The organism is Desulfomicrobium norvegicum (assembly GCF_900114595.1).
In the GTDB taxonomy this organism is placed as follows: Bacteria; Desulfobacterota; Desulfovibrionia; order Desulfovibrionales; family Desulfomicrobiaceae; genus Desulfomicrobium; species Desulfomicrobium macestii.
Map to the genome: position 1 here is coordinate 113,693 of NZ_FOTO01000009.1, position 56,884 is coordinate 170,576.

The following is a 56,884-nucleotide window of genomic DNA, read 5'->3' on the forward strand; positions in this document are numbered from 1 at the left end:
GCATGACGATGTACTTCACCGACAGCTCCAGATCCTCGATGATGGAGATGGCCTCGTTCAGGGCGTCTTCCACCAGCACGCCACCCGTCACCTCGATAATATTGGCTGCAGGAATGGCCGAGGACAGCACCGAAATGGTGCGGCGGTCCATCTCCTTGCGGATGGCGTCGGCGGCGCTGGTCTGGATGTCCATCAGCGTGCCGATGTTGCCGTTCTTGAGGACGGAAACGTCCACCATCGGATTGGAGTGGATGCGGTTGGTGGGAAACTCGACCTCGTCCTTGCCCACTTCCTGTTCCTGAGCTTCACCTTCTTTACTGATCCAGTGGGCCTTGACCGTCGGCTTCTTCTGATAGACCGGACGTTCGCCCTTGGGCAGCGTGTGTTTGGTGAGAAGCAGCGAGGAGATCTCCTTGCGTTTGATCTCCTGTTCAATGGGCGCGGCAATGGCGGCGGCAAGCGCCTGCATGCCTTCCGGCGACTCGAGAGCCTCGCTCATGAGCCGCGCCATGGTTTCCATGTATTCCTGGGAATGGATCTTCAACTGATTGGTTTTCATGTGCGTTGGCTCCTTGGGTTAGACGAGCAGGCGGAATTTTAGGACGCCGCTCCGGACGGAAATGGCCTGGGCGATAACAAGTTGCCTGTTGGCGATGTTGCCGCCTTCGAGTTTTCCGGTGGTGGAGACCTTGAGGTTGTCTCCGGGGTTGATCGTTCCCTCGAAAACATCCGTTTCGTAGATCCCGCCGCCGCAGTAGATGCCCGGCATTTCACCTCCGGCGTAGTCCTTGATCAGAATGCCGAAAGAGCGAAGTTCGGGATCGGTGTTGACGGCGAACAGGTCGTCGCCGACCACGCGGACCACCTGGCCGAGCTGGCCGTCGCCTTGGATGTGGCCGTCGCCATAGGCGAGACCCCGGTGACACGGATTGATGAATGACATGGTGTTTCCTCCTTATGCGTTGATTTGCGAGTGTTCGGGAGAGTCCTCGCCGACACGGTTGCGGTAAGCGGCCATGAACCCGTCGCGCAGACGGTCCTCGAGCGACACCTTGCGGTCGTCCACATCATGGGGGCGGACACCGGCGTCACTGCGCAGCGGGGTTTCCGTCGATGCCTTGGCGGCGGGCTTGCCGCCCTGGTCGCTGTCGGCGGGTTTCTCTTCCTTGTCCTTGTCCGCTTTGGCCGACTTGGGCAGGCGCTCGTAAGCGGCCTCGGTGGCGGCGAAGGCTTCGTCGGACAATTCGGCCAGGCGTTTCAGCTCGGCTTCCCGGTCCTCCTCGGACGCAAAGGAGAGCCCCTGCTTTTCCAGCCGGGTGAGCAGCTTCTTGGCGCGGGAGCGGCAGGCGGCCGCTTTTTGTTCGGCTTCCAGTTCCTGGACGCGTTTCTGCAGCTCGGCGATCTGGGCCTTGAGCTGCCGGTTTTCCTTTTCCAGGTCGGAAACGCGGGCAGGATCGCCTTCCTGCTGGTCCGGTTTCTTCTTGGCCGCGTCTGATTCGGTCTTGGCGGCCTGGTCATCGGTGGGTTTGGTTTTGTCTTCCATCGTGGAATCTCCTTCGGGTTGGGATTGGTCGGGCTGGCTCTGAAGGGACGCCACCTGCAGAATCCTGGCGTTCTCGTCCGCGCCTTTGCGGTCGAGCAGTCCCAGTCCGGTGAAAGTGACGCCGTGCAGAATCTCGAAAACGGGTTGGCCGTTGAAATCACGGCCCTTGAATTTGCGCAGGTGGGTGCAGTAGTCGGCCTTGTTCTGGAAGCGCTTGTGGCAGACCGAGCATTCGCCTTCCTGGTAGTCGCACTCCATGGAGACCTGGGAGATGATCCCGCGCTTCATCAGCTTGTAGGCCAGCCGGGCGGCCGGGGTGTCGTGGACGTACAGCTCGCCGACGCATTCCACGCGGCCCCCGTTGTCGTCCTCCAGGTAGTCGGCGGCGACGATGCCACCAACGATGTCGTTGAACTCCTGCGAATGCTGCAGATCGACCTTCTTGTTCACGGCCGTCATGTGCCGACCGGACAACTCCTCGGCGGTGAAGTGGTCGCCGTTCTTGTTGGTGCCGGTGCGGCAGAGCACGAAGCTGAACTGGGGGTCGCCCGCCGAGCCGACATCCATGGCCTCGGTCGTGAGGCGTTCACTGTCGCCCAGCCGGATGTCCACGGGGATGCTGGTGTGGAAGTTCGCGGCGGCGGCCATCGGAACGGGTTTCTCCTCCCGCTCGGCGCTGGCCTTGGCCCCGGGAGCGCAGACGAACAGACGCTCCTTGGCGTTGGAAGCCTCGCCGTGCTTGGAAGTGATGGCGTAGTGGTGATCCTTGGACTTCATCCGGCTCTGCTTGCCAAAGGAGCCGATGATCCGCTTCATCTCCTGCTCGTTGGGATAGGCGTGATCGCGATAGGAGATCAGCCAGTGCGGGATGTGCTTGGCGTTGCCGAGAAAGGTCTGGAAGAACTCGCTGGCGTTGGCCTTGGTGACGGTCTTGTGGTCGGTCTCGTAATACTTGACCTTGGTGTCGGCTTTGATTTCGAGCCCTTCCCAATAGGTCATGAGCCCCTCCACGAAGTGGTAGGCTCGCTCGTAGTTGGTGGTCGAAAACTCGGTGGCGTAGGGCGGATCGAAGTAGGCCAGATCCGCCTTGGCTTTCGGCAGCAGGTCGTTGATGTCCTGCCGGTATGCCTTGTTCTCCTTGTCGTTGTCGAAGATCAGGGCGTTGATACGCTGCAGGTTCTTGCGCAAGCGATCCTTGAACTCGTCGGGGGTGTCTTGGCGGCGGCCATAATCGGTGGACGACGAGAAGTGGCCGAAGCCACCCTTGCCGCTCATGCAGGTCTTGCCGAGGCCGAACAGGGCGATGTCTTTCTTGAAGCCGGAGAGCTTGTCGCAGTTGGCGCGGATGGTGTCGATCAGCGCATGGACGCCCTTGGCGAAGAAAATGCCCTTGAAGTTGTCCTGAACGAAGCTGCCCGCCTTGGCGTTGTCTGCCAGGAGCGCCTCGATCTCGTCCTCGCTCAGGCGAACCGAGTTATTCTCGATGATCGCCTTGGCGGCATGGTGGCAGTAGCGGAGCCGGTCGTTGGCGATGACCTGGAGGCCCTTGGTCTTGTACATGTAGGCCACGACCGCAGACCCCGAAAAGGCATCCAGCACGGTGCCAGTGCCTTCCGGGGTATGCTTCCAGATCCAGTCGACGAGCTTCTGCTTACTGCCGATGTAGTTGGTGATGTACTTGGGGCGCTTCTCGGGAGGGAGCTCTTCAGGAGCGGACTGTTCGGCGGCCTCGGACCCGAGCGTGTCGAGATCGAGAGTCAGCGCCGCATCGGCCTCCAGTAGAAACGCCAGCCTTTCCAGGTCTGTGGCGAACAGTTCCATCAACGTCTCCGGTCAGTTTGCTGTGCTCTCCGCGACCTGCGGGGAGCGTTCAGCGGTTACTTACCGGAAGCGTCGGCGATGTGTCGGAGGGTGACGGTGGATTTCAGCGGGCGGGATTCAGCCGGGCCAGAACGGCCTTGCCGCAGGCGTCGAGGGAGGGGTATTCGCCGGTCTCGGTGATCTCGGAAAAGACCCCGTCGTAGGGAGAGCGGGACAGCCGGTGGTATTCGAGAAAATCCGCCGGAAGCGAGGTGGCCCCGACCTCGACCAGACGGTTGACCACCCAGGCAGCCTCATCCTTGCGGTCGGCAAGCCCGTTCGGTCCCCGGTCGAGGTAGTACATCTCCACATCCAGACCGGGACCCGGCCCCTGAACCCAGACGCCCACGGGCAAGTATTCCGGGACGGTGGCTTGCCGGTCGGCCATTATCGAGTCGATCATATAGCGCAGTTTCATGACCAGTCCTCCGCGATCAGGAGATGTTCGGCCAGAAGCTGGTCGTCGATCCGGCGGAATCTCTCGGCGTTCTTCTTCCTGTAGGAGATCCAGCGTTGCCAATCCGCCGCGAGTTCGGGCTCCGAGACCGGCTCGATCATTTCGACATGGTGAATGCGGCCCAGGTCGTCGGTCAGCTCGACAATCAGCCACCCTTCGGCCTTCTTACCGTCATGTTCGGCTGTCAGGGTGTCTTCGACCCGGACATCCACCACCTTGACGGTGTGGGCGTGCTGGAAGCCCTCGTCGTAACCGAGCGCTTTCCACAACAGCCAGAAATCGGTGCGCAGATGGTTGCCAGCAGCGTCGAAATGGGGTGCGATCCGGGTGACGGTGAAGCTGTCCACCAGGGTGTCCAGAAAGAGATCCCCGGATTCTCTGACCGTCATGCGGCTGCCCCGGCTGTTGAACCAGTGCAGCGATTCCTGCAGCCGCCGTTTCTCCTGTTCGGTAAAGTCCTTCATGGTCATTGTTTGCGTTTGCTCCAGCTTTGCGAGGTATGGACGATGTCCTCCACCTTGCGCCCGTCGGGCAGTTTCTTGATGCCACGCCGGGTGAAACTCTGGATGATCTCCCGGCGTTCGTTGTCGCTTCTGGCCACGATGAACTCGATGTTGTCCAGCAGCGTCACCGAGTATTTGAAGATGGTCTCGTTGCCATGGCGTTGCGAGAACCGCTTCCAGTCGTCGATGCTGGCTCCCCGGTTGCGCTGCACGTAGTCGTCGATCACCTTGCCGTAGGCGTCATGGTCATAGCTGATGGCGTCCATGCGCCGCAGCATCTGTTTCTTGAAGTAGAGGGCCGGTGAGGCGTCGCTGGCCGGTTGCTTCTTGATTCGGGTGAAGAAATAGCTCGCGCCGCCGGTCTGCATGTCGGCCACCGGGGACATTCCGCCCGGAGCCACGCCCATGCGCATCTTCTCGACCGTGCTGACCATGGCTCCGTTGTTCTCCATGATCAAGTCGATGAAGCCGGACATGCTCTCGCCGTTGGTCAGATCGTGGACCAGCGAATAGCCCTTCATCTGTTTTTCCAGGTCCTCCTCGGTGATGTCGAACCGGAACTGGTGCCGGTATCCGCCCTTGGCGTCGCGGTCCAGAAAGCCCGCCTGGTATTCGCCCAGCGGGTTGTATCCGGAAAGCTGGGTGATGTCCTGGACGCCCAGTTCTTTTTGCCAATAGCCGCGCAGAGCCTGGACCCGCTCGGTGGTGGTGGCGTTGCGGTCATCGAGGGATTTCTGCAGTCGTTTGTAGTCGGCGCTCTTGTCGGTCTTGCGGATGTAGGCGAGCTTTTCTAGGTACATCTGCTCCGCGTTTTCCGCCGTGGCCACCCGGGTATCGATCCCAAGCTGTTCGAGCTTTTCCAGCATCGCCTCGACCCGTCCGGGGGTAGCGTCGCCGTCCAGAATCATTTCCAACTCGCCGCGCTGAGCGTAGAGGTTGGTGTCCGACCAGGGGCGATAGCGGACCCGGGTGCCGTCCTCGAAGGTGACGGTGTACTGTTGGCCGTCCTGCATACGGGAGTTGTGATTGAACAGCGTCCGGTTGTCGATGTCGTCGGCCTCGACGGTAATGGTGCCGGAACCGATCCTGCGCTTGGTGTGGGTCACCATGCCGCGTTCCACCTTGAACGGCGGTTTCTCCTTGGGTTTCTGCGCGTCGAGCTTGGGCAGGTACTGCTCGAAAACGCCGTTGGTGGCCCGGTCCCAGTCGACGGACTCTTCGATCTCCTTGACCCATTTCAGATAATGGTCCGCCATCTCCTTGACCTTGGGGTCGGCGCTCTTTTGCAGGGTCTCCAGTTTCTTGCGCAGGCGCAGGGCCTTGTCGATCTTGGTCCGGTTGTACTTGCCGTCGCCCACGTGGAAATTGACGTTTTTGACGGCGTCCAGAATCGTCGGAAAGAAGCTGTCTTCGACCAGCGGTTGTCCCTTTTCCCCGGCCGCCGTCTGCACATACCTGCGCAGCACCTCGTCGATGCGGCGGTCGGTGTCCGGCCGGATCTTCATCTTCACCACGGTGCGCTTCTTCCCCTTGAAGCTCTCGGTGAAGATCAGCGCGTTCTGGTCCTCCACGTCGCCGCTGTCGAAGGGCAGCGTCTTGCCTTGCCAGCCGAGTTTGCGGGCCTCCTCGACCAGGGTCTCTTCGGCGGAGGAGAGCAGCTTTTTCTTGCCGGTGGCGGTACTCAGCTTGTCGAAACGAAAGCCCCGATCCCCCAGCACATCGGCGTAATAGCCTTCGAAGTCTCGCCGGAGATTGTGTTTCCGCTCCAAGGCCAGATCATAGAAATGCCGCATCCCGGCCGGGTCATTGGCGAACCGTCCCTCGGCGTAGGGCCGTAGCAGATCGAGGTAATCCTCGTCGGCGATCTTTTCGACTTCCTGTATGTAGCGCAGGGTCGCGTTGGGATCGACCCGTACCTTCCCTTCCTTGGCCGCCCGGAAGACCTTGTTGTAAAACGGCTCTTCCTCGCCGCAGACGCCGTTGGGGTGATAGTCGAGCGTGAGCTTGTCCTGGCCCAGAAACTTGAAGGCCTGGCCTTTGTCGATGCCGTAGACGCGACCGTCCCGGGCGCGGATGAATTGCTTGGAGTGTCCGTCGTGGTTGGCGATCAGCCAGTCGACCACATGCTCGCGCTGGATCTGCTCCAGTTCGATGGTGGTCAGATCCTGTGGCAGGATGTTGCGAAAATCGAAGTCATCCCGCAGATCGGTACGCCATTTCTGGATGGAGCCGGTGCGGCCGTTCAACTGGATGGTGCGCACCTCGATGGAATGGGGGTCGATGAGGCGGCCGATCTTGTAGGCTGCTTCCTCTCCGAAGGCGATGAACTCATCGTCCTTGCGGCCAATGGGCTTGAACAGCCATTTGTCACCGTTTTCGTCGGTCCAGAACTCCTTTTCGTGTGCGCCGCCGACAGCGGCCTTGCCGGATTTCTTGAACTTCGAAGGCAGACCCTTCTGCTGCCACGCGGTATCGACGGTGGCGAACTCCGCGCCTTTCTTGCCGATCTTGGGCTCGGGCGGCTTGACCGGACTCGGTTGTGGAGCTGGTTTCGGCGTGGCAGGCTTGGCCGGTGCGGTTTTCTTCTTGCCGCCATGTTTTTCGGCCCAGGCTGCGTGCTTGGTGTCGATGCTGGCCTGAACCGCTTTGATTTTCGCGGGATCGGTCTCGGTGAAGAGCGTGGTCAGCTCGTCTTTGTTGGCCCACTGCCAATACTGAACCTTGGTCTCCTTGGCGAGCGTCTTGAGCTCCGTCGATTTCAGCTTGCCGACCTGGTCCTGGAAGAGCTGTTTCTTGAGGGCGATTTCCTTGCTGTGGGCCGCCAGCAGATCCTGGGGTAGATCGGTGCCGCCGGAAACCGCCTGTTCCGCCTTGGCAATCGCGTCGAGGAAATCCTTGTAGCCGGTCGGCGTGTCGGGAACGACCACGGCCTTGGCGGCGTCTTCGAGAGCCGTTTTCTGTTTCAGGATCAGCTTTTGTTTGGCCTCGTCGACCGCCTTTTTCTTGACCGACTCGGCCATGTCGGCACCGGCCTTCTTCTGCAGCGCCTCAACGAGCTGCTGCTTGTTCTTGAGGATGCCGATGCCGTGCTTCTGTTTGGCCGCCGATAGTTCCTTGCCCATCAGGCCGCTGTGATCCACGCCGGGTTCCAGCTTGTCCAGTAGCTCGATGGTCTCCTGTTTGGTCATGTTGAGGGAGATGCCGTTCTCCTTCGCCATCTCCTTGAGCTGCTGGGCGGTCATGCCTTCCAGCCCCTCGGCGGGCGGGATCTTCGCCATCTGGGCGGCGAGCAGCTTGGCCTGTTTGAGTTCCGCCTGCTTCAGCCCCAGCAGCTCGACCAGTTCTTCCTTGGTCCGCAGCAGACCGATCTTGTGTTCCTTGAGCTTGGCGCTGAGCGCCGCTCCGGCCAGGTCACCGTGATCGATCCCCGGTTCGGCCAGATCGAGCAGTTTGATGAAATCGGCCTTAGTCCGGGCAATGGCCACGCCGTTCTGTTTCGCCAGGGTCTGGAGCTGTTTGACCGTCAGCGAACCGAGGTCGGCGATGTCGCCGGTTTCAAAGGCGCTCTTGAGCTTGGCGTTCTCCTTGGCCTGGGCGTCGGCCATGCCTTCCAGCACATGGGGCGGGAGAATGCAGGCGTCCCCCTGCGATGCTTGGGCTGCGGCCTTGGCGGCCATCTCGCTACCGCAGACGGTCATCGGCCAGGCCACGATGTTGGTACAGCGGCAGTGCGGATGCGCGGGTTGCTGGGGGAACTTGTCGATGGGAAAGGTCTTGCCGTCCAGGCCGCCGCAGACCGGGCACATGCGCTCATCCTCCATGGCCAGCCATTCCAGTTTCTGGATGCCGACCCGCTCGTGGAATTTGAGCCTGCCCATGTTGTGGGCGCGGAGGACCTCGGTGCGGGCGATCATCTCCATGCGGTACTGCGCCTTGCTGAACACCCGGCTTCCGGCCTGGCGAAAGGAGTCCTTGTCGATGATCACCTTGCCCATGTCCCGGACGATGTCGTCGGCTCCCTTGCCCGTGGCGACGCCGTTCAGGATGGTGCGCTTGATGCCGTCTGCGAGTTCGCGGTGAACGTCACCGGCGAGTGTGAGGTTGTACTGCGCCATGAAGTCGAGAGCATTGGTGTCGACGATGGTGAACACCTTGGTGGCCAGCTTGTCGATGCCTTCGGGTTTGAGGTCGGCGTAGAACGGCAGCGCCGCGTCGGCGAGTTCGCCGATTCCCTGCTGGATGCCGAGCTTGAAGGAGTCCTTGGTTGTCTTGCGAAAGACCAGGGTCTGCTCCCGCTTGAGCCGTTTCATGGTGTCGTCGAGTTCGAGCTGGAGCTTTTCCAGCCCTTTGAGGGCGGCGAGCTTGTTGTCCGGCAGGGAGCCGAGGGAGCGGTACTGGAGGATGGCGCGGGCGACCTCGTCTTCGGCCTGTTTGAGCGCCTGGGTGAGCTGGGCCGTGACCTGGTCGTTGTAGCGGTTGCGGGCCGTCAGACTCTTCAGTGTGGCCGCTTGGATGCGCTGCTTGAGGTCCGACGGCATCAGCGGGGCTCCCGGCGGTCGATGAAACGACAGGCCGGGGCGTCGAAGGTGCGCTCGCTGTTGTGGACCCGGCAGTGGTTGGTGTCAGCAATGAAGTGGCTGCACTCGTCGCACACGGCAGCAATGCCGGTGGACTCCAGGTCGCCCGACCAGACTAATGCCGCCTCCGCCGTGGGTTCATCGTCCTCGGCCGGAATCCCGAGCATCTTCCGAGCACGAGGCACGCTGAGGATGCCGGAGACGACCATATCCACCACCGGCTTCACCTGTTTCTCGTCCATCAGGTCGATCTGTTTGCGTTCGGTCTCGCGGTTGGCGGCCTCAATGTCCGGGTCCAGGTCCATCTTGAGCTGGAGGCTGGAGCGGCTGATGAGTTTGCGGTCGTAGAGTTCGATGAGGAGCTTCTTGAAATCGACCGCGTCGCTGGGGTCGAGGTCGTTGAAGATGAACTGGATGCTCTTGTCGCCGTGGCCGTTCAGCTCCATCCAGTCGTCGAACACCCAGTCGAGGAGCTTGCGTGCGGCCTGTTTGATCTCGCGGATCATGACCATCATCTTCTGCATGCTCACCGAGGCGGTGGCGAAATTCGGTCCGTCGCCGGTCACCAGCGAGCGTGACAGCCCCAGGGCCACCACGATGTCTTCCTTCACCTCCTTGACCTTGTCCTCGACGTTGAGGACCTGGCCGTCGGTGCCGTGAGTTTCGACATTGACGTAAAACGGGACCACCAGGCCGCTTTTCATGTCCATCTTGTTGACCATGTCGCGGACCTGTTCGAGCATCCGCTGATCCGGCATCACCATCTTCTGGCCGAATGCGCCGCCCACCTTGAGCAGGCGAAACGGTGTGGCCCAGCGCTTGGCGATGGCCTGTTCGGCCCGGCGGTAGTCGCGCAGCAGTTCGATGGCTTGAAAAGCGGGAAGCACGAGGGAGTTGCCCCGGGGCGAGAAGGCCGGTGCGTCCCATTTGAGGTGGACCACCTGCTCGACGGGCAGTGGAATGGATTCCCCGCCGCCGGGTGTGTCCTCGGGAAATTGCCGGGCCTCGATCAGTTCACCCTGGGCGTATTTGACCTTGACCGAAACCGGGTTGACGCAGACCAGCTCCTCGATGTCCTGGCCGGACTTGGTGAAGCGCTTGAAGCCGATGGCGTCGCCTTTCACCAGGAGCTGAAGAACCATGTCCTTGATGAACTGCGAGATGTTCAGCCGCCAGGCGGCTTCCAGGGCCTGCTCCTTGAGGTTCTCGTCGTCGCTGGTGATCTTGATCTCGTCGCCCACGGCGAAGGTGCGCCAGGAGTTGACGCAGTTCTTCACCAGCGGCTCCTCGACATAGTATTCCCATGCCTTGCGGGCGCGTTCTTCCCAGGTGGCAGGAATCGCCTCGGCGGCGTTGACCTTGCTGAAGGCTGCCGAGTCGAGCGCGGCCGCAGCGGCCAGCGGCGCGATGACAAAGCCGGTGGTGTCCAGGCTTTCGGGTTGTTCGTCCTGATGGGCGGTGCTTTCCACGTGATCCTCTCGGTAGTTTCGGCCATGACAGCCGCACATCCGGCCCGTGTGGGCCGAATCCGGCTCGATGCCTGTTACTTACCGGAGCGGGGTGGAAAGCGTCGGAGGATGCGGTCAGATGAAGACCGGATTGGTGAGCACCGGCTTGAGCGAGACCACCTCTTCACCGACCGGGTCGAGGTTGCCTTCCTCCCGGATCAGCATGGCGCAGCGCACCGCGTCGATGATGTGGTCGTTGCCCTTGGAATAGATGATCTTGCCGTCCCGCAGGGTGTAGGTGTGGGTGGTGAACTGGTCTTCCACCTCCAGATCGTCCGAGGGGAAAATGAGCTGCTTGCGCTGCAGGGCTCCGTTGATGAGGCTGGTCATCAGCTCCTTGGTCCGCTTCTTGATTTCCTTGCCGTCGCGGACCGCCAGCCGGGTCATGCCGCCGAAGTCGTATCCTTTGAGCCTGCCTTCCAGCTCCAGCCCCTTGTACTTGTCCAGGGTGAGCAGCTCCTGGACCACGGCCAGGCCGTTGCCGCCGTTGTCCACGCCGATGCCCGCCGGGGTGTAGTAACGCTCCAGCAGCGCGATGATCTGGGCGATGTGCGGATAGGAAACGTGTTCGAGATGAACGCGCAGGATCATCTTCAGCAGCGTCCGCTCGCCGATCTCCAACTCCTGGAATACGACAATCTCGGTGGGATCGTTGGTGTAGCCCAGGTCGCCGCCGACCCAGAACTGACCGCTGCGGGGCGTGAGGTTGAGCAGCATCTCCAGCCGGTCGTGGGCCGCTTCCTCGGTGTCGCAGTCGCGCATCTCGGAATCGGTGATGACGATCTTCTGGTACTCCAGCAGATCCTGCCGACAGAGGTTGAACTGCTCGACATTGAAGGCCCCATAGGATGGCTTACCGTGTTCACCGGCCACCTCGTGCTGCCAACCGGAGCTGTCACGGCCGCCGTAGAACTCCAGCAATTCGGCCTCGCGATCCTCGGTCCACAGGGGATTGAGCCAAGACGGCCAGCGGAACACATGGAACTGATCCGATGAGGTGAGCCGGTAATAGGTGGTGTCGCGCAGGCCGTTGGGCGTTGAGTAGATGCGTAGCGTCCCCCCGGCCTTGAGGCACTGGCGCAGCGCCTTCCAGGCCCGTTCGGTCAGCCAGGCTCCTTCATCGACCCAGACGCGGCCCACGTGCAAGGACCGGAAGGCGTCGCCATAGGCCCCGGCCGGGCGGAAATAGAGCACCGAACCGTTGGTGAACTCCAGCCGGAAGTAGGGTTTGCGGTGGATCTTGGGCTTGCCGTACTTGGTCAGGGCAATGCTGTTCATCAGATCCGGGTTGGTGTCGAGCTGGAACTCGATCTCTTCGATGATGGTATCGAGGTGCCCCTGGTGCGGAGCCGCGATGAGGCCCTGGCCGCCCCGGGTGGTAAAGGCGTAATGGAGCGCGTCGGTCGAGAGCACGATGGACTTGCCCACGTCCCGGCCGTCGAGGTGGATGATGTTCTTGGCCGGGCAGCGCAGGTCCTCCACCTGATGCGGCCAATAGTCGCGGCCTGATCCATCCCGGTTGTAGAGGTAGGCTTGCCCCCACAACACGGGATCGCTCAGGGTCGCCGCAAGTTTGCGCTCCTTGTCGGTTACCGCCATCAGTGCATTCCCGTCCTCAAGGCGCTGCCGAGGATGGTGCCCACCAGTTCCGTCAGGATCTGCTGCACGGCCAGGGTGTTCTTCCGGTCGTGGACAGCCTCCTGAATGTCGATAATGGCCTGGTCCAACTCCGCCCAGGCCCGGTATTGCTGCTGGGCCGCTTCCAGACGGCCGAGGGCGTTCTCGATCCGTCCCGCCGCCAGCTCGGTGCCGATTTCAACCAGGGCCTCACCGGCCTGGCGGACGGCATCGCTGTTTTCCTGAAGGATCTCTTTCATTGGCCTGCCTCCTGGTTCGATCCGTTGGCCCACTGGTCAAGGGCTTCTACGGCGGTCTGCAGGCGCAGGCCGACACCGGTCAGGCGCTCGGCGTCCGGGTGGCCGACCTCGCGCAGCGCCTTGTTGGCCTCGGTCACGTACTCGGGCGTGTGGCGGTTGACGGTGGCCACCGCCGACTGGATTTGGGCCGGTGGCCGGTAGGTGGCGCAGCCGGTCATGATCCCGGCCAGGGCCAGTGGGATGGTCCATTCGAGGGTCTTCTTCAACATGTTGATCTCCTTTGGGTTATGGGTTTGGGGCACATGCAGAAAGATCTCTGCAAACACTTGATTTCCAACGAAATAGAAGCGTCATTGGATGTGACGCGGGATGGTCCCGCATCCACGAAAACCGGAACCGGAGGCAGGTCATGACCTACGACAGAAACCGCCAGCAGGCACTCAAGGCGTACCGAGAAAAGCAGGAGAACATCACCCGGTTGATCGAGGGCATTCGCGGCAAGCTCGAAGCGGACGCGAAGCAGACGGACATCACTTGGGCGAGCGTCGGCTCCCTCGGCCACGTCGAGGAACTGCTGCGGGAGCTGGACGACTTCCTGTCCTGAACACACCGGGCCACCAACAAAGGAGACATCGACATGACTGAATGCACAGTGCATCAAGCCGCCGAGGCTTTCATCGGCCACCTGCGGGAATCCGGAAAGAAAGAGCGGACTCTCTACACCTACCGGAAGGACCTTGATGTGGTGGAGGCCTTCTTCGGCGCGGATCGCCAGCTCGTCGAGATCCGGCTTCCCCAGGTCGGCAAGTTCTACAAGTCCGACCTGCTGCTCAAACTCCCCGACGGCAAGGAGCGAGCCGAACGCACCGTCGCCAAGACCGTCCGGGTGTTCCGCATGATGATGGTCTGGGCCAGGGAGTCGGGGCGCATCGAGGAGCTGCCTCTGCCCAAGAGCACACCCATGGGCCACAGCCGGGTGAAGGAGTCCAGCGATGAGCAACCGAACGGCTGACCTCGATCTGACGGGCGCGACAGAGGCGTTCTGTGCCCGCCTGTCGGCCGAAGGACGCTCCCCGGCGACCATAGCCGCATACCGCCGGGACCTCGCCCTGGTGGCCCGCGTGGCCGGGGAGCTGGCCCCGGGTATCGTCTGCCGGGCGGTCACGGCCGGGCTCCTCGACAAGGTGTTCTCCGCCGGGCCAGTTACCGAGAGTGAGCGAGGCCCACGCTCGGCGGCGTCGCTCCATCGGATGAAGGCGGCAGTGCGGGCCTTTTTCGCCTGGGCCTCCGAGGCTGGCGTGGTCGATGACAATCCGGCCCGGTCCATCCGCATGCAGCGACTGCCGAGAAAGCTGCCGGTGTTCCTGACCGCCGCTGAAAAGAAACGACTGCTCAAGGAACTCAAGGGACGGACCGATTTCTCCGCGCTGCGCGACCGCGCCATGATCGAGGTGCTGCTGGGCACCGGGATCAGGCTTGGCGAGCTGGCCGCGCTCGACATGGATGACATCGACCTCGACGCCAAGCATCTGCGGGTGCGGGCCAAGGGGAATGTGCCGCAGGTCAAGTTCATCAAGACCGACCTCCGCACATTGCTGCGCCGTTACCTGGCCGAGCGCCGTCGACACGGCCGCCCGGAAATGGAAGCCTTGTTCCTTTCGAACCGGGACGGCAGGCTCTGCCAGCGGCAGATTGCCAACCGGCTCGCTCACTGGCTGCGGAAAGCCGGGATCGAAAAGGAACTGACGCCGCACGGGCTGCGGCATACCTTCGCCACCCACCTCTACGGCGCGACCAACGACCTACTCGTGGTGCAGCGGGCCTTGGGGCATCGGGACGTGTCCACCACCCAGATCTACACCCACCTCGTGGACGGCCAGCTCGAGGAAGCCCTCGAACGCCTCTGATCCTTCCGGACCCGACGATGGGAGCGGCCTCGGCTGCTCCTGTTTTCGTTGGGCGAGACAGTGTCGAAGACAGTGAATGACAGTGCCCGCAAAAGAACACATCCGCCGATGATGATTGATCATGACGATGGTTCTCAGTCTCCCAGGCGGAGCGGGAAATATCGATTGACCGGAATTTCTCCTTCGCTGTCTGTCGGCCGCACATCGCTATAACTGCTTGGCTTGTGCGCTCCGGGCGCGGAACACACATGGCAATATCTGCTTGGCATGTGCGAGGGCCGCTGCCGAAGGAATGGCTGTGTGCGGGGCTTGGCCGGTTCTGCCTGGGGCACGATATGCCAATATTTACTTGGGTTGTGTGAGAGAGCTCCGGCGTGAACATGCCGATATCTACTTGGCTTATGCGGCTCGGCTTATGCGCACACATGCCAAGCGGATATCGAGAGCTGCAGGAGGAGGTCGAGGAGTGGAAATGGTGATCGACGGCCGGAAAATGCCGATTCCGAAAGTGCAAGGAACACGTCTTATCCGCAATTCCTGGTGAAGCAGTCTGCCGTAAGTCGCCGTGCGTCGGGGTCATCGGAAAAGCCCTCCATGGTGTTATCCGCAATTCTTTCCGCGTTTTTTACGGCTGGAGGTCTTACCGGCCGGAGCAGCGGCGGCCTCGGCCACCTTCTCGAGCAGCGCCGCAGCCCATTCTGCTGGAGAGGTCTGGGGACCATGCGGCTCCTCACCCTCGCGGGCGATCTTGGTGGTCTTGAGATCCTTCATATGGCAGCGGATCATGCGGTCGAGGCTCTCGGCCGCTTGGGTGTTCCCTTCGATCTGGGCACGGACCAGCTTGACGGAGTAGACGCCCACCAGTTCGACCTGAAGGAAGTCACTGGACTTGTTGAACACGAAGTCCTGGTTGAGGCGCTCGATGATCACGTCGAACATGACCTTTTCTTCCGGGGTCAGACAGCGGTCGGCAAAGATGCCGTGGCGCAGGCGGTTCTGGTTGCCTTCAGGCGCACCAGGGCCGCGCCGGGGCGGTTCTGTCTTGCCCTCGTTGCGGTGCCAGCGGTCCATTGTCTCTTTGTCAGGTTTGCTCAAAGTCACATCGATTTCCTGCCAATGTTTGTTCTTTTATGCCGGGATGCCGAGCGGGAGACCGATTTAGCCTCCAAACGCGCTCCCGCCGGTTCAGGGGTTACTTACCGGAAGCGGCGGCCAACTGTCGGTCCCGGTCCTGTTTTCGTTCGGCGGCGATGATCTGGTTGACCCGGCGAGTGGTCACTCCAGCGAGGTTGGAGATCTCCTGGCTGCTGATCCCCTGCAGATGAAGGGCAAGCACCAGGTCGCGGCGCTCCTGGTAAAAGCGGCTCGGTGCCGGGACCCAGAGAATCCCGGTGTAGTGCTTCTGGATCTGCTCGAAGAGTTCCTCGGGCAGGACATCCTTGGCGTTGGCGTAGCGTTTCTTTTTCTTCACGGCTCAATCCTCCACTTTCTTCATCCACGGCTGCGGCACGTCCGGGTTGTAGAACCGCAGCGTGCTGGGACGCCCGGACTTCGGCCCGTGGACAATTTCGATAAAACGCTCGGTGACCTCGCCAATCTCCTGATCGCCATCGACGAAACAGACCAGACCGTAGTCCTCGCCGCAGGGAAACCGGAATCGGCCCTGGTTCTGATAGAGGCGTGCCTCGGACCAGCCCTTGGCCATGGCCTCCTCACGGATGGCGTCGACCTTGGCGACAGCCTGGGAAGTCACCGGCTGCTTACATTTCCAAGCTTGGTTCCCGGGATAAATCCAGTCCTTTCTTGGAACTTCGACGGGTTTCTTCTGGGACTCGGGACGAAACGCGGGTGGCCGGTAGTTCTTCGGGGAAAAGGAGTGCAGGACCTCCTGCAGGCTATCCTTGCCGAACTCCCGGATGGCCAGCTCCTGCAGGGCGTTGAATCGCTGCCGCAGCGTATTCCAGGCATCCTCGGGGAGCTTTCCGGCCTTGTGAGCGGCTTGGGCTGTGACCATGCGGGAACGTAGCCAGGCAAAGTATTCAGGCGACAGGCGGCGACACAGCGTACCGTCGATCTCCTTGTCTTCAGGCCAGTCGCGAGCGTCCTCGATCTCGTGGACCTCGAGCCCGGTGGAGACATAGATTGCGGGCTGCGGTGGTTGCGGTGGTAATGATGGGGTTTCACATCCTGCCGAGGCGTCCTGCCCACCGGCGGTGTGCTTGATCATGGTTTTCAGAAGGCTCATGGTTTCAGGCTCCAGAAATACGGGTTAATCGCTTTTCCCGTTACTTACCGGAGCTGCCCTGAAACCGTCGGTGACCATCTGCTGCGGTGGATACGTGCGGTGGCTGCGGTGGTTATGCGGTGAAAGGTTTTCTCGTCCCACCGCAGGGTATGGTTCTTTGTTTGTTATTTGTTTTTAGATAGTTATGAAGAAAGAGAAGATAGAGTGCGGTGGTTGCGGTGGTATTTGGGGAATGTCTCTCACGCTGGGCCGGAATTTGCCTGGCGTGGGATGTCGGGTTGGTAGGTAGAAAAAATATTTCAACCCATAGGGGGTGAGACCTCTGGATTTACCACCGCAACCACCGCAAAGGCCATGAAAGCCTTGTCTGGCAAGGGTTTGGCGTGCGGTGGTCATCCACCGCAAGGGACAACGGTGATCACCGCACCACCGCAACAGAAAAGGACGCCCGAGAGCGTCCTGGATGATTGGGGATCGAATTGGTTGAGGTTCAGACCTGGAGAATGTTTTCGACCAGCTTGTAAACCGTGGTGCCGCCAAGGGCTCGTGGCCAGTCGGCACAGGGAGGATTGTCGCGCAGCCTGGCGCGGCGGATGGCCTCATCGATTCGGTCGCGGGTGATCTTGCGTGCGTCGATCCCCTTGTCGTAACCGGGAAGATGCCGCTTCAGCCGGTCGCTGCAATCCCGTGACGATGCGATGCCGGTGCCGTCCTCGAAATGAAGCAGCAACCAGTATTCGAACTTGGGGTTGCTGAGGGCGAAGCCGTAATTGTCGCGTGCCTGAGCCCAGGCATGAAGCTGGTCCAACTGTTCGTCGGTCCACTGATCCTTGTCCACCACGAGCCAGGCTTCGTCGGAGGATCTCAGTTCCTCCTGCCGGAGATGGTCCTCCATCCGCTTCAGTACCTGCGGAGGAGAACTATCATGACTGCCTTTGAGGCAGTTCACCCGGATCACCGACTGTTGGTCATTGAAGATGGCGAAATACTGCGGCTCGGTCTTCACGCCTTCCACCGCGATCACGAACAGTTTGCGGTAGCGACGCTCGCCGAGGGGTCTCTGGAATCTGCGTCTCTTCGGTGGCATCAGTCATCCCCCTCACTTTCCTCGGTGAGGCAGGGATTGGTCAAAGCGCCTCCCAAGAGAATCCGGGGAATTCCACCCAGTCGCCCCTGCAGGTAGCTCTTGCGGATGTCCTTGTCGTATCGGACATCCTTGTACTCGCTGAAGGAGAGCAGGTTCGAAGCTCCGGTGGCATCTCTTTCGGCTACCCACATCTCGTCACGGCGCAGGAGTTGCTGATCCATGAGCAGCACGTCATGGGTGGTCAACAGCAACTGCGTTCTGGTTTCCGTGGAGCAATTGGTGAGGTACGCTTCGAGCAATCTGCGTGTCAGCAGCGTGTGCAGGCTACGGTCGACCTCGTCGATCACGTAGACCTTCTTCGAGACCTGGGCCGACAGCTCAAGAAACGCGGGCAGTAGATCGATCACCCGCTGTGAGCCGTCCGACTCCTGACGGATCTCGAACTTGGCTTCCGTGCCGTCCGCCTTCGGATGATAGGTCACCAGCTTCTTGGCGATCAGTTCACCACCTTTGCGGGTCACCACAAATCGCTCGTTGATCGGCTCGGTCAGCAGACGAACGGTCATGCCTTCCTTGACGTCTTCCTGCAGCTTGGTCTTCAGTGGCTCGGGCAGCGGAATGTTCTCGAAAGGGATCTCCTCGCCACCCAGGTGCGCGATGCCGGTGTCGAGCTGCGGCAGCATCTCGTTCATGGTCGAGTAGAGCGGATGCCCCTCGTCGAGGAACTGCTCGAAAGGTTCGAAGCGAGAATCGGGCGCGACCAGCTCGAGTGTGTCCTTGAACCAGTCGTAGACCGGCCGGAAATTGTCGACCTTCTGGGAAACCGAGTTGGTCAGAAAGAGTTGGTTGTCCCGGGTCCCTTTGAAGGCGAACTGGAGGAACTGGTCCTTGGCCAGGGAATCATCGAAGTTGGGCTTTCCGTCCCGACGGTGGTAGAGCACCTTTTCACTGGTGCTCGTAATGGCCACCAGCTTCTCTTCCAGAACCGCCTTGCGGGTCACCGCGAAGCTGAACTCGTAAATGATCTCGTCGATCAGCAACTCGAAGCCAAACCGTGACGGCTGATCGGCCACCTTGGCGTCCAGCCGGAACGGCTCGACAGGAATCAGGCTGTCGGGCTGGGTTCCTTTGACGACCAGCGCCTTGGCGAAACTCAGGGCCTTGAAAAAGTTGGTCTTGCCCGACGCGTTGCCACCATAAATTGCCGCAACCGGAAGAACTCTCGTCTGGTACTTGCCGAGCTTGGGAACCCTGTCTCCATGCTGGCGCTCCCTGCTGGCGACCATCGAAAATGTGACCTGGTTGCGGAAGGACATCCAGTTTTCGAGTGAGAAACTGACTATCATCTTACCGCCTCCTAAAGTGAAATATTCGCTTTATCATGCCTTAATATAGGCATGGGCGGGCGTAAAGTCAATCTAAAAGAGAAAATATCTCTTTAAACACCCTTGCTACTGATCCGGTACTCGAAGTTCTTGGTGTGGGCGTTGCGCTGCCGGTCGATGTCGAACCCGGCGTCCCGGATGACGTCCAGGTCGTTGCTGATGCGCCGACCGAGCTGGGCGGGCTTCTTGTATTCGAACTCGAGGTTGAATTCCCGGCCGACCCTGCGCAGAGCCGCGAGCAGCCTTCCCGCAGACACCGGTTCCATGGTGTTCTCGTTCTCGAACCTCACCTGGTAGCGTTCGATGAACCCCACCACATGGTTTGCCCGGTCGTCCTCGCCGTAGCGGGCCTTCTCGTCCAGCTCCACCGCGTTCCGATAAGCGTGGAAGAGCGACGCCAGCGCCGTGGCGATGGGGTTCGACTCCCGGGCCATCTCCTGGCTGGTGTCGTTGATGGAATGTATCTGCTCGATGAACAGCGGGCTCAGATCCTCAAGTCCGGTAGTCACCTCGTGATCCTCGGACCCGGCCAGCATCATCAGGTACATCAGGCTCAGATAGTCGTTGCAACGGCGCTTGCCATGGGTCGGCATGGTTCGGTGCAGCAGGCGCATGACCTGTTTCTGGGCTCCGTCCCGGATCATCGCCAGCACATGGCTGGTCCGCTTCATGATGGCCGAGATGATCAGATCCCGGTTCTGCTGGATGGCCGAGATGACCTCCGATTCCAGAAAGCAGTCGCTGGCCTGGTTGGCGAGGTCGAAGTTGATGACGAAGGACCTCGACAGGATCTCCGAAAGTTCCCCGCACAGCGGCTCGATGCCGGTGGTGTTCAGCAGGCATTTGGTCCGCTCGGTGATGGTCTCGCTGTCGGTGCCGCTCTTGCGTTTCTCCTTGGCGATGCCGGTGATGCTGGTCAGCATGAAGGTGGTCAGATCCTCGGTCATCTGCTTGACCTCGATGTTGTCGAGGACGATGAGTGGGTTCTGCGAGCCATCGGTGTAGTTCGCCGCGTCGGTGGCCTTCTTGTGCTGGGGCTCGCCGTAAAGCAATGTCGACGTGATCTTGCTGGCGGTAGTCTTGCCCGATCCGGCCGAGCCCTCGAAGCGGGTCATGGGCCGCGTCCCGGCGAAATCGATCAGCAGGAAGCAGGAGAGCCAGGAAAGGATGAGAAAGCGATCCCCCTGCGGACAGGTCATGTTGCCCACCAGCAGATCGACCAGGAGCCGGTCCGCCTCTTCGAGGTCGGCGTCGGGCAGGAATTTCAGCGGCTTCATCTTCCGCGAGCCGTCCAGGATGATGCCGTCCTCGTTGCCGCCGTTCTTCATGATCCGGATCTCGTCCGGGGTGATCTTGGCGATCTCGTGCTCCGGGTTGTTCAGATTGAAATAGACGGTGTAGGAGGCCACATCGGTGTGCAGCCAGGAGAAATGGTCGCGCACCTGGCCACGGATCATGGCCAGGCTGGGCAGCACCTCGAAAAATGTCCGTCCGCCGCCCGTGGTCGGCACCATACCCGTGTGCTTGTAGAGCATGGCCGCGTAATGGCGCTTGCGGCCCCGGTCCGGTGAATCCATCCAGTAGATGGCGTTGTCGAAATACATGAACGGCTCGCCCTGCAGGGTGTGAAAGAACTGGGCACCGTTGGCGTTGAACCAGTCGTAGGCAGCCTCGGCGGCCAGGGTGTAGTCGGGAGCACCGTTCTCCAGTTCCGTGTCGATCAGCACCTCGTCGACCCGGGCGCGGCACGATCCGGGCATCGCGCCGGACATCCGCTTGGCCTTCTTCTTTTCGTTGCGGAACTCGACTTTACGGTCCTTCTGGATGGCGCGGATCTGCTCTTTGAGGGTGGCCATCGAAACACCACCGCCGATGCGCTCCTGCACCAGCTTCAGCAGACGGGCCTGTTCCAGCGGAGACTGCTCGGAAATCTCCCCCAGGATAGGTTCGAGCAGGCGGTTGCGTTCCTCTTCTTCAGCGCCCTCGGGCAGCGAGCGCACGCCGAACTCGATGGGCGTGCTGGCTTCGGCGAGCAGGCGTTCGAAATCCTCCCGGGTATGCCCGGCGGCAATGTAATCGTTGACGTCGATCTTGGCGGTGGCGAGAAGCGCCTCGGCCGCCTGGATTTCCTCGGCGGGCCGTCCCGCCAGCAGCTTGGCCAGCTCCTTCGGCCCCACGCTCGCCGTCAGGCTGAACCGTTCGGTCAGCTCCTGCCGGGCCGAGATCTGTGTTTCCGACAAAGGCAGCGTCACCAGGCGGGTGTCGATCTTGTGTTCGGCCAGGGTACGAGCGGTTTGCAGCGCCCCTTTGAGACCGGCCTGGGAGAGTTCGTTGTCCTGGCAGATGTAGACGGTTTCGACGCCGCGCAGTTTGGGGATCAGGCGCTCCCAATCGGCGGCCCGGATGCGGACGGTGACCGGCGATACGGTGGGCAGGCCCAGTTGCATCAGCGCCAGGCAATCGGTCACCCCCTCGGTGATGATCACCTTGCCGGGCCTCGCCAGCAGGCAGTCCTCGTTGAACAGCAGCGCGTTGTTGATGAAGTCGGCGACGTAAGGCCGCTGGTGCTCGTCGTGAACCGGCAGTTTCTTGTATTTCCCTTGCTCCCAGCCCACGTCCGGGGTCCACGGCGTCTTGCGGCCGATCATGAACACCACCCGGCCACGGCTCCAGTAGGGAAAGACGATCCGGCGCTCGAAAAATGGCGTCAGGCCGTCCTGGCTGGTGGGACGGAAAGCGCCGGTGGCGGCGAGCTCCCGTTTGGAGAAACCGTCCTCACCCCCGGTCAGTTGGGCGACCGCGCCGGACGCGTTGTCCGCGTAGCCGATCAGGAGATCGTCGATGGTCTCCTCGCTCAGGGCGTATTTGGATTTCAGCCAGTCGAGGACCTCCGGCGACTCTTTGAGTCTGGCGTGGTAAAGCCTGGCCAGCGAGGTCAGCGCGTCCTTGACCCGCAGTTCGAAGGCGCGGTCGGCCTCCGTCTGGGCGAGACGCTCCTGGCTGAGGCCATAGCGCGACAGCGGCGGCAAGCCCGCCTTCTTGGCGAGATAGTCCCGGGCCTGACGGTGGCTGTCCGGCATCGGACCGGATTGCCCGGCGGTGACCGAGCCCGTCTGAATGAACTCCACGAGTTGCAGCACGTCACCGCCGACTCCGCAGCCGAAGCAGTACCAGCCCTGCTTGTCGAGCATCACGTGCAGCGCCAGGCGCGACTGGCTCTGATGGTTGGGGCAGTCGCACATCAAACGCTGACCGGTTTCCTGGGTGATCCGTCCCGGCAGGAGTTCCCGGGCCACGTCACCGATGTCCATCTCGGTGACGAGCCGGTAATACTCCCTGACGTTATCCGTTCCGCCCATGCTCATTCGGCCTCCGCGACACGGGCGGAATCGGCATCCGCGTGCTGGGCGGCGTCCAGAAACAGGGGCAGGAAGGTCCGGCGGTCATCCACCTGGCAACGCTTGGCGCAGTTCTGGATGCCCCAATGGTCGCCCAGGACAATGGCGGTGCGCCGGGCGCGGGTCACCCCGGTGTAGAGCAGGTTGCGGTGATGCATGAAGGAATGCGCCTTGTGGATCACCACGACGGCGCAGGGGAACTCGGAACCCTGGGTTTTGTGGATGGTGAGCGCATAGGCGAGCTGCAGATCCTGCAGGTCGGGCGAACCCTTCTCCAGCTCCACCGGCATGCCGTCGAAGTCGATGACCAGGGTGCCGTTCGCGAGGACATCGACCACATAGCCGATGGCCCCGTTCATCACGTTCAGATCGTAGTTGTTCCGGGTCTGGATGACCTTGTCGTGCTTGAGAAACGGGGCGCGGCGGCCCATGGCGACCGGCGGCACCTCGGTGTTCCAGAGCTTGCGCTGGATGAGCCGCTGCAGTTCCTCGTTCAGTTCCTTGGTGCCGAGCGGTCCCTTGTGGGTCGGCGTCAGCACCTGCACGTCCTTGATGATGTCGAATCCCAGGGTGTCGAGCCGCTCCTGAAACAGCTCCAGCAGGAACGAGCGTGCAGCCATCGGATCGGTGAACTGATCTACCAGGTACCAATCCCGGCATCCGGATACCGACGCCTCGCTGGTCTTGCGCACCTCGCCCTTAAGAACGGCGGTGCAGTTCTCCTTGAGGACGCCAGCCTGGCGCACGACCTTGTCGAGGATGACCGTGGGGATGGCGCGTGTCTGGATCAGATCGCGCAGTATGTTTCCGGGTCCCACCGGCGGAAGCTGGTTGTGGTCCCCGACCAGCAGCACCGTGGTCCGCGACAAATCGACCGCCTCGAACAGGTGCCAGGCCAGCGGCACGTCGACCATCGAAAACTCGTCGACCACCAAGACGTCGGCATCGATGGGATTCTCCTTGCTGCGCGAGAAACCCTTGCCGTCATAGCCGAGCAGACGGTGAATGGTGGTGCCGCTGCGACCGCTGACTTCCTCCAGGCGCTTGGCGGCCTTGCCGGTCGGCGCGGCGAGCACGACCTCCAGGTCGCTCTCCTCGCAGATGGTGTTGATGACCGAAATGGTGTAGCTCTTGCCCGAACCGGCTCCACCCGAAATCAGGCTGATGCTGTGCTGGAGGGCCGAGCGGACCGCGTCGAGCTGCTTCTCGTTCAGCGTTGATGCGCAGCGCCGAATCAGGGCATCGAGTTTCTTGACGGACTGGAAATGAGGATTCGGTGTTTCGGCCTGGCCGAACAACAAGGCCAGCTCCCGCTCCATGCGGACGATCTCCGGCAGAGCGACCACGAAACGTCCGCCGTGGGAATCGCAGGCAAGCGCCTGTTCTTCGATGAGCGCGTCGAGGGCGCTCTCGATGCGGACCCGGCTGTCCAGGGCATCCATGACCAGCAGCAGATTGGCCTGGTCCACCAGATCCTCGTATTCGATCCAGCAGTGACCATTGTCCAGGGCTTCACGGACGCAGAAATTCAACCCAGCGCGGATACGAGGGGTGTGGTCCTTGGGGGTGCCAAGCTTGCGGGCGATCTTATCGACCTTCTTGAAGCCGAATCCCCGGATCTCCCGAATGAGGATGTACGGGTCTTCCTTCAGAATATCGAGGCAGTTGCCGCCGAGTCTTTCGACCAGAGTGGTGACCTGATGATGGGTCAGTCCGAATGCCGACAACCAGGCCATGACGGCGTTGACGCTGCGGTTCTTCAACCATTCGTCACGCAGCCGCCGGGCAGCATCCAAGGGCAGCCGAGCTTTGAGCGCGATGCGCTCGGGGTCATTCAGAAGGGTTTCTTCAAAGGCGTCGCCGAAACTCTCGACGATCAATCTGGCCTTGGCCGGACCAATGCCCTTGATCTCCGGATGGTTGGCCAGATAGTGGATCAGCCCCTCCGGATCGAGTTCGAGGTCGTGCTCCATCCCGTCGACCTTGAACTGACGGCCGTATTTGGGATGGGTGGCCCACGACCCGAGCAGGACCACAGGCTGATTTTCCCGGGCGAACAAATTGCCCGCGAACTGGACTTCCTCACCGGTCGGGGTGAGCAGTCGGCCTGCGGAGAACTTGGGTCCGGCATAGTAAACGCGCTCTATTCTTCCCCGGAGTCGCGCCGGGTTACTCTCATTTCTTTTTGGCATCTCGCGATCCTCCGGTGAAAACGTGTCAGGTACTCCTCGACAAAACGGCAGGCGGCCTGCCGGTCCGAGCAGAAGTAGACGGGGACACCGAAGTCGACGACGATGGAGGCGACCGTTCCGATCAGCGCGTGCGGGTGGGCATCGCTGCGGTAGCGGCCATCGACCAGATCGCGAAAGTTGCATTCGACAACCACGCAGGCGGATTCGTAGGCTGAGAGCTTTTCCAACTCGCGGTGAAACCGCTTTCGCCCCCGGATGACGGTGGAGACGAAATCCGTCAGGGATTTGCGCTCCACCGCCACCCGTTCCTCGAGGCCGACCAGTGAGTAATCACCGGCGGGCAGCGCCTTGCGAACCGCCGAAATTTTGTCGCTATCGAAGCTGTAGGGCTCCTGTTCGCGGGTGTCGACGACAACGGTGATCCGGTCCATCATCAGAACGGGATCATGTCGTCCATCGCCGCGCCGGGAGCCCCGGTATCGTCGGCCATGACAATGCGACGGTTGAAGTAGATGTTCTCGTTTTCACCGCGAGTGCGCTTGGTCACCTCCAGCTTGATGTTGAGAAGCTGCTCGAGGTGGCCCGGCAGGTCGGAGAGCTTCTGAAGCTGCAGCCCGCAGGTGTAGAGGTCCTGCTTGAGCCACTTGATGTTCTCGTTGCTGGCCATGACGTTGTTGCGCCAGAGCAGACGGCCCTTGTGGGTCGGCGCGAGAATGCGCAGGGTCCACTTGAGCATTGGATTGCCCGAAGTCTGGGCGCGGGTCAGTTCGACCCGGTCGACGTTGACCTGGTATTTACCGTCGGGGACAGCCTCGAACTCGCGTTCCTCGACTTCGGCGGTTTCGAAGGCGTCGTCGAACTGCGCCAGGTCGAGGTTGCTGTTGGACTGGTTTTCGTAGTGTTCCATGGTTGGATCTCCTTACTGTTGGGGTTTCGCCGCCGCACTCGCGGTCGGCTCCGGCTTCGGCCGGGCGGCACTCGCCGCAGCTCCGGCTGCCGTGTTGTTGAACGCTTTCATGAAGCTCGAAAAATCGAGGGGAATGACTTCGGGGAGTCGGCCGGTGCGGTCACCAGCGTCGTAATTGGGACTGGGCTTGGTGCGCATCACGCGCTGCCATACCGGCTTGCCGTCCTCGCCGGTTTTCATGTCCAGGTCGCAGAACAGGATCAGGTCCACCAGACCGGTGACCAGCTTCCGCGCCTTTTCTGGCAGCGTCAGCACGATGCGGGTGTGTTTGCCGGTCCGGGTCTCGATGTCCCGTTCCTGGGAGTGGGAGATCAGGATCAGCCCATAGGGCAGGAAGGCGAGCTTGTTGATGACGCGCTGGAACTCGTTGTTGATCAGCGCGTAGCCCTTGCCGTAGCCCAGGTCGGATTCGTGCTCGATCTTGAATTTCTTGCAGACGTAGTCCGAGCACATCTTGTAGGCGTTATCCACCGTGTCGACGACGATGGTCTTGAACTCGTGCTTGCCCTCGGCGATCTCCGCGCAGGCCTGCAGAAGATCGTCCCAGCAGGTGATCGGGGTCTGGAACACCTCCAGGGCGTTCAGGCCCGGCTCGGTCGCCAGGAACAGTGCGTCATCGGCCTTGGAGCACCAGGTGCTCTTGCCGATCTTGCTCGGGCCGTACACCAGGGCGGTGAGGTCCGAGAGTGTGTGTTTGGGTTTGCTTTTGGTCTTGGGAAGCATGGCTTCGTCTCCTTATGGTTGGGATTTCAAAACACCGGAGCGGCGTCTTCACCGGCTCCGTCCCGCAGCTCTTCGTGCGGGGCGATCCGTTGGAAATGGTTTTCGATGACGTTGGGGTTGCCGCCCGAGCGGCAGAGCTGGAAGTAGGCGCAGGGCCTTCCGTACTGGAAGCAGTAGCTGGTGTTGCGGTAGAAGGTGTCGCGCCGACGGGCGTCGAGCATGGCCTTGGAGAGTTCCCACAGCTCCGCCCGCAGTTCCTCGAACTGGTCGCGGGAGATGTAGAGCACCTCGCGGTGGAACATGCCCGGCTCGAGGTACTTTTCCTGGAGCCGCTGCTGGAAGGTGTCGTCGTCCTCCGGCAGCTTGCGCTTGGCGCTGCTCTTGCCGGTTTTCGACTTGGCAATCAGCTCAGCCCGGCGGGCCTCGAATTCGGCTTCGGTCTCACCCTTGCCCTGGCGCAGCTTGGCCTTGACCAGAACGTTGTAGATGATGCCGCTGACCGTGATGCCGAGGGTCTGCTCCAGGTACCAGGCGTAGAGGATGATCTGGAAATCGGTCCAGAGCCGCTCCAGGTAGCTGGCGTCGATCTGCGAGGCGGTTTTGTGTTCCAGCAGGAAGTACTGGCCATCCTGACGGACGATGCCATCCACCTTCCCGGCGAGGATGAAACTGCGCGAGGTCGCCCCGGTCGCCGGGTTGACGATGGGGCCTTCGAAGGTCTTCTCGAGCGCGACGACCTCGAACTCTTCAGCCGGGTAGTGTTCCGCATAGGCGCTCATCATTGCCCTGGCGAGATGCCAGTCGGCCTGTTGATGGTCGTCCTGCGCCCGGTTCGGATAGGTCCGGTCGATGTGGTCGAGGACCTTGGCCAGATCCCGCTCGCCGTGCCAGCACTCCAGGCAGTCGTGAATGACCGCGCCGAAGGCCAGATTGGGGTCGCGCTCGAGCGGCACCAGCTCGTCGATGTAGCGCCACTTGCAGGCCATGCGGCAGTTGCGGAACAGCCGCCACATGGAATAGGTGGTGGTCATCAGCTCGCTCATACCGCCACCCCCGCTTCGGCAGCGGCGGGCGCTGCGCGATGCTTTGAGGCACAGGCGCAACCCGACGGCTGGGTACGTTCGATCAGGACCGAGCGTTCGCCGTATTCCTTGGAGGCGAAGCCAGTGAAGATGCGGGCAAGGTCGCTGCCGACATCGGTGGAGGCGTCGATCACGCAGGTGCGGCGGGCCTTGTCCAGACTGAACCGGCTCTCCATCCGCACACGGGAACGGCCATGCAGGCTTTCGACAGCCAGCATCGCCAGCATGAAAGTGTCTTCCAGTTCCTGGGCCGGGACCGACTCGTCAAAACGGTACTTGTAGGTGTCGTGAGTCATGGTTGAACTCCTCTTTTGTTCAGGTTCTGATTTCCGAGGCCCCGGATAGCCGCACCATGCGGCACGGTGCTTACTTACCGGAGCCGGAGTCGATGCGTCGGAGATCACAGGTAGTCCTCGAGTCCGGCCTCGCGGAACGCGTCCCGCAGCTTGCTCAGCCGGTCGTAGAGGGTAGTTCTGGGAATGCCCATCTCCCGGGCGACTTCGGCCATGGTGCTGTCGTGCAGGCGCAAGCACAGATCCCGGAGCTCTTCCGGCAGCGAGGCGATGGCTTGGCCGAGATCCATGCGGATCTCATGGGCGAGGCGCTCTCTTGTTTCGCGGGTGCCGCTCCCCAGAGAGCCTTCGCTATCCAGGAAGTCGATCCGCTCGGTGCTGTCGCCCTCACCGTTGTCGAGGGGTTCGTTGAGTGATGTTTGGCAGAGCCGCCAGTCCCGGCATTGGGCGAACCGGGCCTCCAGAATGGTGGAGATGTGACGTTCGACGATCCGGGCCATGAAGGTGGTCTTCTTGGCCTTGGCGGGATTGAAATGCCGCATCCGCTGCAGCAGATCGATCATCAGTTCCTGTTCGAGGTCGGGTCTGTCGTCCTCGGTGAATCCGGCCTTGCCTACGAGTTGACGTGCTTTGTGCCGAATGAGGTCGGCGGCATACTTGTCGATGCCGTCGTAAGAATTCTGAGAAACCATCGGGGCCTCCTCGGAGCGAGGAGGAGGTCCGCGTGGGTGTCGGCACGGGCCAGATCACAGGACAAAGCTGTCGCGTGGGCGAAGGGGTCGCAGGTACGCCGCCAATTGCCGTATTCGGCTCGGCGACACCCACAACAGCCTCCGCCATGCGTCCAGCTTGTTGTCCAGTGTCTAAGGGTTCAGGTCGTTACGTGTTCAGGCTGCCCGTTCCTCGATGCGCATCAGGAACGGCAGACCGTGCTTGATCTCGAGCAGGCAGACTTTTCCGCTGCCCATCTGCGCGAGGTGCTCCAGCAGCGCCACGACCTCTTGCTTGAGAATGAAGTCATCCTGGTCGCGCTCGGGCCGGGGACCGCTCTGTCCAGCCAGCTTGATCTCGCGCTCGATGACCGTGTCAGGGGTGAGTTCCGGCTCGCCGTCGCGGACCGGAATGTTGGTGATGCGGCCGAAGTTGATGTCCTGCATCAACTCGATGAGTCGCCGCTTCGGTGGGGTGAGGTGTGCTTTGTTGACTTGTGCCACTGCCAGTCTCCTTGTTCGGAAGTTCTGGCACGCCCGGTGGCCAACCCTGTGCTGACCAATAAAAAACGCCGGATCGCGCCTTCATTGGGGAAGGCGCTACATCCGGCGTCGCAATGGCTACATTTGGCGTAGCGGAAATATTTTTTAGTTTTTTCTTCCTGGGTGGCCCCGGGTCACTCGTTGACTATCGGGCGGACCTCCCAAACGATCTCCTCTTCGGTCCGGTAGACCGGTTCGTTGCCGCACTTGATGGACTCCTTCAGGTGGGCGGCCAGCGGCTTGTCATACTTTTCCAGATACGTGATGGCCCGGTTCACGGCACTCCGGAAGGCGTCGCGGATGTTCTTCCGCTTGTCGTTGGATTTCCGGAGTTTGCCACCCAGACCAACCGCCTCGTTGATTGCGGCGGTGATCTGGGTCATTTCGTTCTCGAGCCGCTGGATTTCGGCATCGTTGTTTTCTGCCCGGGCTTCTTCAATTTCCCGAAGAAGCTCGTGAGCCGTCTCCCGGTATTGCTCGACGGCCTTGCGGTCGGCAACGAAGCCGGTATCACCCAACGGAACCCCCTGGGTGACCTGAAAACCTTCATCGGTCTCATTGGAGTTCAGGACCGCGTTGCAGCTATCGATGGCGAACCCGCAGACGATCTCGTAGACCGAGGTTTCCTTGTTCGGCCTTGCCAGGAGGAAATTGATGTACTCGGCCCCTTTATCAACACCCGTCACAAGCACTTCGGCGTTGCCGTTAAAGCGTGCCGCCCAGACACCCCCGCGCTTCCTGAAGTAGTTGTCCGGCTGCTTCTGCTCAACCGGAATGGCGGGGACGGAGATTACCGATCCCGATTCATAGACCGTCCTGAGTAGGCAGTCTCCCGGCAAGGTGCGTTGGCGGATGGCGGTGATGTTGCGGCCAACCATTGTGTCCATTGCATCGCAGACCTCCTTGGCGTGGCGCTTGTAAAGGTCATAGACCTTCTGGGCCACTTTTCCGGAGTTCCCATTAAGGTAGCGGAAGACCCGACTGACCTCGCTGAATCGGGCGATAAACTGGGTGATGTCGTCCTGCTCGCGTACCTGATTGGCACGCTCCAGGTACGCGGCTGTCATGATCTTGTCCTCGTCCTTGCTTCGGCTTTGGGTGAAGATGTCGGCTTTATAGGCTTCCACTGGGTCATATTGATCGGCTTTTGCCGCAATCATGGCAAAACGCCTGTCGATACACTGGGAACACGTTCCGCAATGCGTATGGTGATTGGTCATCTCCCAGGTATGGGTGCAGGTGGTCGATGCCGCGATCATGTCCTGGCATCCGGCCTTGGTGATCACCTCGATGACACCGGCCTTGGTTTTCCAGATGTAGGGATTCTCAATCGTGAACGGTTCGCCAGCCACCAGGCTGATGATTTCCTGAAAACCTCGGATCACCCTGGGGTGGGTGGTGCGTGTTGCCCGGCCGCCGACTACCTGAGCGCAGACCGGCAGATTCAAACTGATGACCCCGTTTTCGTAAAAACGGACGCTTTTCAGATTGAGCATTTTTGCGATGGTCGCCCCGATAGACACATAGAGGAAGGATCGGCTGCGCTGGGTGTACTCGTAGTTCAGCCCCTTGTTCTTGTTGACCCGGACGCCGATGTGTAGCGGGGCGTTTTCCCCAGCCTTGTCGGCAATCATCTTTTCCAGTCGCCGGTGGCGCGTGTTGAGCTTCGGTGTCGATTTGTGGGTAACAAGGACGACCTTGTGTTTTTCATTCAGAACTTCATCGATGGCTCCCGCCAGCGAGTCCAGCCCACCTGAAAACATCACTACCTGTTCCGGATAGCCGAAGAGCCGTCCGTCATCATCAAATTTCAGATATCCCTGGAATGCCTGAGCCTCTTTCAGTTTGACGAACTCGAAGTGATAGTTGTCGTCAGACAAGAAACCAAGCGTGGAGCGCAGCGCCTGGTGGATATCGTCTCCGTTCCAAAAATCTGGCTTCCGCACCGGGATGATGAAGTGCAGATCCCTGCGCCAGCCATGGCCAAAAGAATCGACGTCGTCGGCCCCTCGTGGGATGGCCTGATCGGCACTGTAAACGTAGGTGGCGATTTCGAGCAGGTCCTGGAAAGAATCAGGCACGTCCTTGCTCATCTTTTTGTGGATGTCTTCAATGCGTAGGGTGATCTTGTCCGGCCCATCCTTGCCCCAAAGGCGCAGGCGCAGATCACGGTCAGGATTTTCTTCAATCCCATCGGTCGGTGCGTTCCCACAGATGATATATCGTTTATCTTGCATCGGCTCGCGCTCCTTCTTTTAGCTCGTCCTTCATCTTTTTCAGCGCGTAAGAGGCGAAGCCATTGGAAGACTCCCTGGAGATGTCACCACCTTCTTCGTACCTGTGCTTCGAAAACCAATCTGCTGAAAACTGCTCGACGATCAGGGACGCCTCTTTACAGTGCGTGTTCAGAGCCTTCTCGAATTGTCCCATTTCATTCATGGTGGCAAAGCGCTGGCCCTCGCCCAGATGGGTAGCCAGCGTTTTTGAGAGGAAGTAGTTCATGCTCTCGTTGGTCAGCTTGGCGAAGAAAGTCCGCGACAGCTCTCCGAACTCCCGCTTTTTCCCGAGCGCTGCCAGTGCGGCCCGAACATCATCTGGCCCGGGGGCGAAGAGAGACGGCAGTTTTGGTGAGATGTGCTCTACCAGGGCTCCGACCAATGCACGCTGAGACATTTCACCGAGGTCGGATCGGCCACCGTTGGACTCCAATTTGTTATCCAGGGCCTCGGAGACTGCGGCTGCAAGATCGGGAAGAGATGTATCCTGCGGCAGGTTGACGCCGAGGGATTGGAGATGCTCGCCGAGGTTCTCCTTTTTTGCGGCAATGGCGAGTTGCGTCATCAACCAGACCGCCTCGGTGAACCCCTTATCGTTGAGCACGAAGGTGAATGCTTTATCGGCTGCCCGGATTGTTGCGTTTGCGATTTGGGACACGTCGGCACCGGCCGTGATCAGGCCGACCACCTCTTTCCATGCCCTCGACCTCGGAAGGCTTCCAAGTCTGACGTGCCCCATGTCGATCTCCTTATTTTTCGCGACCCAGCATCGTTATTCGGGCCTCCTGATGACGACGATGCTTCGGGCCTTACGAGCTTCTTTCTTCAGATAGCCTTTCCGTACCAGTTGAGCGATCTGCTCGTGGGCGCTCGCGTGGCTGATACCAAGGACTTCCGACAATTCTTTCACCGTTGGCGGCAACCCCTTTTCATCGATGATTTGGCAAATGACCCTCAGCGTGTTTGCTTGTGGGTCGGTTATTTCCGATACCTTTTTCTTTCCCATGGCGATTGCTCCGTGTCGTAGCCACTGAGCGGATTAAGCCCAATTTATGACCACAAAATATACGACCTGATGAACATCAGGTCAATCAAAAAAACAGGACTTCTCGTCTGATTCCGTCATCTTGCACGTCCCTCCGGTAGGTAACGAACGCAAGTCCGGTTCAAGCCGGATGTAACCAGATAACCGACCAGAGGCGGAGCTGAGGCGGTTGTGGGTGCCATAGAACGCGCATCCCGACCGCCGCCGTTTTCTGGTATCCACGCCATCCAGCCCCCCGGTCCAACCGGAGGTGTTCGATGTTGGATGTACAGGAAATGAATGATGGGCCAGGGACGGATGACCTTGACAAAAACGGCAAACCCGGCCGCCTGTCGGGTGAGGCGAGGCTCCAGTCAGCCGCCTCCATTCTGGCCACGGCGATCCTGCGCCGAATGGCAAAAAACGCATGTGTGGGCAATGAGTTAGAGGTTTTCGAAGATTCTTCCCCTGTGCTCGGAGAAGGACTTGATTCATTGCCGGAACAGAGCATTCATTCATGACAACTCGTCCGGAAACCAAAATAAGGAGTTGAAAATGAATGAGTTACAGAACGCCGCCACCGGCGGCAAGATCCAGGACCGAACCCGAAACTCAGTCCTTCGGCAGATGGCCCTGCTGCAATCCATGTCCCTGGAGCAGCTCCGGGAAAAATGGCTCGACCTCTACGGAGAAGAGCCACCCCAGTACAAGAAACAATTCCTCATCAAGCGGCTGGCCTATCGCATCCAGGAGCTTTTCTACGGCGGGCTGTCCGAACAGGCCAAGGTCCATCTCCAGCAGGCCGCCAAGGAGGACCCGGTCGCCACTGTCAATCGACGCATCCCAGAAGAGCGGAAATCGAACGAAGCGATCCTGCCCGGGACCAGACTGGTGCGGGTCTGGAACGACCGGCGCTATGAGGTGATCGTCCTTGCCGATGGCTACGAGTTCGAAGGCCGCACCTTCCGGTCGCTCAGCGCGGTGGCCAGGGAGATCACCGGGACCAGGTGGAACGGCAAGGTCTTTTTCGGACTGAAGAAGGTTTACGGCAGAAAAGCCGAGGGAGGTTCGGATGCTTGATAACAGCAATGTCGCGCCGGGCAAAAACAAGACCCTGCGCTGTGCCATCTACACCCGCAAGAGCCACGAGGAAGGTCTCGAACAGGAGTTCAACTCGTTGGATGCGCAACGGGAATCGGCGGAACACTATATCGAAGCCCAGAGGATGCGTGGCTGGACGGCTCTGCCGGATCGCTACGACGATGGTGGATTCTCGGGTGGAAACATGGAGCGCCCGGGGCTGCGTCGCCTGCTGGCGGACATCAATGCCGGGAAGATTGACGTGATCGTGGTCTACAAGGTCGACCGGCTGTCCCGCTCGCTGCTGGACTTCATGAAGATGATCGACCTCTTCAACGAGAAGGGTGTCAGCTTCGTCTCGGTCACCCAGCACTTCAGCACCACCGACCCCACCGGACGGATGTTTCTCGGCATCCTGATCACCTTCGCCCAGTACGAGCGGGAGGTCATCGCCGAGCGCATCCGGGACAAGGTGGCGGCCGCCAAGCGCCGGGGGAAATACTGCGGCGGCGTACCCATTCTTGGATACGACGTCGACCGGGACAACAAGAAGCTGCTGGTCAACCCGGATGAAGCCAGGACGGTGCAGTACATCTTCCGCCGATTCATCCAGATCGGCTCGGCCAAGAAGCTGGGCCAGGAATTGAACGAACAGGGATACCGCACAAAAGCCTGGACCACCAAGAAAGGCAAGGTTCGCGAGGGCTCAGAATGGAATACAGGCCACATCTACCGGCTGCTGAACAACCGGGTCTATATCGGCGAGATTGCCCACAAGGATCGCAGCTACCCCGGTGAGCACGAAGGAATCATCGACCGGACGACCTGGGACAAGGTGCAGGCCATCCTGGAGGACAACAAACCGGTCAAGGTTTCCATGGCAAGAACCAAAATGGTCGCCCCGCTGAAAGGCGTCATCCGCTGCGGCCACTGCGGATGCGCGATGGGACCGACCTACGCCCGCAAGAACGGCCGCCACTACACCTATTACATCTGCCAGAAGGACAGCAAGCGGACCGTGAGCCGGTGCCCCCTCAAACGGATTCCCGCCGGGGACATCGAGCAGGCCGTGGTCGAGCAGTTGAGCGCGGTGTTCCGCACGCCGACGCTGGTGGCCAAAACCTACTTCGCGGCCCGGGACATCGAGCAGGTGGAGCGGGAGCGGCTGTTCAAGCAGAAAGCCCAACTCGAAATGGAGCTGTCGCAGGCGCGGGAGCAAGCCATCGAACTTATGAAACCCGGCAACGATCAGCCGGGCAAGACCGAGATGCTCACGACCGTCAACCGCCAGGCGGTCGAGCTCTCGAAACAACTGACGCACGTGAGCGAGCGATGCAGAGCCTACCGGGGGAACAACATCACGGAACAGGACGTTTCGGAGGCCTTCCAGAATGTCGAGGGCTTCTGGGAGGACCTTTTCCCGGTGGAGCGAAACCGGCTCATCCGCCTCCTGGTGGATAAGGTCGAGATCCGCGAGACCGGAATCGACATGGAGCTGCGCACCAACGGGCTGACTACGCTCATCGCCGAGCTGGCCGGTCTGGCATGCGAAGTCACCGAACGGAGGGCAAGCCGATGAAAATGAAGCCGACCATTACCGTAGCCGACAACGGCAACCTGCAGATCCATATCCCGATGCTGATCCGGCGCATGCGCGGCCGCAAGACGGTCATCGCTCCCCAGGCACTGGATGGAGAAATCACCGGAGCGCAGGAACCGGTGCAGTCCGCCGTCCTCCAGGCGCTGGGAAGGGCCTTTTCTTGGGCCGACATCCTCGAATCCGGCCAGATCAAGTCCATCAGCGAGCTTGCCCGTACCCTTGACGTCGATGGCTCGTATGTGGCCCGCATCCTCAAACTGACGACCCTGGCCCCCGACATCGTCGAAGCCCTGATCAACGGTGAGGAACCCAACGGGCTCTCGCTGGCCAAGCTGACCCAGACCTTTCCAGAGGACTGGGCCGAGCAGCGCCGCCAGTTCGGCTTTGCCACCGACTGACGACCGGACCGGAGACCGCCCCAGAGAGCCGACCATCAGCGTCGGCTTTTCTTCTTTAGGGGGCAGGAAGCCGGAGTTGACCGCGCTTCTTTTCATGGCCGAGGCGGGCGATTTCGAAAAAAACGTCCGGTTGCGGCATCGAACGACGACCTAAGACAACCGCCAAAAATGGCAATCAGCCGCAAACCCATATCAATCAAGGATGTAGCTTTCCGGACGAGCTTCGGACTTGGTCCGGAGAAAACAGAGAATCAGGGGCCAAACAGAGAAAGAAAGGCGGGAGGATGGGGAGAATCGATGGTGCGAAGAGGTGCTTTGGAAAGATGTGAAACGGGCGCAACCCCTTTAGAAACAAGGGGAAAAAGAAAACCCGTCACCCCGGAGAATGACCCCAGAGAGACGGGTTTGTCTTTTCTAAATGGTGGAGCCGGGGAGAATCGAACTCCCGTCCGAGAATGCTCCGCGCAAAGCTTCTACAGGTTTAGTTCAGGTTTTGCTTCTCGCTCCACGGTTAGCCCCTGAACGGGCTTCCTTGGCGCCAGCCCGGAAAGTGTCTCGCGATTGGTCATCCAGACAGTGACCTTTCGCCAGCCTGATGGGGTTTGCCACCCGGATACGGATTATCAGACATCCACCGCACGGATGTGACGACCTTGGTCGTCATGCAAGGGTTACCTATTTACTAGGCAGCCATTGCGTAGTCATAATTGTCATTGGCAATTATGTTTCTGCTGGGTTTTGACGAGGACCTCCCAGCACCTCGACCTGCAACTTTGGCCTCATCACCCCCGTCGAAACCAGGGCGGCCCCTCAAAGAACACTTGTCTCTTATAAATCCGTTACCGCTAAAGGCAAGGCAGAGAAAGTGAAATCATCCCGGTTCATGTTGAACCCGGGACCTGCAAACATCACGAATGTCCACGCCTGTCAAGTGATTCCGGCGGCGATCGCACGCCATCGGTTATGGTGCGTTTTTGGCGGCATTCCGGGATTTGGCGAGCAACACCTGATCTATCGTGTTCTGCAACGTGTCAAGATTTACCGGCTTGCTGATATAGCCATCCATGCCCGTGGCAATGAATTTTTCCTTGTCGCCGCTCATGGCGAAGGCGGTCAGCGCGATGATCGGGATGTCCCTTTTCGGGCCGAGGCTGCTGGATGCGCGGATCTTTTTCGTCGCCTCCACGCCATCCATGACCGGCATCTGCACATCCATCAGGATGACGTCGAATTCATCGCGGCAGAGCAGGGCCAGGGCCTTTTCTCCGTTGGTGGCGACACTGACCTCGTATCCGAGTTTCTGCAGCATTTTTTGAATCGTGAATACGCTAATCTCATCGTCTTCGGCCAAAAGCGCCCGCCTGGCCTTGGACGGCGCAACGAGCGCGGCGGGGGACGGCGAGACCTCTGCGGTGTCGTCGCTCTTTTGCAGCGTCACGCAAAAATGGAAACTGGAACCAACGCCTACCTCGCTTTCGACAGCCATGTTGCCACCCATCAAATGCGCCAGCTGCTTGCTGATGGTCAGCCCCAGTCCAGCGCCCTGATGGGTTCTGGCAAATCCCTGGCTGACCTGGGTGAACGGCTGGAACAGGCTGGAGAGGTCATCGTCCCTGATTCCGCAGCCCGTGTCCGAAACGGAAACGAATATCCTCGCCTCTGCGTCCGTGCGTGCAGGCAAGGGGTAGGCCTCCACGCTGACATGGCCATGCTGGGTGAATTTGAAGGCATTGCCGATCAGGTTCGTCAGGACCTGTTGCAGGCGCAGGGCGTCTCCGATGACCTCACGCGGGAGGCCGGGGTCGAAATGATATTTCAATTTGACGCCGGATTGCGCTGCCAGGGGGCTGAACAGGTCGATGGGCTGTAGCAGGGCGTCCCGCAGATTGAAGGGTTCGCTGCGAATCTTCATCTTGCCCGCTTCCACTCTCGACAAATCCAGAATGTCCGAGAGCAGCTGCGTCAGGCGGTTTGTGGACTGAACCGCAAGGGCCGTGAATTCCTGCTGTTCCTGATCGAGCGATGTTGTCTGCAGCAATTGCAACATGCCCAGGATGCCGTTCATGGGGGTTCTGATCTCGTGACTCATGTTGGCCAGGAAGGCCGACTTGGCCTGGTTGGCCGCCTCTGCCTCTTCCTTGGCGGCGATGAGCATCTTCTCGAACTGCTTGCGTTCGGATATATCCACGTGGGTGCCCACCACCCGGACCGGCGTGCCTTCATGGTCAAGGACGGCGCTGGCGCGAGCCAGAATCTCGACCCAGTGGCCGTCCTTGTGCAGCATGCGGATTTCCGTGTCGAAACGTTCGCGCTTGCCTGCCAGATGTTCGCGCATCAGGCTCCATGCCTTGAACCTGTCTTCGGGTGCGGTGAGTCTCTCCCACTCTGAAAATTCGTTCTCCACCTCATGTTCTTCATATCCGAGCATGCTTTTCCAGGCCGGAGAGTAAAACACTGCATTGCTCTGAATGTCCCAATCAAACAAACCGTCTTTGGAGGCGCTCATGGCATAATGAAAGCGCTGTTCGCTCTGGCGCAACGCTTCCTCGGTAAGCTGCCTTTTTTCAATTTCTTTAAGCAGTTCAATATTGCGCGATAATAATTCAGATGTTTTTTTATTTACTTTTGATTTCAAGTATAATGTAGCAAGAAAAAACGCGAATAATCCAATGATTGTAATTGCAGAAGTATATTTTATCCATGCAGGAATGTGCTTGATTTCTCTTTTTTCAAGCCAATTATATATAGATTCGTAATAGATGGAGTTTTTATTTTTCAGCAATTCAGCGACGTTATTGTCAAGCGTCTCCAAGAGCCGCATGGGGTCACCTTTGGACAGGGCGAATCGCATCTGTATGGGATTGAAAATGATCGGCGTTTCCTTGATCTGATATTTGAATTTTTGGCTCGACCCAAAGAAACGATTAACAACTCCGCCATCAGCAGTTCTGTTCACGGTGGCTTTCAAAACTTCATCGTAGGAATCGAACTCGACTGGAGTAAATGCAAATCCAAATCCGGACATGAACTTGTGAAAGGCGATATTGTGCGTGTCATGCTTCAGCAGCGCGATCTTCTTGCCCTGCAAATCCGCAATGCTTTGCAGGGAGTCAGCTTCGTTTACATATATCTGTCCCCAGTTGGTGAGCAGGGTTGCATTTGAATACTTCACAAGGCTGCTTCGCGCTTCGCTGAATGCCACTGCGGGCAGCAGGTCGATCTTACCTGTCTGAAGGCCTGTAAAAACATCGTTCCAGCTGCCGGAAACGAATTCCAGTTCCCACTTGGCATGGCTGGCTATTTCCAGAAGGATGTCCGCAAAAATTCCAGATGGGACGCCTTCTTTGGAAAGAAAATATACCGGCTCATTCTGATAGATGCCGACTCTGACTTTTTGGGCGTGTGCAATGCCTTCAAGAACGGTGATGGAGGATAGGGCTATGAGGAACAGGAAAACGAGGATCTTGCATGTCTTGTGATGAGTCATGTTTGAGACAATCCTCCTGGTGGGTTGCCCATGAATACCGTTTGCATGAGGCTCAAGTTTGATTTTCACGCAGGGCTATTTCCTTCAGCAAGCAATCGATGGAATTTTCGAGCGATTCAACGCAGGTTTTGAAATTTTTGGCGTCGTTTTCCATGCAGCACCGTTCCATATCTTTGGCGGCATCCTGCAGGACCCCGGCTCCCAGATTCGCGGCCGCGCCGCGGATGCTGTGCGCGTGCAGGGCTGCCGTTGCCAGGTCATTGTCTTCCAGTCCGCGTTTCAGGCCTGCGATGCGCAGGGAAATGTCCTCCGCAAAGCCTGCCAGGATCTCCTTGGCCAGTTGCTGGTCATCCAGCAATCTTTCGAGCATTGCCTTCTTGTCCCAGATGAGCGGCCTTTTGTCCTCTTTTTTCTTGACCGCACAAGTCGGAATTCTTGCTTCGTCGTTTCTGATCGGCAGCCACTTGCCGAGGACCAGCGACAGGGCCTTTGGGGAGAGAGGCTTTGAAATGTAATCGTTCATGCCCGCCCGGAGGCATTTTTGCTTGTCGCCGGGCAGGGCGTGGGCGGTCATGGCGATGATTGGCACGTCATGATCGCGGACCGGGGAAGATGGATCACGGATCACGCTGGTGCTTTCGAATCCGTCCATTTCCGGCATCTGCACGTCCATGAGCACCAGATCGTAGGGGATGCTTTCCAGAGCACTGATCGCCTCGGCTCCATTGGCCACGGCGTCGGCGCGCAGGCCCAGCTTGCCCAGGATTCCAAGGGCCACCTGCTGGTTCGTGATGTTGTCTTCGGCCAGGAGGATGCGAAATTTTTGGGAGGTGAACGTGGTCAATGCGCACTTAGCGGCTTCACGGGCCGTGTGTCGCGTGATCAGGTCCCCGGGCATGTTCGCGGCCATCACCAGATTGAGGCAGGTTTGCAGTTCGCCGTGCAGCAGGGGCTTGGAGAGATATGCCGAAAAACCGGCGTCCCTGAATCGCTTGGCGGTGCCGCGCTGGCCAAGGGAGGTCATGATGACCGTGCGCGTTTTTTGAAGTTTCGGATCCGAGTGGATGACCCGGCCCAGGGCCTCGCCGTCCATGCCGGGCATGCGCATGTCCAGGATGGCCAGGCTGTAGGGGTCGTTCTCGGCCAGGGCCGCATAAAGCAGGCGCAGAGCTTCAGGGCCGTCCATGGCCTCGTCCGGGCGCATTCCCCAGGACATGAATCGGTCCAGGAGAATTTCCCGGTTGGTCGCGTTGTCGTCCACGACAAGCACCCGTCGGTCGTGCAGATCGGCGCAGGTGGGAATCCGGTTTTCCTGATTCGCGGCGGTTTCAAGCCGGGCCGTGAACCAGAAGGTGGAGCCCCGGCCTTCGGTGCTCTGCACGCCGACCTCGCCGCCCATGAGTTCAGCCAGTTGCCTGGAAATGGCCAGCCCCAGCCCCGTGCCGCCGAACTTGCGGGTGACCGAGGCATCCACTTGCGAGAAGCTCTGGAACAGGCGGTCCAGCTTGTCCTTGGGAATGCCGATCCCGGTATCGCGGACCGAAAACAAAAGGGTGACTGACTGTGCAGAAGAGAAGGCGGACGCATTGTCCGTGGCATCCCTGGTCAGGCTGACGCGCACGTCAACCTCGCCTTTTTGGGTGAACTTGAGTGCGTTTGTCGTCAGATTGTTCAAAACCTGGCGCAGGCGGCCGGGGTCGCCGGAGAGGCGATCCGGCACGTTCTGGTCCGCCGAGCAGATGAATTCGAGCCCTTTTTCTTCAGCCTTGATGGCGCTCATGGACGCGAAGTCGTCGAGCAATGCCCGCAGTCCGAAATCCAGTATCTCAAGCTCCATCTTGCCCGACTCGATCTTGGAGAAGTCCAGAATGTCGTTGATCAGGCTGAGCAGCACCTCGCCGCTGGAGCGAACGGCTTCGGCGTAGCGGCGCTGGGTTTCGTCCAGGGGCGTGTCCAGGAGCAGGCCCGTCATGCCGATGACCCCGTTCATTGGCGTGCGGATTTCGTGACTCATGTTGGCCAGAAAATCGCTTTTGGCCTGGGTGGCATTTTCCGCCTTGGCCAGGGCGGCATCGAGTTCCAGGTTTTTCAGGGCCATCTGCTGGGCATAGTTGTGCAGCTTGTCCTCGGTGTGCCTGCGGTGGGTTATGTCCCGAAACGACCACACCCGTCCGACAATCCGGTCCCCGATTTTCTGGGGCAGCGAGTAGCGTTCGAAGATGCGTCCATCCAGAAGCTCGATCCGGTCAAAACTCGTTTTTTCAGGATGCGCGTAGAGTTCCCGGACTCCGGCTTCAAATTCCTGCCGATAAGCCACCTGCGTAACGATGTTGGCAAGCAGCGAGCGCTCGTCGCGCATGTTCGCCAGGTCGTGCGGAAGATGCCAGAGTTCAAGGAAATTGCGGTTCCATTTCGTTATCGCGCCGTTGCTGTCCACCACCAGGATGCCGTCGGTGGTCGATTCCAGGGTTGCGTCGAAGAGCGACAGGGAATGCCGCAGGTTGTCCTCCACCATTTTGCGGGCGGTGATGTCTTCAAGGGTGGCGATGACTCCGGTGGGGTCCTGTCCGGGCGTGATGGGATTGAAGATCACATGCAAATATCTTTTCAGGCCTCCGGTGACGGACGTGTACTCGTCCTCGAAGACCGCTGCTTTACCGGCCAGGGCTTGCGCGATTGTCTCGCGCATCCGGGGCGTGCTTTGAAGCGCCGTGTTGAAACCGATGAGCTTTTCGCGCGATGAGCCCATGAGCCGGACGCAGGATTCGTTGCAGTCGACAATGACTCCCTCGTTGTTGAAGAGAATCATGCCCAGAGGTGCGTTTTCAAAGATTATCCGATGCCGGGACTCGCTTTTCCTGAGCGCGTCCTGGATCTTCTTGTGTTCGGTAATGTCCCGTATGGCCAACACCCGATATGTTTCGCCGTCGATCATGAAATTGCGGGCTTCGATTTCCGAAAAGAAGATCTCCGCGTTCTTATTCTTCAATCTGATGCAATACGGGCTGGTATGCTCTTTGAGCATGCAGTCGCGAGCCGTGCCCAGGTCTGCTTCGAAAACCGCGATATCCAGAAAACTTTTCCCGATCAGTTCTTCATATCTGTATCCCAAAAGACGTAACAGCGCGGGATTGCAGTCCGTGATGAGTCCGCCATGATGGATCAGTATTCCTTCCATGGTGACATCGGCAAGCAGGCGATAGCGGATGTCACTTTCCTGCGCAGTCTGTTCCGTCGTTACCGGTTCTTTGATGCCGCCACCGGCGGGCAAAAGGGGACCTTGCGGATTTATTTTGGAATCATTGATCATATTATGCTGAGGCTGGTTTGTTGTTTTTCATTGTGCACATGGGCGCGCAAAAACGGGGCTTCGGCAAAAAAACTTCTTTGTCGACAGTATGGTAGCCACGCGCCTTGGAGCAAGCTGTTTGTAAGACACTTTCGCGATGACTGGAGGATGCTCCGACCGTTTTGCGGAGCGGGGCGAGATTGCCGGTGGCTGTGGCCGGCCGTCGTGTAAGACAAGGGGGCGCGACCATGACGCTGGACCGCCGACGGCGCGTATCGGATGCGCGGCACCTGAATGTTTTGGAAGTGCGGGGAGGTTTGTTGCCGAGCGGCAGGGGAGCGTCGGGGCGTACGATGGTTCAAAAACGAAAAAAAAGGGATCGCTGAATGATCAGCAATCCCTTGATTTTCTGGTGCGCCCGGCATGATTCGAACATGCGACCTACTGATTCGTAGTCAGGCACTCTATCCAACTGAGCTACGGGCGCGTCGAGAAGTCGGTTACTATGGACAAGAGGCTTCATCGTCAAGCAGTTTTTTCTCGAATTTCATTTTTTTTCTTTCCCCCTCCCAGGCATGCGTTCCAAATGCCATTTTCCCGCCGTCGCCTTGACAAGGCCGGGGGAGTGCCCAACTTGAATGCTTTATTCACGCGCCATTGATGAGATTGATGAGATTGATAAGATTGATGAGCGCACCCAATAAGGAAGATAACATGCAGGAAATGCGCGGAACAACTATTCTGGCGGTCAAGGACGACAAGGGCGTGTCCGTGGCCGGCGACGGTCAGGTCACACTGGGCCAGGCCATCGCCATCAAGCACGGGGCCCGCAAGGTCCGGCGTCTGTACCGTGACCGCATCGTGTGCGGTTTTGCCGGCTCCACGGCCGACGCCTTCACGCTGTTCGAAAAATTTGAAGCGAAACTTGAAGAATTCGGCGGAAATCTGGTCCGCGCCAGCGTGGAGCTGGCCAAGGACTGGCGCAGCGACAAGTATCTGCGCCGTCTTGAGGCCATGCTGCTGGTGGCCGATGCCGAGAACATCCTCATGCTCAGCGGCACCGGGGATGTCATCGAACCCGACGACGGAGTGGCCGCCATCGGCTCCGGCGGGGCCTACGCCATGTCCGCTGCCCGCGCATTGCGCCGCCACACGGACCTTCCGGCCGAGGACATCGTGCGCAAATCCATGGCCATCGCGGCCGAGATCTGCGTGTACACCAACGACCACATCATCTTTGAAACCGTGACCAGGAACTCCTGATGAATACATTGACCCCCCGTGAGATCGTGTCCGAGCTGGACAAATACATCGTCGGCCAGAACCAGGCCAAACGCATGGTCGCCATCGCCCTGCGCAACCGCTGGCGCCGACGTCAGCTCGACCCCGAGCTGGCCGAGGAGATCGCGCCCAAGAACATTCTCATGATTGGCCCCACAGGCGTGGGCAAGACCGAAATCGCCCGGCGTCTGGCCCGGCTCGCCGGTTCCCCGTTCATAAAGGTCGAGGCCACCAAGTTCACCGAGGTCGGCTATGTAGGGCGCGATGTGGAATCCATCATCCGCGACCTGATGGAGATCGGCGTCAACCTCGTCCGCCAGGAAGAGGAGGCGAGCGTGCGCATAAAGGCCGAGGTTTCGGCCGAAGAGCGCCTGCTGGATCTGCTTTTGCCCACCAAGCCGCTGGAATCGGCCGGGGTCGATTACATCGGCCCCGAATCCCAGGCCGCTGACTCCACCCGCGAGAAGCTTCGCCAGCTGTGGCGGGCGGGCAAGCTCGACGACCGCATGGTCGAGGTGGAAGTCTCCGCCGGAGGCGGCGTGCAGGTCATGGGCGTGCCGGGCATGGAAGGCATGGAAATGCAGATGCAGGACATGTTCTCCAAGGTCTTCCCCAAGAAAAAGAAGACCAAGAAGGTGGCCGTGAAGAGCGCTTACGACATCCTCATCCAGTCCGAGTGCGAGCGCCTCATCGACATGGACAAGGTGCACGAGACCGCCCGTGAGCGGGTCCAGGAATCGGGCATCGTCTTTCTGGACGAGATCGACAAGATCTGCGGCGCGAACAGCTCGGGCAAGGCCGACGTTTCGCGCGAGGGCGTGCAGCGTGACCTTTTGCCCATCGTCGAGGGCAGCACCGTCAACACCAAGTACGGCATGGTCCGCACCGACCACATTCTCTTCATCGCGGCCGGAGCCTTTCACATGTCCAAGCCCTCGGATCTGGTGCCCGAGTTGCAGGGGCGCTTTCCTCTGCGTGTCGAGCTTGCGGCCCTGACCCGGGACGATTTCTACCGCATCCTGACCGAGCCCCAGAACGCGCTTACCGTGCAGTACAAGGCGCTGCTCGGCACGGAAAAAATCGAGATCGCCTACACCGACGAAGCGCTCCTCGAAATCGCGCGTTTCGCCCAGAAGATAAACGAGGAGACCGAGAACATCGGCGCGCGCAGACTCTACACCATCATGGAGAAGATCGTCTCCGACCTGTCTTTTGAAGCCCCGGACATGGAGGCCGCCACGGTGACCATCGATCGGGATTACGTAAAGGCGGCCCTGCACGATGTGCAGGAGGACCGGGATCTGACGCGCTACATCCTGTAGGCTTTGGCAAAACAGGCCCGCTGAAAAAGGGACGCCTGCTGATTTGCAGGCGTTCCGTCCATCACGGCGTCATCCCCGCAGAGGTGAGGCTTCATTCCGTCTGCCACAGCGTCATCCCCGCAGAGGTGAAGCTTCATTCCGTCTACCACAGCGTCATCCCCGCAGAGATGAGGGTTCATTCCACCTACCACGGTGTCATCCCCGCGAAGGCGGGGATCCATTCCGTGACTTTATATACCTGTCTGGAACAAGATGGATCCCCTTCTTCAAGGGGATGACGTCGATTTATGCATTTTCATCAGTTCCAGAGTCGCACAGGTTGTCCCACAGCGTCATCCCCGCAGAGATGAGGCTTCATTCCGCCTACCACAGCGTCATCCCCGCGAAGGCGGGGATCCATCCGTGACTTGATATAACCGTCTGGAATAAGATGGATCCCCTTCTTCAAGGGGATGACATCGATTTATGCATTTTCATCAGTTCCTGAGTCGCACAAGTTGTCCCACAGCGTCATCCCCGCGAAGGCGGGGATCCATTCCGTGACTTTATATAACCGTCTGGAACAAGATGGATCCCCTTCTTCAAGGGGATGACATTGGTCCATGCATTTTCATCAGTTCCGGAGTCGCCAACTTGGTCCCTGTCCCGGACCAACCCGGAGCGCGTCCGCCCAGCGAGCCTGTCTCTGCGGATCAGTGATCCCGTCCCCAAGCCTCATTCATCATTGTGCTTGAATTTTCCCCCCCTCCTTGCCAAGGTGTTTCCGCACGCCGTCAAACCGGCCCCATTCCCACCTTTCAAGTCCACGAGGGAGCCATGTCACAAGAAGCCCTGAGAGCCGCCTTTCTTCTGGAGGCGCTGCCTTATATCCGCGAGTTTTACGGCCAGACCATCGTCATCAAATACGGCGGTCACGCCATGAAGGACGAGGCCCTGCGCAAGAGCTTCGCCCTGAACATCCAGCTTTTGCGCTACATCGGCGTCAATCCGGTCATCGTTCACGGCGGCGGGCCGCAGATCGGAAACATGCTCAAGCAGCTCGGCATCACCTCCGAGTTCCGCCAGGGCCTGCGCGTCACCGACGACGCGACCATGGACGTGGTCGAGATGGTGCTGGTGGGCAAGGTCAACAAGGAGATCGTCAACCTGATCAACACCCAGGGCGGCCGGGCCGTGGGGCTGTCCGGCAAGGACGGGCGGATGATCTGGGCCCAGAAGCTGGAGATGGCCGTGGAACGCGCCGACGCGCCGCCCGAGATCATCGACCTGGGCAAGGTCGGTGAGGTCGTGGCCGTGGACACGTCGGTCATCAGCTCCCTGCAGGCCGCCAATTTCATTCCGGTCATCGCGCCCGTTGGCGTGGACGAGGAAGGCAACACCTACAACATCAACGCCGATTCCGTGGCCAGCGCCGTGGCCGTGGCCGTGGGCGCCAAGAAGCTCATTCTCCTTACGGACGTGCCCGGCGTTCTGGACAAGAAGGGCGAGCTCATTTCCTCCATGACCCTGCACCAAGCCGTGCACGCCCTGGAGCAGGGCGTGGTCACGGGCGGCATGATCCCCAAGATCAAGTGCTGTCTGGAGGCCGTGGACGGCGGCGTGTCCAAGGCCCACATCCTGGACGGCCGGGTGGAGAACGTCATCCTGCTCGAAATGTTCACCCAGGGCGGCATCGGTTCGGAGATAACGAGCAAATAGCCCTGCCCCGCATGTCAACGCAGCCCGGTCCCCGCCTTGGCGGTGGCCGGGCTTTTTTGCGTCCGGCGGCATGCTTGAGGAATCTGCGCTGGATTCTTCTTGCCAACATCCCCGGCACTCGGCAAAGCCTTGGAAAGTCATTGCAATCTTGGGGCAAGCCGGGCGTGGGTAACGCACCGGAGCCCTGCGGCGGCCGGCATGGAGGTGTTTGTGCGCATTGTCCTTGGCATCCTGATCCTGCTTTCCTTTCTCGGCGCTCTTGACGACTGGTGGCGCAGTCCGGTCCTGCTTGTTCTTCCGGTCCTGGGCGTGGTCTGCTTTGTCCTTGCGTCCCGGATTGCCGCGCAGGACAGAAAAATAAGGGAACTGGAAAAACTGCTCCGTGCACAATTCCGGGAACAGAAGGCTGCGGCGGACAGCTCCCCCATGGGGGCCGCGGCACATGCCGGTGCGACGACTGCTTCCGCTCCGAGCGGAAGCGGGCGGCAATTTGCCGCCCCTACCGATGATGAGTCCGTATTCGGATGGAACGAAGGGGCGGATCCCGGCGAGAACTTCACTTTTTCAGCCCAGGAAGAGACCTCGCCCGCAGCCCCGTCGCAGGCGGTTCGCGAAGCGAAGCCCGCGGCTCCGGACTGGCTCGCCACCGCCTGGTCGCAGGCCCTGGCCTGGCTCACCGGCGGGAACCCGGTGGTCAAGGTCGGGCTGGTGGTACTCTTTTTTGGCGTCTCATTTCTGCTCAAGTACGCTTCCGATCACAGCCTGCTGCCGGTGGAGCTGCGCATGGCCGGGGCCGGAATGCTGGGCGTTGTCCTGCTGGCCCTGGGCTGGCGGCTGCGGCACGGCAATCCCGTGTACGCCTTGCTGGTGCAGGGCGGGGGCGTTGGGGTGCTGTATCTGACCATTTTCGCGGCAGCCCGGTTTCTGGACATGATCCCGCCGCTTTGGGCCCTGATCCTCATGTGCGCGGTGGTTGTCTTTTCCGGAATCCTGGCCGTGCTGCAGAACGCCTCGGCCCTGGCCGTGTTCGGCGCGGCGGGAGGCTTTCTGGCTCCCATCCTGCTGTCCACGGGACAGGGCAGTCATGTGCAGCTCTTCGGCTATTACGCCTTGCTCAACCTCGGCGTGCTCGGCGTCGCCTGGTACAGGACGTGGCGGGTGCTCAACCTGCTCGGGTTCGCCTGCACCTTCGGCATCGGGGCGCTGTGGGGGGCCCGGTTCTATGCCCCGGAATACTTTTCGACCACCGAGCCCTTCCTGATCCTCTTTTTCCTCATGTACGGGACCGTCTCCATTCTCTTCGCCCGCGCAAACAGCGAGCAGGGGCGCACCCGGCTCGACAGCGCGCTGGTCTTCGGCCTGCCGCTGGCGGCCTTTGGCCTGCAAATGGCCCTGGTGCGCGACATGGAAATGGGCGGGGCCTTCAGCTGTCTGGGTCTTGCGCTGTGGTACATCCTGCCCCTGAAGCTGATGTGGAAGCGGAGCGGCGGCCTTGGGCTTCTGGCCGAGGCCCATCTCGCCCTGGGCGTGATCTTTCTTTCCCTGGCCGTGCCCATGGCCCTCAATGCTTCATGGACCGCGTCAACCTGGGCCCTCGAAGGCGCGGGGATGATCTGGCTCGGCCTGCGACAAAAAAGGCTCGTCACCCGGATTTTCGGTCTGCTGCTGCAGGTCGGGGCGGCCGTGGCCTTTGCCGCCTCGCTGTCCCTGTGGTCCCTTCATTTGAACGAAGGGCATCTCCTGGCCGGTCTCTTTCTGGGACTTGGGGGCTTTTTTTCGAGCTGGTCCTACTGGGCCTGCCCGGAGGCGCGTCTGTCCCGAGAGGAACAGCTGCCTCTGGCGCTGGGGCTGTGGGGCGCCGCGTGGTGGTATGGGACCTGGTTTTTCTGGGCCGGGGAGCAGGTGCGTCCGGATCCGATTTTCCTGGCGGCGACCCTGGGCACTCTTGGCGTCTGGACCGTGATGCACAGGCGGACCTTGTGGTTCATGCCCCGTCATCTGGCGCAGTTCACGGTGGTGCTGCTGCTTTGCAGCGCCGTGCTGTGGAGCGGTCATCCAGCGGCGGACTGGGGCTGGATTGGCTGGCCGCTGGCCGTGCTTGCCCAATTCGGGATGCTTTTTGCCCTGGAAGAGCGCTGGGACGCGCGGGTGCGCGGCTGGGTGCATACGCTCAGCGCGATTCTGGTCGCGGTGCTGGCCCTGCGTGAAGCGCACAGGCAGGTGCTCATCCATGTCGTTCAAAGCGGAAGCTGGGCCGATGCCGCAGCGGCCGTGACCGGAGTCCTGCTGCTCATTGTCATCGTTTTCCCGCGCCTGGACTGGCCTCTGCGCAGGCATTTCGCCGCGTATCTCCGCGCCGGTGGGGCTCTTGCGGCGTTTCTGCTCCTGTGGTGGATCGGGGCCTGCTTTGTCAGCGGCAATCCTCGCCCCCTGCCGTATGTCCCGATCCTGAACCCCCTCGATCTGACCCAGGCGCTGGTGCTGGTCACCCTGGCGGTCTGGGCGCGCAAGGCCGTGACGCATGATGTGATCACAGACCGCCGTGTCGAGCGGATCCTGCCCGCCGTCTTCGCTTTGTGGGCCTTTGTCTGGATGAATGTGGTCGTGGCCAGGACGGTTCATTTTCTGGGCGATGTGCCCTATGCCATGGAGTCCATGTTCCGCTCCGACGTTCTGCAGGCCGCTTATTCGGTGCTCTGGTCCCTGGCGGCGCTGGGGGCCATGCTGCTCGGTCGCGTGCGCGCCTTGCGGCAATCGTGGCTGGCCGGGGCCGGGCTGCTGGCGGTCGTGGTCGGCAAGCTTTTTCTGATCGATCTGGACGGGCGCGGCACCGTGGCGCGCATTGTCTCGTTTCTGGGTGTGGGACTGCTCATGCTTGTGGTGGGCTATTTCTGTCCGTTGCCGCCCAAGGGGGAAAAATCATGATTGTCATTCTGCTGCTTCTGCTCGCACCTTTTTCCGCCCAGGCCGCCACGCCCATGGATTTTGCCCGGGGCTACCTTCTGGAAACACAGGCGGATTTCGCCCTGCAACGCCTGGAACTGCCCTTTGAAGTCTACAATGCCAGCGTGCGCGCCGATCTGGGCGATCTGCGCGTGTTCAATGCCGAGGGGGCCGAGGTGCCCATGCACCTGCGCCGCATTCAAGCCCCGCCTGCCGCTGCGCAGGAAGCGCCTTTGCCTCTGTTTCGGGTCGCCGGTGGGGCTGAAGGCGTCCAGGATTACGACTTCCGCATGCAGGTGCGCACCTCCGATCACGGGGCCGTGCTGGAGACCCGGATGAGCGCGCTCCCCTCGGGGACGGATCAGGCCCTGCTGCTCGACGCTTCCGCCGTGACCGAAGATCTCTCCGCGCTGCGCTTCGAGGCGGGGAACTCATCGTCCGCCTTCCTTCGAGTCGAAGTGCGCGGCAGTGACGACCTGTATTCCTGGCGTCCGGCCGGAAGCGCGGTGCTGGCCTTCATGGAGCACCCGAATGGACGCATCCTGCAGGATAGGATCATGCTTCATGGCCAGCGCTGGAAATATTATCTGCTGACGGGCAAGGCCGACCTTTCCCTTCTGGTCGAGGCTCATGCGCTTAAAGTCGGCGGCGGTCCGGATTCGACCCGCCGCTTCGCGCCTTTGACCGGCGAGTTGGTCGAGGATGGTACGTACGAGTATGCGTTGCCACCTGCCTTGCCGGTGGATGTGCTCGATCTGGGGGACGTGGAGAATGCGGTGCTGGGCGTGAAAGTGCTTGCGCCCGTGAAAGACGGCTGGCGCACCGTCGCTGCGGGGGCGCTTTTTCGTCTGACCGTTGACGGACAGTCGCTGGCAGGTCCGGGCCTTGCGCTGCATGGGCCGCATGATCGTCTGCGGATCGTGATGCAGGGCGCGCCGGTGCCTATGCGCGTCGGGTGGCTGCCTCACGAGCTTGTCTTCATGCCGCAAGGGCCCGGACCCTTCACCCTGGCGGTGGGCAGTCATTCCGCCAAACGCGGCCCCGACATGCTCGCCGCCATGCTGGGCGACAAGAAGATCGGAACGCTGCGGCCGGGCACGGCCGTGATCGCGGCGCCGGTTGTTCTGGGCGGCGAGGACCGTCTGTTGCCGGAACCCAATCATGCCGGATTTGTGCTTTGGGCGGTGCTTGGGCTGGGGGTGGTCCTGCTCGGGTTCATGGCGTGGCAGCTGGTGCGGACCCTGGATCAAAAAAAATGACTGCCGGACGTCACAAGCTCCGGCAGTCGATAAGGGCAGCGCAGGTCTAGTTCAGGGTTGCCTGCACCAGGCGCACGTTGTTCATCACGTCATCTATCAGCCCGGGACTCAGCAGGATTTCCCGGGCTTCCTGTTTCGAGATGATCTCGCGGAAGCTGGGGTCGAGCTGTTCGAGCTTGCGGACGTCGTCGAGCAGGGTGCCGTGCGGCGAGATGAGCTTGGCCACCTGGTTGGCCAGGAAAAGCACGGTCATGCTCTTGGCCTGCTGCCCGTCGCATTCGAGCTGGGAAACCGGCAGCAGGGCGGGGAGGTGATGGCTCAGGACCAGGTTGCGCAGCTGATCCGGGATGCCGCCGCTCCTGGCCATGATCTGGGCGGCCTGGATATGGGTGGCCATGAGGCGCTCGTATTCACGGTCCAGGGTTTGGGGATACACTTCGCCTTCCTCGGGGTCCTTGACCAGCAGGATGAGCACGAGCTTGCCGATGTCGTGCATCAGGCCCGCCGTGTACAGGGCGCCGCTGTCCAGGTCCTGCCGGGCCCTGGCCATGTACGAGGCGGCGATGGCGGTGGAGTTCATGTGCTGCCAGATGCTCTTGAACATGCGTTGATGCTCGGGATGCTTGTACAGCGAATAGGGCATGACCCCAAAGGCGATGAGGTTTTTCAGGTTGGTCAGGCCCAGGATGTTCACGGCCGTGTGGATGGATTTGACGTCCGTGGCCACTCGGAAAAACGGCGAATTGATGGTTTTCAGCACGCGGGACGAGAGCAGGGGGTCGCGGGTGACCAGATCGCCGAGTTCCTTCATGCTGACGCCGGGCTTGTCGATGGCCGCCAGCGAGGAATGCAGGGTGCCGACCTTGTCGAAGGCCTTGACCAGATTCGAGATGGCGGTTTGCGCCAGCGCCGAAGGTGGCTCGTAGACGTGGGTCATCTGGTTGCCGGTGGAGGACGGCGTGCCGGAGTAGATGTGATCCAGGGCGCGGATCAACACCGATTCCCACTCATTGAATGCAGTTTGCTCGGTGGTGATCGGGTTTATCTTTATGGGGGCATGGTCTTCACCGACAATGGGTTCCAGCTCCGGTCTGCGCGATACATAAAAATACATGAGTGCTGCAAGGGCAAGCAGCGCAGGTATGACAAAAATGTATGACATGATTACCCCGTGAGAAAAGAAAATATGTGGAATTTCCTTAAGCACGAGGGTGCGTGATTGCAATGAATTTTATCATGCATCATATGCATCGTAAAATTGTCTGGAATAAGGAATGGATCATTATGCAACGCCATTAAAAAAGCCTCCGATGGCGGAGGCTTTTTTAATGGCGAATGGAGTGGAATCAGAGTCCGGCGTCGTCCACAAGCTCCATGCTTCTGGCTGCGCGGACCTCGTCGAGGCGCTCCACTGGAGTGGTCACGGGAGCGTTTTGAATTGACTGCGCATCGGTATCGACACGTCCAAGTATCTCGATCAGGTCGTCGACGAATCCATCCAGGGTTTCCTTGCTTTCCGTTTCCGTGGGCTCGAACATCAGGCATTCCTTGACGATGAGCGGGAAGTAGATGGTCGGGGCGTAGTGTCCCTTGTCGAGCAGTGCCTTGGCCAGATCCAGGGCGCGCACTCCCTTTTCGGACTGTTTCGCGGCCGAGGCCACGAACTCGTGCATGCAGATGCGGTCGTGGGGGATTTCAAGATGATCCTCCAGACGCTTGCGCATGTAGTTGGCGGCCAGGACCGCGTTCTCGGAGGCGCGCACGATGCCTTCGCGGCCCAGGCGCAGGATGTAGGCGTAGGCTTTGAGGATGACCCCGAAGTTGCCGTAGAAGGGCGCGATGTAGCCGATGGACTTGGGGTAATCGTAGTTCAGGTAGTACTGGCCGTCTTCGAGCTTCACCACGCGCGAAACGGGCAGATAGTCCACCAGACGCTTGCTCACGCCCACGGGGCCGGAGCCGGGTCCGCCGCCGCCGTGGGGGGTGGCGAACGTCTTGTGCAGGTTCAGGTGCACGACGTCGAAGCCCACGTCGCCGACACGCATCTTGCCCATGATGGCGTTCAGGTTCGCGCCGTCGTAGTAGAGCAGCCCGTCCACGCCGTGGACCAGCTTGACGATGCGCTCCAGGCCGCACTCGAAGAGCCCCAGGGTGTTGGGACAGGTCATCATCAGGCCCGCGACCTCGTCGTCCAGGACCTTTTCCAGCTCGTCGGGGTCGATCATCCCGTTCTTGGATTCGATGGAGACGACATCGTACCCGGCGATGGCCGCCGAGGCGGGGTTGGTGCCGTGGGCCGAGTCAGGCACGATGATCTTGGTCTTCTTGTTGCCCTTGTCGTTGTGATAGGCGGCCATGAGCATGACCCCGGTCAGCTCGCCGTGGGCTCCGGCCATGGGCTGCAGGGTGAAGGCGTCCATGCCGGTGATCTCGGCCAGCAGCTGCTCGGTTTCGTAGAGCACTTCCAAGGCGCCCTGGGTCATGTTTCCGGCTCCCTTGAGCTGCGGAATGAGCGGGTGCACGGAGGTGAACCCGGGCTGGGCGGCCACGGCCTCGGTGAACTTCGGGTTGTACTTCATGGTGCACGACCCGAGGGGATAGAAATTGCTGTCCACGCTGTAATTGAGGCGCGAAAGCCGGGTGAAATGACGGATGACGTCTATTTCGGACAGTTCGGGGAGTTTCGGGGCGCAGCCGCGCAGCAGTTCGTCCGGGATGGTGGACGACGGATTTCCCTTGGGGGCGTCGGGCCACACGCCGGTTCTGCCCTTGGCGGAATCGGAGAACATGGTTTTCACAGGGCACCTCCAATCAATTCGGCCAGGATGCCGACGCTCTGCTGTGTGGTTTTTTCGGTGCAGGCCACCAGAAGGTGGTTGTCCATGCCCTGATAGTAGCGGCCCAGCGGGAAGCCGGGCACGTATTTGGTGACCAGGAGCTTGTCGATGACCTCGTAGGCGCGCACGGGAAGCTCCACGGTGAATTCGTTGCCGAAGGGCTGGTTGACCACGCGCACTCCGGGCAGCTGCTCCAGACGCCTGGCCGCGTAATTTGCGCGTTCCATGCCGACCTGGGCCGTGCGTTTCAGGCCTTCGGGACCCAGGAGGCTCATGTACATGAGCGCGCGCAGGGCGCACAGGGCCTGGTTGGAGCAGATGTTGGAGGTCGCCTTTTCGCGGCGGATATGCTGCTCCCTGGCCTGCAGGGTCAGCACGAAGCCGGTCTTGCCGGTCTTGTCCACGGTGCGACCGACGATGCGGCCGGGCATCTGGCGGATGAGCTGCTTGTTGCAGGCCATGATGCCAAGGTAGGGTCCGCCGAAACTGAGCGGCAGCCCGAGGCTCTGACCTTCGGCCACGGCGATGTCCGCGCCCATTTCGCCAGGAGTCTTGAGCAGGGACTGCATGATCGGGTAGGTCGAGATGATGGAGACGATCTTGTGTTCGCGGGCCTTGGTGAAAAGGGCCGTGAAATCCTGGATCGTGCCGAAGAAGTTGGGATTCTGGACGATGACCGCCGCCGTGTCGTCGTTCAGGGCGGCCAGCAGCGCGTCCACGTCCGTTTTGCAGTTTTGGTGGGGGATGGTCACCAGATCGAGCTTCAGGTTCGTGGTGTAGCTGTCGAGCATGACCCGGTAGATGGGGTTCACGCTCTCGGAGATGACGATGCGTGTGCGCTTGTTCTGGCGCACGGCCATCATGATCGCTTCGTAGAGCGCCGTTCCGCCGTCATAGAGGGAAGCGTTGGCGTACTGCAGATCCAGAAGACGGGCCACCGCGGTCTGATATTCGAATATTGCCTGCAACATGCCCTGGGAGGCTTCGGCCTGATAGGGGGTGTAGGCGGTGTAGAATTCGCCCCGGCTGCAGAGCGCGTCCACGGCGCTTGGGATGTAGTGATCGTAGAATCCGGCCCCCAGGAAAGAGGTCAGATCCGTGTGGTTTTTGGCCGCCGTCTTTTCGAGTTTCTGGCGGACTTCCATTTCGCTGAGGCCCTGGGGCAGGTTCAGTTCAGCGGCCCGGAATTTTTTCGGAATGTCCTCGAACAGGGCTTCCATGCTGTCCACGCCGACGGTGGCCAGCATCTCGCTCTGTTCGGCAGGTGTATGCGGTATGAAGGGCATGTCGCCTCCGGATGATGGGCTGCGTCCATCCGGCCGGAGGCGATGAGTTCAGGCGGAAAAGGGTGAACGTTCGCGCAGCGGAAGGGCAGCCTCGATGATAAGGGTTAGTGCGCTTCGGCGGCGCACAGGGCTGCGTAGGCGTCGGCGTCCAGGAGTCCTTCGGGAGCGGAGGCAAGGCGGACCTTGAACAGCCAGCCTGCGCCGAATGCATCCTTGTTGACCAGTTCGGGCGCGTTTTCCAGTTCCGTGTTGACAGCGGTGATCTCTCCGCTGACCGGGGAGTATATTTCGCTGGCGGCCTTGACCGATTCGACGGTTCCGATCTCGGCACCGGCCTCGGCCTGGTCGCCGGGCTGGGGGAGTTCGACGAAGGTCAGGTCACCGAGCTGTTCCTGGGCGAAATGACTGATGCCGACCACGGCCTCGTCGCCTTCGATTTTGACCCATTCATGGGATTTTGCGTATAGAAGTTCCTTGGGATTCATGACAGCCTCCAGTGTTGTCTTTTGGAGATTCGGCGCTGGATCTTTCCAGCCCCTTGAGTTCGCGCTGACATAAATATATTGCCACGAAAGCGCAATAAAGAGATGAGGGGCGCGGAAAATAGATTATGCATTACTAATTGTTCTTCGAGGAGGGAGTATGAAATTGGTGCGTGTGGCGGGGCTTTTCATGATGATGTTGTGTGTTTCCTCAAACGCGTGGTGTTCCGGGCTGACCGCGAGTGACGTGCAGGGTTTTATTGCCTCCATGCAGGAACTCAAGCCGTATTTCGATCAGTATGCCGAAGAGAGCGGAGACGACGGTGATTCTGCGAGCACCGCTCAGGTCGTGACCGATTGGGCCCAGGGCCTCAAGGAACAGCGCGATGTGGAGGCCATTCTCGGAAAGCACGGGTTTGACTTCAATACCTGGTCCACGGTCTCACAGCAGGTGACCCAGGCTTACATGGCCGTACGGCTCGGCAAGGATGGACAGGATGTCATGGGTCAGATGCGGCAATCCATCGCCGAGATCGAGGGGAACAAGGACATCCCGGCCGAGTACAAGACCCAGATGATTACCCAGATGCAGACGAGCATGGCGGAAATGGAGAAGGTGCTCACTGCGTCGCCGCAAGATCAGGACACGGTGAAGCCCTTTGTTTCCGAATTGGACGCAATTTTCGAAATGCAGGAATAGGGGCGCGCCAACTTTGTCGGGCAGATGCCGCCTTCGGGCGGCACCTGTGTTTTGCGGCTGCCTTTTATCGGATTTTGCTTCCATCGAATTTTCAGCAGGCAGCAGGGGCGGCAGGACCAATTTTGCCGATCCGTGCCAAAATTGCTGCGGAATTGATTTTTGAACAGGAGAATCTTCCCAAGGCCTGATAAAGTCTGCTATGAAGTGGAAAATTTGACGCTGGGGAGGCTCTTATGGATCGGAAGACGGTTCTGGTGATCGACGACGAAGAGCATGTGCGAATGCTTTATGCCGAGGAACTTCGTGCCCTGGGCTATGATGTCGCGCTTTCGGACGGGAGCGAAGATCCGCTGAAACTGGTCGAGGATCACAAGCCCGACCTGATCATTCTTGACATCAAACTTGAGAGCAGGTCGGGACTCGATATGCTTCAGATCATCCGTTGCAGGCACGCCAAGCTGCCCATCATCCTGTGCACGGCCTACGACAGCTTCCGCTTCGACCTCAAATCCATCGCCGCCGACGCCTATCTGGTCAAATCGTACGACAGCTCCGAGTTGATGCGGGCGGTTGAAAAGCTCATCTGACAAAAACGCGGCCTGCCCCCTCTTTTTTGCCCTGCATTCGTGACAAAGCGCAAATCATCGGTCTTTGCGCTTTTTGAGCGTGCTCTTCCACGCGCCCTGCGCCCTTCGATCATTTCCCGGATAACCTCCCCACGTGCCGGAAAAGAGCACTCTTCCGGAACCATGCCTCTTCATTCTCAATCCCCATAATTATCGAAAAAAACTACACATTCTCCCCAATGTGCGACGCGGCAATCACTGGCAAACCGGTACGGAAAAGCCCGCCATTTACCGTTACACAAGGAGAATCCATGCCGCATCAGTCAGCAAACAGCTCGTGGTTCACATTCGACACTCCCGCCCATTCCGATCTGCGTGTCTACGCCTTTTCCGGCACCGAAGAGGTCCACAAACCCTACGAATTCGAAATCGAACTGGTCCACGATTCGGCGTGCCTTGATTTTGCCGAGCTTCTGGGCCGGCCCGCCTGCCTTGGCAT

49 protein-coding genes, 1 tRNA gene and 1 other RNA gene (1 of these 51 only partly in view) are annotated in these 56,884 nt (G+C 60.1%); 16 read left to right on the forward strand and 35 right to left on the reverse strand.

Annotated elements, in window-relative coordinates; all coding sequences use genetic code 11:
* The 10 genes from BMZ24_RS13335 to BMZ24_RS13380 all read right to left on the reverse strand — a co-directional run.
* Positions 1–559: the 5' portion of an HK97-fold major capsid protein gene (locus BMZ24_RS13335; RefSeq protein WP_092193106.1), read on the reverse strand. 305 nt of this gene lie to the left of the window's left edge; the window shows 559 of its 864 coding nt (coding positions 1–559); it begins with the start codon at positions 557–559; its stop codon lies beyond the left edge, outside the window.
* An 18-nt stretch (positions 560–577) separates the two neighbouring features.
* Positions 578–943, reverse strand: coding sequence for a hypothetical protein (locus tag BMZ24_RS13340; protein WP_045668311.1), 366 nt, complete (start codon positions 941–943; stop codon positions 578–580).
* Between the two features lie 12 nt (positions 944–955).
* Positions 956–3,364, reverse strand: coding sequence for a DNA adenine methylase (locus BMZ24_RS13345; RefSeq protein ID WP_092193108.1), 2,409 nt, complete (start codon positions 3,362–3,364; stop codon positions 956–958).
* Positions 3,365–3,467: 103 nt separating this feature from the next.
* Positions 3,468–3,821 carry a hypothetical protein gene (locus tag BMZ24_RS13350; RefSeq protein ID WP_092193110.1) on the reverse strand — a complete coding sequence of 118 codons (354 nt, stop codon included), beginning with the start codon at positions 3,819–3,821 and terminating at the stop codon, positions 3,468–3,470.
* Positions 3,818–4,330 (reverse strand): hypothetical protein, encoded by a 513-nt coding sequence (locus BMZ24_RS13355; protein ID WP_011367827.1) that lies wholly within the window; start codon positions 4,328–4,330, stop codon positions 3,818–3,820. Before BMZ24_RS13355 ends, BMZ24_RS13350 begins: the two co-directional genes overlap by 4 nt.
* Positions 4,327–8,901: a minor capsid protein gene (locus tag BMZ24_RS13360; protein ID WP_092193112.1), complete on the reverse strand. Its 4,575-nt coding sequence runs from the start codon at positions 8,899–8,901 to the stop codon at positions 4,327–4,329. The genes BMZ24_RS13355 and BMZ24_RS13360 overlap by 4 nt, the downstream gene beginning before the upstream one ends.
* Positions 8,901–10,409, reverse strand: coding sequence for a phage portal protein family protein (locus BMZ24_RS13365; RefSeq protein ID WP_092193114.1), 1,509 nt, complete (start codon positions 10,407–10,409; stop codon positions 8,901–8,903). The genes BMZ24_RS13360 and BMZ24_RS13365 overlap by 1 nt, the downstream gene beginning before the upstream one ends.
* 114 nt (positions 10,410–10,523) lie before the next feature.
* On the reverse strand, positions 10,524–12,047 hold the full coding sequence (locus tag BMZ24_RS13370) for a terminase large subunit domain-containing protein (protein ID WP_045668316.1): 1,524 nt from the start codon (positions 12,045–12,047) through the stop codon (positions 10,524–10,526).
* Positions 12,047–12,325: a hypothetical protein gene (locus tag BMZ24_RS13375; RefSeq protein ID WP_011366961.1), complete on the reverse strand. Its 279-nt coding sequence runs from the start codon at positions 12,323–12,325 to the stop codon at positions 12,047–12,049. Before BMZ24_RS13375 ends, BMZ24_RS13370 begins: the two co-directional genes overlap by 1 nt.
* Entirely contained in the window at positions 12,322–12,594 is a 273-nt protein-coding gene (locus BMZ24_RS13380; RefSeq protein ID WP_092193116.1) for a hypothetical protein, read from the reverse strand. The genes BMZ24_RS13375 and BMZ24_RS13380 overlap by 4 nt, the downstream gene beginning before the upstream one ends.
* Positions 12,595–12,734: 140 nt before the next feature.
* On the opposite strand from BMZ24_RS13380, the gene BMZ24_RS13385 reads away from it, so the two are divergent.
* Genes BMZ24_RS13385 through BMZ24_RS13395 form a run of 3 tightly spaced genes read left to right on the forward strand, consistent with a single transcriptional unit; the run spans position 12,735 to position 14,232 of the window.
* Positions 12,735–12,929 carry a hypothetical protein gene (locus BMZ24_RS13385; protein ID WP_092193118.1) on the forward strand — a complete coding sequence of 65 codons (195 nt, stop codon included), beginning with the start codon at positions 12,735–12,737 and terminating at the stop codon, positions 12,927–12,929.
* Positions 12,930–12,962: 33 nt separating this feature from the next.
* Entirely contained in the window at positions 12,963–13,337 is a 375-nt protein-coding gene (locus BMZ24_RS13390) for a hypothetical protein (protein WP_092193120.1), read from the forward strand.
* The gene (locus BMZ24_RS13395; RefSeq protein ID WP_092193122.1) at positions 13,318–14,232 is read left to right on the forward strand and encodes a tyrosine-type recombinase/integrase; all 915 of its coding nucleotides are present in this window, start codon (positions 13,318–13,320) and stop codon (positions 14,230–14,232) included. The genes BMZ24_RS13390 and BMZ24_RS13395 overlap by 20 nt, the downstream gene beginning before the upstream one ends.
* A 600-nt stretch (positions 14,233–14,832) precedes the next feature.
* Here the strand turns inward: BMZ24_RS13395 and BMZ24_RS13400 are convergent.
* From BMZ24_RS13400 to BMZ24_RS13480, 17 genes are all read right to left on the reverse strand, one after another.
* Positions 14,833–15,333 (reverse strand): hypothetical protein, encoded by a 501-nt coding sequence (locus tag BMZ24_RS13400; RefSeq protein ID WP_028588684.1) that lies wholly within the window; start codon positions 15,331–15,333, stop codon positions 14,833–14,835.
* Positions 15,334–15,424: 91 nt separating this feature from the next.
* Positions 15,425–15,703 carry a hypothetical protein gene (locus tag BMZ24_RS13405; protein WP_011367837.1) on the reverse strand — a complete coding sequence of 93 codons (279 nt, stop codon included), beginning with the start codon at positions 15,701–15,703 and terminating at the stop codon, positions 15,425–15,427.
* Positions 15,704–15,706: 3 nt separating this feature from the next.
* Positions 15,707–16,477 carry a hypothetical protein gene (locus tag BMZ24_RS13410; protein WP_028588685.1) on the reverse strand — a complete coding sequence of 257 codons (771 nt, stop codon included), beginning with the start codon at positions 16,475–16,477 and terminating at the stop codon, positions 15,707–15,709.
* A 490-nt stretch (positions 16,478–16,967) separates the two neighbouring features.
* The gene (locus tag BMZ24_RS13415; RefSeq protein ID WP_011367839.1) at positions 16,968–17,564 is read right to left on the reverse strand and encodes an RloB family protein; all 597 of its coding nucleotides are present in this window, start codon (positions 17,562–17,564) and stop codon (positions 16,968–16,970) included.
* Positions 17,564–18,910 carry an AAA family ATPase gene (locus BMZ24_RS13420; protein WP_011367840.1) on the reverse strand — a complete coding sequence of 449 codons (1,347 nt, stop codon included), beginning with the start codon at positions 18,908–18,910 and terminating at the stop codon, positions 17,564–17,566. The genes BMZ24_RS13415 and BMZ24_RS13420 overlap by 1 nt, the downstream gene beginning before the upstream one ends.
* A 92-nt stretch (positions 18,911–19,002) precedes the next feature.
* A complete protein-coding gene (locus BMZ24_RS13425) occupies positions 19,003–22,314 on the reverse strand; it encodes a CHC2 zinc finger domain-containing protein (protein ID WP_092193124.1) in 3,312 nt (1,103 codons plus the stop codon).
* A complete protein-coding gene (gene recD2 / locus BMZ24_RS13430; protein WP_011367842.1) occupies positions 22,311–24,539 on the reverse strand; it encodes an SF1B family DNA helicase RecD2 in 2,229 nt (742 codons plus the stop codon). The genes BMZ24_RS13425 and recD2 overlap by 4 nt, the downstream gene beginning before the upstream one ends.
* Positions 24,491–24,973 carry an ERCC4 domain-containing protein gene (locus BMZ24_RS13435; protein WP_027182212.1) on the reverse strand — a complete coding sequence of 161 codons (483 nt, stop codon included), beginning with the start codon at positions 24,971–24,973 and terminating at the stop codon, positions 24,491–24,493. The genes recD2 and BMZ24_RS13435 overlap by 49 nt, the downstream gene beginning before the upstream one ends.
* A complete protein-coding gene (locus BMZ24_RS13440) occupies positions 24,973–25,446 on the reverse strand; it encodes a DUF669 domain-containing protein (protein WP_028588686.1) in 474 nt (157 codons plus the stop codon). Before BMZ24_RS13440 ends, BMZ24_RS13435 begins: the two co-directional genes overlap by 1 nt.
* Before the next feature lie 12 nt (positions 25,447–25,458).
* Positions 25,459–26,229 carry an ATP-binding protein gene (locus BMZ24_RS13445; RefSeq protein WP_092193126.1) on the reverse strand — a complete coding sequence of 257 codons (771 nt, stop codon included), beginning with the start codon at positions 26,227–26,229 and terminating at the stop codon, positions 25,459–25,461.
* Between the two features lie 26 nt (positions 26,230–26,255).
* Positions 26,256–27,272: a PD-(D/E)XK nuclease family protein gene (locus BMZ24_RS13450; protein WP_028588111.1), complete on the reverse strand. Its 1,017-nt coding sequence runs from the start codon at positions 27,270–27,272 to the stop codon at positions 26,256–26,258.
* The gene (locus tag BMZ24_RS13455; RefSeq protein WP_028588110.1) at positions 27,269–27,607 is read right to left on the reverse strand and encodes a hypothetical protein; all 339 of its coding nucleotides are present in this window, start codon (positions 27,605–27,607) and stop codon (positions 27,269–27,271) included. Before BMZ24_RS13455 ends, BMZ24_RS13450 begins: the two co-directional genes overlap by 4 nt.
* Before the next feature lie 104 nt (positions 27,608–27,711).
* The gene (locus tag BMZ24_RS13460; protein ID WP_028588109.1) at positions 27,712–28,296 is read right to left on the reverse strand and encodes a sigma-70 family RNA polymerase sigma factor; all 585 of its coding nucleotides are present in this window, start codon (positions 28,294–28,296) and stop codon (positions 27,712–27,714) included.
* A gap of 195 nt (positions 28,297–28,491) precedes the next feature.
* On the reverse strand, positions 28,492–28,818 hold the full coding sequence (locus tag BMZ24_RS13465; protein WP_028577538.1) for a hypothetical protein: 327 nt from the start codon (positions 28,816–28,818) through the stop codon (positions 28,492–28,494).
* A 173-nt stretch (positions 28,819–28,991) separates the two neighbouring features.
* The gene (locus tag BMZ24_RS13470) at positions 28,992–30,950 is read right to left on the reverse strand and encodes a 7-cyano-7-deazaguanine synthase (protein WP_244150359.1); all 1,959 of its coding nucleotides are present in this window, start codon (positions 30,948–30,950) and stop codon (positions 28,992–28,994) included.
* 133 nt (positions 30,951–31,083) lie between these two features.
* Positions 31,084–31,872 carry a hypothetical protein gene (locus BMZ24_RS13475; protein WP_028588108.1) on the reverse strand — a complete coding sequence of 263 codons (789 nt, stop codon included), beginning with the start codon at positions 31,870–31,872 and terminating at the stop codon, positions 31,084–31,086.
* Positions 31,873–31,905: 33 nt separating this feature from the next.
* Entirely contained in the window at positions 31,906–32,139 is a 234-nt protein-coding gene (locus BMZ24_RS13480; RefSeq protein WP_009379056.1) for a LexA family protein, read from the reverse strand.
* 296 nt (positions 32,140–32,435) lie between these two features.
* On the opposite strand from BMZ24_RS13480, the gene BMZ24_RS13485 reads away from it, so the two are divergent.
* From BMZ24_RS13485 to BMZ24_RS13500, 4 genes are read left to right on the forward strand one after another with little or no spacing between them, the layout of a single operon-like run.
* Positions 32,436–32,678, forward strand: a complete 243-nt coding sequence (locus BMZ24_RS13485; protein ID WP_028577541.1) for a hypothetical protein — start codon at positions 32,436–32,438, stop codon at positions 32,676–32,678.
* A gap of 34 nt (positions 32,679–32,712) precedes the next feature.
* Entirely contained in the window at positions 32,713–33,237 is a 525-nt protein-coding gene (locus BMZ24_RS13490) for a DUF2924 domain-containing protein (protein ID WP_028577542.1), read from the forward strand.
* On the forward strand, positions 33,230–34,816 hold the full coding sequence (locus BMZ24_RS13495; protein ID WP_028577543.1) for a recombinase family protein: 1,587 nt from the start codon (positions 33,230–33,232) through the stop codon (positions 34,814–34,816). Before BMZ24_RS13490 ends, BMZ24_RS13495 begins: the two co-directional genes overlap by 8 nt.
* The gene (locus BMZ24_RS13500) at positions 34,813–35,235 is read left to right on the forward strand and encodes a hypothetical protein (RefSeq protein ID WP_011700568.1); all 423 of its coding nucleotides are present in this window, start codon (positions 34,813–34,815) and stop codon (positions 35,233–35,235) included. Before BMZ24_RS13495 ends, BMZ24_RS13500 begins: the two co-directional genes overlap by 4 nt.
* 419 nt (positions 35,236–35,654) lie before the next feature.
* Here the strand turns inward: BMZ24_RS13500 and ssrA are convergent.
* From ssrA to BMZ24_RS13515, 3 genes are all read right to left on the reverse strand, one after another.
* Positions 35,655–36,045, reverse strand: a transfer-messenger RNA (tmRNA) gene (gene ssrA / locus BMZ24_RS13505).
* A 151-nt stretch (positions 36,046–36,196) separates the two neighbouring features.
* Complete coding sequence (locus BMZ24_RS20200) at positions 36,197–38,722, reverse strand: response regulator (protein ID WP_092193128.1); 2,526 nt, start codon at positions 38,720–38,722, stop codon at positions 36,197–36,199.
* Between the two features lie 52 nt (positions 38,723–38,774).
* On the reverse strand, positions 38,775–41,900 hold the full coding sequence (locus BMZ24_RS13515) for a hybrid sensor histidine kinase/response regulator (protein WP_244150361.1): 3,126 nt from the start codon (positions 41,898–41,900) through the stop codon (positions 38,775–38,777).
* On the opposite strand from BMZ24_RS13515, the gene BMZ24_RS20210 reads away from it, so the two are divergent.
* Positions 41,877–42,242, forward strand: coding sequence for a hypothetical protein (locus BMZ24_RS20210; RefSeq protein ID WP_244150362.1), 366 nt, complete (start codon positions 41,877–41,879; stop codon positions 42,240–42,242). The genes BMZ24_RS13515 and BMZ24_RS20210 overlap by 24 nt on opposite strands.
* 179 nt (positions 42,243–42,421) lie before the next feature.
* Here the strand turns inward: BMZ24_RS20210 and BMZ24_RS13520 are convergent.
* A tRNA-Arg gene (locus BMZ24_RS13520) sits at positions 42,422–42,498 on the reverse strand.
* 227 nt (positions 42,499–42,725) lie between these two features.
* On the opposite strand from BMZ24_RS13520, the gene hslV reads away from it, so the two are divergent.
* The 5 genes from hslV to BMZ24_RS13550 all read left to right on the forward strand — a co-directional run bounded on the left by hslV (position 42,726) and on the right by BMZ24_RS13550 (position 50,514).
* A complete protein-coding gene (gene hslV, locus BMZ24_RS13525; RefSeq protein ID WP_092193132.1) occupies positions 42,726–43,274 on the forward strand; it encodes an ATP-dependent protease subunit HslV in 549 nt (182 codons plus the stop codon).
* Complete coding sequence (gene hslU, locus BMZ24_RS13530) at positions 43,274–44,614, forward strand: ATP-dependent protease ATPase subunit HslU (protein WP_208599857.1); 1,341 nt, start codon at positions 43,274–43,276, stop codon at positions 44,612–44,614. The genes hslV and hslU overlap by 1 nt, the downstream gene beginning before the upstream one ends.
* An 816-nt stretch (positions 44,615–45,430) precedes the next feature.
* Positions 45,431–46,312: an acetylglutamate kinase gene (gene argB, locus BMZ24_RS13540; RefSeq protein ID WP_092193138.1), complete on the forward strand. Its 882-nt coding sequence runs from the start codon at positions 45,431–45,433 to the stop codon at positions 46,310–46,312.
* A gap of 198 nt (positions 46,313–46,510) precedes the next feature.
* Positions 46,511–49,237, forward strand: coding sequence for a DUF2339 domain-containing protein (locus BMZ24_RS13545; protein WP_092193140.1), 2,727 nt, complete (start codon positions 46,511–46,513; stop codon positions 49,235–49,237).
* Positions 49,234–50,514 (forward strand): DUF3999 domain-containing protein, encoded by a 1,281-nt coding sequence (locus BMZ24_RS13550; protein WP_092193142.1) that lies wholly within the window; start codon positions 49,234–49,236, stop codon positions 50,512–50,514. Before BMZ24_RS13545 ends, BMZ24_RS13550 begins: the two co-directional genes overlap by 4 nt.
* 46 nt (positions 50,515–50,560) lie before the next feature.
* Here BMZ24_RS13550 and BMZ24_RS13555 read toward each other — a convergent pair whose 3' ends face one another.
* The 4 genes from BMZ24_RS13555 to gcvH form a co-directional block, all read right to left on the reverse strand.
* Positions 50,561–51,676: an HDOD domain-containing protein gene (locus tag BMZ24_RS13555; RefSeq protein ID WP_092193144.1), complete on the reverse strand. Its 1,116-nt coding sequence runs from the start codon at positions 51,674–51,676 to the stop codon at positions 50,561–50,563.
* Between the two features lie 184 nt (positions 51,677–51,860).
* Complete coding sequence (gcvPB, locus tag BMZ24_RS13560) at positions 51,861–53,312, reverse strand: aminomethyl-transferring glycine dehydrogenase subunit GcvPB (protein WP_092193146.1); 1,452 nt, start codon at positions 53,310–53,312, stop codon at positions 51,861–51,863.
* On the reverse strand, positions 53,309–54,637 hold the full coding sequence (gene gcvPA / locus BMZ24_RS13565; protein WP_092193148.1) for an aminomethyl-transferring glycine dehydrogenase subunit GcvPA: 1,329 nt from the start codon (positions 54,635–54,637) through the stop codon (positions 53,309–53,311). Before gcvPA ends, gcvPB begins: the two co-directional genes overlap by 4 nt.
* 104 nt (positions 54,638–54,741) lie before the next feature.
* On the reverse strand, positions 54,742–55,122 hold the full coding sequence (gcvH, locus tag BMZ24_RS13570; protein WP_092193150.1) for a glycine cleavage system protein GcvH: 381 nt from the start codon (positions 55,120–55,122) through the stop codon (positions 54,742–54,744).
* A gap of 157 nt (positions 55,123–55,279) precedes the next feature.
* Here gcvH and BMZ24_RS13575 point away from each other — a divergent pair, with 157 nt between their 5' ends.
* The 3 genes from BMZ24_RS13575 to BMZ24_RS13585 form a co-directional block, all read left to right on the forward strand.
* Complete coding sequence (locus BMZ24_RS13575) at positions 55,280–55,819, forward strand: hypothetical protein (protein ID WP_092193152.1); 540 nt, start codon at positions 55,280–55,282, stop codon at positions 55,817–55,819.
* Between the two features lie 233 nt (positions 55,820–56,052).
* Positions 56,053–56,406 carry a response regulator gene (locus tag BMZ24_RS13580; protein ID WP_092193154.1) on the forward strand — a complete coding sequence of 118 codons (354 nt, stop codon included), beginning with the start codon at positions 56,053–56,055 and terminating at the stop codon, positions 56,404–56,406.
* 290 nt (positions 56,407–56,696) lie between these two features.
* Positions 56,697–56,884: hypothetical protein (locus BMZ24_RS13585; protein ID WP_208599858.1), on the forward strand; the 188-nt coding region annotated here is incomplete at its 3' end.

What these genes read in the sequence shown, in the direction of transcription:
- BMZ24_RS13515 (WP_244150361.1), bottom strand. Translation starts at nt 41,900, where the DNA reads ATGGAAGGAATACTGATCCATCATGGCGGACTCATCACGGACTGCAAT.
- recD2 (WP_011367842.1), bottom strand. Translation starts at nt 24,539, where the DNA reads ATGCCAAAAAGAAATGAGAGTAACCCGGCGCGACTCCGGGGAAGAATA.
- BMZ24_RS13470 (WP_244150359.1), bottom strand. Translation starts at nt 30,950, where the DNA reads ATGAGCAAGGACGTGCCTGATTCTTTCCAGGACCTGCTCGAAATCGCC.
- hslV (WP_092193132.1), top strand. Translation starts at nt 42,726, where the DNA reads ATGCAGGAAATGCGCGGAACAACTATTCTGGCGGTCAAGGACGACAAG.
- BMZ24_RS13345 (WP_092193108.1), bottom strand. Translation starts at nt 3,364, where the DNA reads ATGGAACTGTTCGCCACAGACCTGGAAAGGCTGGCGTTTCTACTGGAG.
- BMZ24_RS20200 (WP_092193128.1), bottom strand. Translation starts at nt 38,722, where the DNA reads ATGACTCATCACAAGACATGCAAGATCCTCGTTTTCCTGTTCCTCATA.
- BMZ24_RS13550 (WP_092193142.1), top strand. Translation starts at nt 49,234, where the DNA reads ATGATTGTCATTCTGCTGCTTCTGCTCGCACCTTTTTCCGCCCAGGCC.
- BMZ24_RS13495 (WP_028577543.1), top strand. Translation starts at nt 33,230, where the DNA reads ATGCTTGATAACAGCAATGTCGCGCCGGGCAAAAACAAGACCCTGCGC.
- BMZ24_RS13360 (WP_092193112.1), bottom strand. Translation starts at nt 8,901, where the DNA reads ATGCCGTCGGACCTCAAGCAGCGCATCCAAGCGGCCACACTGAAGAGT.
- BMZ24_RS13350 (WP_092193110.1), bottom strand. Translation starts at nt 3,821, where the DNA reads ATGAAACTGCGCTATATGATCGACTCGATAATGGCCGACCGGCAAGCC.
- BMZ24_RS13555 (WP_092193144.1), bottom strand. Translation starts at nt 51,676, where the DNA reads ATGTCATACATTTTTGTCATACCTGCGCTGCTTGCCCTTGCAGCACTC.
- argB (WP_092193138.1), top strand. Translation starts at nt 45,431, where the DNA reads ATGTCACAAGAAGCCCTGAGAGCCGCCTTTCTTCTGGAGGCGCTGCCT.
- BMZ24_RS13380 (WP_092193116.1), bottom strand. Translation starts at nt 12,594, where the DNA reads ATGTTGAAGAAGACCCTCGAATGGACCATCCCACTGGCCCTGGCCGGG.
- gcvPA (WP_092193148.1), bottom strand. Translation starts at nt 54,637, where the DNA reads ATGCCCTTCATACCGCATACACCTGCCGAACAGAGCGAGATGCTGGCC.
- BMZ24_RS13435 (WP_027182212.1), bottom strand. Translation starts at nt 24,973, where the DNA reads ATGATGGACCGGATCACCGTTGTCGTCGACACCCGCGAACAGGAGCCC.
- BMZ24_RS13395 (WP_092193122.1), top strand. Translation starts at nt 13,318, where the DNA reads ATGAGCAACCGAACGGCTGACCTCGATCTGACGGGCGCGACAGAGGCG.
- BMZ24_RS13575 (WP_092193152.1), top strand. Translation starts at nt 55,280, where the DNA reads ATGAAATTGGTGCGTGTGGCGGGGCTTTTCATGATGATGTTGTGTGTT.
- BMZ24_RS13445 (WP_092193126.1), bottom strand. Translation starts at nt 26,229, where the DNA reads ATGCTTCCCAAGACCAAAAGCAAACCCAAACACACACTCTCGGACCTC.
- BMZ24_RS13420 (WP_011367840.1), bottom strand. Translation starts at nt 18,910, where the DNA reads ATGATAGTCAGTTTCTCACTCGAAAACTGGATGTCCTTCCGCAACCAG.
- BMZ24_RS13450 (WP_028588111.1), bottom strand. Translation starts at nt 27,272, where the DNA reads ATGAGCGAGCTGATGACCACCACCTATTCCATGTGGCGGCTGTTCCGC.
- BMZ24_RS13485 (WP_028577541.1), top strand. Translation starts at nt 32,436, where the DNA reads ATGTTGGATGTACAGGAAATGAATGATGGGCCAGGGACGGATGACCTT.
- BMZ24_RS13425 (WP_092193124.1), bottom strand. Translation starts at nt 22,314, where the DNA reads ATGAGCATGGGCGGAACGGATAACGTCAGGGAGTATTACCGGCTCGTC.
- BMZ24_RS13455 (WP_028588110.1), bottom strand. Translation starts at nt 27,607, where the DNA reads ATGACTCACGACACCTACAAGTACCGTTTTGACGAGTCGGTCCCGGCC.
- gcvH (WP_092193150.1), bottom strand. Translation starts at nt 55,122, where the DNA reads ATGAATCCCAAGGAACTTCTATACGCAAAATCCCATGAATGGGTCAAA.
- BMZ24_RS13370 (WP_045668316.1), bottom strand. Translation starts at nt 12,047, where the DNA reads ATGGCGGTAACCGACAAGGAGCGCAAACTTGCGGCGACCCTGAGCGAT.
- BMZ24_RS13480 (WP_009379056.1), bottom strand. Translation starts at nt 32,139, where the DNA reads ATGGGAAAGAAAAAGGTATCGGAAATAACCGACCCACAAGCAAACACG.
- BMZ24_RS20210 (WP_244150362.1), top strand. Translation starts at nt 41,877, where the DNA reads ATGATGGATCAGTATTCCTTCCATGGTGACATCGGCAAGCAGGCGATA.
- BMZ24_RS13415 (WP_011367839.1), bottom strand. Translation starts at nt 17,564, where the DNA reads ATGCCACCGAAGAGACGCAGATTCCAGAGACCCCTCGGCGAGCGTCGC.
- BMZ24_RS13440 (WP_028588686.1), bottom strand. Translation starts at nt 25,446, where the DNA reads ATGGAACACTACGAAAACCAGTCCAACAGCAACCTCGACCTGGCGCAG.
- BMZ24_RS13580 (WP_092193154.1), top strand. Translation starts at nt 56,053, where the DNA reads ATGGATCGGAAGACGGTTCTGGTGATCGACGACGAAGAGCATGTGCGA.
- BMZ24_RS13375 (WP_011366961.1), bottom strand. Translation starts at nt 12,325, where the DNA reads ATGAAAGAGATCCTTCAGGAAAACAGCGATGCCGTCCGCCAGGCCGGT.
- BMZ24_RS13410 (WP_028588685.1), bottom strand. Translation starts at nt 16,477, where the DNA reads ATGAGCCTTCTGAAAACCATGATCAAGCACACCGCCGGTGGGCAGGAC.
- BMZ24_RS13460 (WP_028588109.1), bottom strand. Translation starts at nt 28,296, where the DNA reads ATGGTTTCTCAGAATTCTTACGACGGCATCGACAAGTATGCCGCCGAC.
- BMZ24_RS13390 (WP_092193120.1), top strand. Translation starts at nt 12,963, where the DNA reads ATGACTGAATGCACAGTGCATCAAGCCGCCGAGGCTTTCATCGGCCAC.
- BMZ24_RS13490 (WP_028577542.1), top strand. Translation starts at nt 32,713, where the DNA reads ATGAATGAGTTACAGAACGCCGCCACCGGCGGCAAGATCCAGGACCGA.
- BMZ24_RS13475 (WP_028588108.1), bottom strand. Translation starts at nt 31,872, where the DNA reads ATGGGGCACGTCAGACTTGGAAGCCTTCCGAGGTCGAGGGCATGGAAA.
- BMZ24_RS13385 (WP_092193118.1), top strand. Translation starts at nt 12,735, where the DNA reads ATGACCTACGACAGAAACCGCCAGCAGGCACTCAAGGCGTACCGAGAA.
- BMZ24_RS13340 (WP_045668311.1), bottom strand. Translation starts at nt 943, where the DNA reads ATGTCATTCATCAATCCGTGTCACCGGGGTCTCGCCTATGGCGACGGC.
- BMZ24_RS13545 (WP_092193140.1), top strand. Translation starts at nt 46,511, where the DNA reads ATGGAGGTGTTTGTGCGCATTGTCCTTGGCATCCTGATCCTGCTTTCC.
- BMZ24_RS13355 (WP_011367827.1), bottom strand. Translation starts at nt 4,330, where the DNA reads ATGACCATGAAGGACTTTACCGAACAGGAGAAACGGCGGCTGCAGGAA.
- BMZ24_RS13500 (WP_011700568.1), top strand. Translation starts at nt 34,813, where the DNA reads ATGAAAATGAAGCCGACCATTACCGTAGCCGACAACGGCAACCTGCAG.
- hslU (WP_208599857.1), top strand. Translation starts at nt 43,274, where the DNA reads ATGAATACATTGACCCCCCGTGAGATCGTGTCCGAGCTGGACAAATAC.